This is a genomic window from Geminicoccus harenae, from assembly GCF_019800005.1.
Lineage (GTDB): Bacteria > Pseudomonadota > Alphaproteobacteria > Geminicoccales > Geminicoccaceae > Geminicoccus > Geminicoccus harenae.
The window spans coordinates 168,049-225,719 of the sequence record NZ_JABGCL010000008.1 but is presented as its reverse complement, the minus strand read 5'-3'; the positions used below and the strand labels follow the sequence as shown (position 1 = coordinate 225,719).

General features: G+C 69.3%; 45 protein-coding genes (1 of these 45 running past the window's edge). 24 read left to right on the top strand and 21 right to left on the bottom strand.

The genetic code is table 11. The features are described 5' to 3' along the window. Nucleotides 1-744, bottom strand: the 5' portion of a protein-coding gene (locus HLA95_RS10070; protein ID WP_191058119.1) for an MBL fold metallo-hydrolase. Its footprint begins 327 nt before the window's first position; the window shows 744 of its 1,071 coding nt (coding positions 1-744); the start codon lies at nt 742-744; its stop codon lies beyond the left edge, outside the window. A 189-nt stretch (nt 745-933) separates the two neighbouring features. Between HLA95_RS10070 and HLA95_RS10065 the strand changes: the two genes are divergently transcribed. Beyond that, nucleotides 934-1,506, top strand: coding sequence for an HNH endonuclease (locus HLA95_RS10065; RefSeq protein WP_370467481.1), 573 nt, complete (start codon nt 934-936; stop codon nt 1,504-1,506). A 36-nt stretch (nt 1,507-1,542) separates the two neighbouring features. Here the strand turns inward: HLA95_RS10065 and HLA95_RS10060 are convergent, their stop codons facing one another. Next, complete coding sequence (locus tag HLA95_RS10060) at nt 1,543-2,718, bottom strand: M23 family metallopeptidase (protein ID WP_191058117.1); 1,176 nt, start codon at nt 2,716-2,718, stop codon at nt 1,543-1,545. Between the two features lie 263 nt (nt 2,719-2,981). Here HLA95_RS10060 and HLA95_RS10055 point away from each other — a divergent pair, with 263 nt between their 5' ends. The 12 genes from HLA95_RS10055 (at nt 2,982) to HLA95_RS10000 (ending at nt 19,685) form a co-directional block, all read left to right on the top strand. Continuing rightward, nucleotides 2,982-4,628 carry an extracellular solute-binding protein gene (locus tag HLA95_RS10055; RefSeq protein ID WP_222183176.1) on the top strand — a complete coding sequence of 549 codons (1,647 nt, stop codon included), beginning with the start codon at nt 2,982-2,984 and terminating at the stop codon, nt 4,626-4,628. A 78-nt stretch (nt 4,629-4,706) separates the two neighbouring features. Further along, entirely contained in the window at nt 4,707-5,654 is a 948-nt protein-coding gene (locus HLA95_RS10050) for a carbohydrate ABC transporter permease (protein WP_191058116.1), read from the top strand. Beyond that, nucleotides 5,647-6,501, top strand: coding sequence for a carbohydrate ABC transporter permease (locus HLA95_RS10045; protein WP_191058115.1), 855 nt, complete (start codon nt 5,647-5,649; stop codon nt 6,499-6,501). Before HLA95_RS10050 ends, HLA95_RS10045 begins: the two co-directional genes overlap by 8 nt. Nucleotides 6,502-6,702: 201 nt before the next feature. Beyond that, the gene (locus HLA95_RS10040) at nt 6,703-8,229 is read left to right on the top strand and encodes an extracellular solute-binding protein (protein WP_191058114.1); all 1,527 of its coding nucleotides are present in this window, start codon (nt 6,703-6,705) and stop codon (nt 8,227-8,229) included. Between the two features lie 55 nt (nt 8,230-8,284). Continuing rightward, the gene (locus HLA95_RS10035) at nt 8,285-9,307 is read left to right on the top strand and encodes a carbohydrate ABC transporter permease (RefSeq protein ID WP_191058113.1); all 1,023 of its coding nucleotides are present in this window, start codon (nt 8,285-8,287) and stop codon (nt 9,305-9,307) included. Nucleotides 9,308-9,310: 3 nt separating this feature from the next. Continuing rightward, nucleotides 9,311-10,189, top strand: coding sequence for a carbohydrate ABC transporter permease (locus HLA95_RS10030; RefSeq protein WP_191058112.1), 879 nt, complete (start codon nt 9,311-9,313; stop codon nt 10,187-10,189). Nucleotides 10,190-10,259: 70 nt separating this feature from the next. Next, entirely contained in the window at nt 10,260-11,351 is a 1,092-nt protein-coding gene (locus tag HLA95_RS10025; RefSeq protein WP_191058111.1) for an ABC transporter ATP-binding protein, read from the top strand. Between the two features lie 173 nt (nt 11,352-11,524). Beyond that, nucleotides 11,525-12,448 (top strand): thiamine pyrophosphate-dependent dehydrogenase E1 component subunit alpha, encoded by a 924-nt coding sequence (locus HLA95_RS10020; protein WP_191058120.1) that lies wholly within the window; start codon nt 11,525-11,527, stop codon nt 12,446-12,448. A gap of 12 nt (nt 12,449-12,460) precedes the next feature. Next, a complete protein-coding gene (locus HLA95_RS10015; RefSeq protein WP_191058110.1) occupies nt 12,461-13,474 on the top strand; it encodes an alpha-ketoacid dehydrogenase subunit beta in 1,014 nt (337 codons plus the stop codon). Continuing rightward, nucleotides 13,474-14,598: an acetoin dehydrogenase dihydrolipoyllysine-residue acetyltransferase subunit gene (locus HLA95_RS10010; protein WP_191058109.1), complete on the top strand. Its 1,125-nt coding sequence runs from the start codon at nt 13,474-13,476 to the stop codon at nt 14,596-14,598. The genes HLA95_RS10015 and HLA95_RS10010 overlap by 1 nt, the downstream gene beginning before the upstream one ends. 135 nt (nt 14,599-14,733) lie before the next feature. Further along, a complete protein-coding gene (locus HLA95_RS10005) occupies nt 14,734-15,963 on the top strand; it encodes an exonuclease SbcCD subunit D C-terminal domain-containing protein (protein WP_222183174.1) in 1,230 nt (409 codons plus the stop codon). Next, nucleotides 15,960-19,685 (top strand): AAA family ATPase, encoded by a 3,726-nt coding sequence (locus tag HLA95_RS10000; protein WP_222183172.1) that lies wholly within the window; start codon nt 15,960-15,962, stop codon nt 19,683-19,685. The genes HLA95_RS10005 and HLA95_RS10000 overlap by 4 nt, the downstream gene beginning before the upstream one ends. A gap of 310 nt (nt 19,686-19,995) precedes the next feature. Here the strand turns inward: HLA95_RS10000 and HLA95_RS09995 are convergent, their stop codons facing one another. Both HLA95_RS09995 and HLA95_RS09990 read right to left on the bottom strand, forming a co-directional pair. Continuing rightward, nucleotides 19,996-21,021 (bottom strand): methylenetetrahydrofolate reductase, encoded by a 1,026-nt coding sequence (locus HLA95_RS09995; RefSeq protein WP_222183170.1) that lies wholly within the window; start codon nt 21,019-21,021, stop codon nt 19,996-19,998. Beyond that, a complete protein-coding gene (locus tag HLA95_RS09990) occupies nt 21,018-22,019 on the bottom strand; it encodes an ArsR/SmtB family transcription factor (RefSeq protein WP_222183168.1) in 1,002 nt (333 codons plus the stop codon). The genes HLA95_RS09995 and HLA95_RS09990 overlap by 4 nt, the downstream gene beginning before the upstream one ends. A gap of 190 nt (nt 22,020-22,209) precedes the next feature. Here HLA95_RS09990 and HLA95_RS09985 point away from each other — a divergent pair, with 190 nt between their 5' ends. Together HLA95_RS09985 and HLA95_RS09980 are read left to right on the top strand one after the other, a co-directional pair. Beyond that, nucleotides 22,210-22,941: an MlaA family lipoprotein gene (locus HLA95_RS09985; RefSeq protein WP_222183166.1), complete on the top strand. Its 732-nt coding sequence runs from the start codon at nt 22,210-22,212 to the stop codon at nt 22,939-22,941. Further along, nucleotides 22,934-23,566, top strand: a complete 633-nt coding sequence (locus tag HLA95_RS09980) for an MlaC/ttg2D family ABC transporter substrate-binding protein (RefSeq protein WP_191062167.1) — start codon at nt 22,934-22,936, stop codon at nt 23,564-23,566. The genes HLA95_RS09985 and HLA95_RS09980 overlap by 8 nt, the downstream gene beginning before the upstream one ends. 54 nt (nt 23,567-23,620) lie before the next feature. Here the strand turns inward: HLA95_RS09980 and HLA95_RS09975 are convergent, their stop codons facing one another. The 4 genes from HLA95_RS09975 to HLA95_RS09960 form a co-directional block, all read right to left on the bottom strand. Further along, entirely contained in the window at nt 23,621-24,193 is a 573-nt protein-coding gene (locus HLA95_RS09975; RefSeq protein WP_191060697.1) for a hypothetical protein, read from the bottom strand. Continuing rightward, nucleotides 24,190-25,318 (bottom strand): peptide chain release factor 2 gene (gene prfB / locus HLA95_RS09970; protein WP_191060696.1). Its coding sequence is split into 2 segments (ribosomal slippage): nt 24,190-25,248 and nt 25,250-25,318, totalling 1,128 coding nucleotides; the frame shifts between segments, so codons are not numbered across the junction. Before prfB ends, HLA95_RS09975 begins: the two co-directional genes overlap by 4 nt. A gap of 60 nt (nt 25,319-25,378) precedes the next feature. Continuing rightward, entirely contained in the window at nt 25,379-27,850 is a 2,472-nt protein-coding gene (locus tag HLA95_RS09965) for a penicillin-binding protein 1A (protein WP_191060695.1), read from the bottom strand. A gap of 183 nt (nt 27,851-28,033) precedes the next feature. Then, nucleotides 28,034-29,410, bottom strand: coding sequence for an N-acetylmuramoyl-L-alanine amidase (locus tag HLA95_RS09960; RefSeq protein WP_222183164.1), 1,377 nt, complete (start codon nt 29,408-29,410; stop codon nt 28,034-28,036). Between the two features lie 434 nt (nt 29,411-29,844). Between HLA95_RS09960 and HLA95_RS09955 the strand changes: the two genes are divergently transcribed. Beyond that, entirely contained in the window at nt 29,845-32,532 is a 2,688-nt protein-coding gene (locus HLA95_RS09955; protein ID WP_222183162.1) for an Rne/Rng family ribonuclease, read from the top strand. Here HLA95_RS09955 and HLA95_RS09950 read toward each other — a convergent pair. Continuing rightward, complete coding sequence (locus HLA95_RS09950) at nt 32,529-33,713, bottom strand: pyridoxal phosphate-dependent aminotransferase (protein ID WP_322100119.1); 1,185 nt, start codon at nt 33,711-33,713, stop codon at nt 32,529-32,531. The two genes, HLA95_RS09955 and HLA95_RS09950, sit on opposite strands and share 4 nt — an antisense overlap. 24 nt (nt 33,714-33,737) lie before the next feature. On the opposite strand from HLA95_RS09950, the gene HLA95_RS09945 reads away from it, so the two are divergent. Next, nucleotides 33,738-35,078, top strand: coding sequence for a M48 family metalloprotease (locus tag HLA95_RS09945; RefSeq protein WP_222183160.1), 1,341 nt, complete (start codon nt 33,738-33,740; stop codon nt 35,076-35,078). A 37-nt stretch (nt 35,079-35,115) separates the two neighbouring features. After that, the gene (locus tag HLA95_RS09940) at nt 35,116-35,844 is read left to right on the top strand and encodes a DsbA family protein (protein ID WP_191062119.1); all 729 of its coding nucleotides are present in this window, start codon (nt 35,116-35,118) and stop codon (nt 35,842-35,844) included. A 4-nt stretch (nt 35,845-35,848) separates the two neighbouring features. Here HLA95_RS09940 and HLA95_RS09935 read toward each other — a convergent pair whose 3' ends face one another. Genes HLA95_RS09935 through HLA95_RS09925 form a run of 3 tightly spaced genes read right to left on the bottom strand, consistent with a single transcriptional unit; the run spans nt 35,849 to nt 39,929 of the window. Next, entirely contained in the window at nt 35,849-36,514 is a 666-nt protein-coding gene (locus HLA95_RS09935) for a class I SAM-dependent methyltransferase (protein ID WP_191062269.1), read from the bottom strand. Continuing rightward, nucleotides 36,511-36,981 (bottom strand): peroxiredoxin, encoded by a 471-nt coding sequence (locus tag HLA95_RS09930; protein ID WP_222183158.1) that lies wholly within the window; start codon nt 36,979-36,981, stop codon nt 36,511-36,513. The genes HLA95_RS09935 and HLA95_RS09930 overlap by 4 nt, the downstream gene beginning before the upstream one ends. Before the next feature lie 17 nt (nt 36,982-36,998). Beyond that, nucleotides 36,999-39,929 (bottom strand): bifunctional [glutamine synthetase] adenylyltransferase/[glutamine synthetase]-adenylyl-L-tyrosine phosphorylase, encoded by a 2,931-nt coding sequence (locus HLA95_RS09925; protein WP_222183156.1) that lies wholly within the window; start codon nt 39,927-39,929, stop codon nt 36,999-37,001. Between HLA95_RS09925 and HLA95_RS09920 the strand changes: the two genes are divergently transcribed. Next, nucleotides 39,923-42,316 carry a YhdP family protein gene (locus HLA95_RS09920; protein WP_222183154.1) on the top strand — a complete coding sequence of 798 codons (2,394 nt, stop codon included), beginning with the start codon at nt 39,923-39,925 and terminating at the stop codon, nt 42,314-42,316. The genes HLA95_RS09925 and HLA95_RS09920 overlap by 7 nt on opposite strands. Before the next feature lie 12 nt (nt 42,317-42,328). Here the strand turns inward: HLA95_RS09920 and tyrS are convergent, their stop codons facing one another. Further along, complete coding sequence (tyrS, locus tag HLA95_RS09915; protein ID WP_222183152.1) at nt 42,329-43,570, bottom strand: tyrosine--tRNA ligase; 1,242 nt, start codon at nt 43,568-43,570, stop codon at nt 42,329-42,331. A gap of 60 nt (nt 43,571-43,630) precedes the next feature. Then, nucleotides 43,631-44,302: an alpha/beta hydrolase gene (locus HLA95_RS09910; protein ID WP_159712199.1), complete on the bottom strand. Its 672-nt coding sequence runs from the start codon at nt 44,300-44,302 to the stop codon at nt 43,631-43,633. A 248-nt stretch (nt 44,303-44,550) separates the two neighbouring features. Here HLA95_RS09910 and HLA95_RS09905 point away from each other — a divergent pair, with 248 nt between their 5' ends. Genes HLA95_RS09905 through mnmA form a run of 4 tightly spaced genes read left to right on the top strand, consistent with a single transcriptional unit; the run spans nt 44,551 to nt 47,581 of the window. Continuing rightward, complete coding sequence (locus HLA95_RS09905; protein ID WP_222183149.1) at nt 44,551-45,723, top strand: cysteine desulfurase family protein; 1,173 nt, start codon at nt 44,551-44,553, stop codon at nt 45,721-45,723. A 51-nt stretch (nt 45,724-45,774) separates the two neighbouring features. Then, nucleotides 45,775-46,104, top strand: coding sequence for a HesB/IscA family protein (locus tag HLA95_RS09900; protein ID WP_191062014.1), 330 nt, complete (start codon nt 45,775-45,777; stop codon nt 46,102-46,104). Nucleotides 46,105-46,111: 7 nt separating this feature from the next. Continuing rightward, on the top strand, nt 46,112-46,438 hold the full coding sequence (locus HLA95_RS09895; RefSeq protein WP_223861770.1) for a 2Fe-2S iron-sulfur cluster-binding protein: 327 nt from the start codon (nt 46,112-46,114) through the stop codon (nt 46,436-46,438). Nucleotides 46,439-46,462: 24 nt separating this feature from the next. Further along, a complete protein-coding gene (gene mnmA / locus HLA95_RS09890) occupies nt 46,463-47,581 on the top strand; it encodes a tRNA 2-thiouridine(34) synthase MnmA (protein WP_322100118.1) in 1,119 nt (372 codons plus the stop codon). A gap of 20 nt (nt 47,582-47,601) precedes the next feature. On the opposite strand, the gene HLA95_RS09885 is transcribed toward mnmA, so the two are convergent. The 3 genes from HLA95_RS09885 to HLA95_RS09875 form a co-directional block, all read right to left on the bottom strand. Next, nucleotides 47,602-50,025, bottom strand: a complete 2,424-nt coding sequence (locus tag HLA95_RS09885; RefSeq protein ID WP_222183147.1) for a S8 family serine peptidase — start codon at nt 50,023-50,025, stop codon at nt 47,602-47,604. Nucleotides 50,026-50,207: 182 nt separating this feature from the next. Beyond that, nucleotides 50,208-50,903: a class II aldolase/adducin family protein gene (locus tag HLA95_RS09880; protein ID WP_191061749.1), complete on the bottom strand. Its 696-nt coding sequence runs from the start codon at nt 50,901-50,903 to the stop codon at nt 50,208-50,210. Between the two features lie 3 nt (nt 50,904-50,906). Next, nucleotides 50,907-52,322, bottom strand: coding sequence for an acetate and sugar kinases/Hsc70/actin family protein (locus HLA95_RS09875; protein ID WP_222183145.1), 1,416 nt, complete (start codon nt 52,320-52,322; stop codon nt 50,907-50,909). A gap of 290 nt (nt 52,323-52,612) precedes the next feature. Here HLA95_RS09875 and HLA95_RS09870 point away from each other — a divergent pair, with 290 nt between their 5' ends. Continuing rightward, the gene (locus HLA95_RS09870) at nt 52,613-53,653 is read left to right on the top strand and encodes a LacI family DNA-binding transcriptional regulator (RefSeq protein ID WP_191059288.1); all 1,041 of its coding nucleotides are present in this window, start codon (nt 52,613-52,615) and stop codon (nt 53,651-53,653) included. Nucleotides 53,654-53,691: 38 nt separating this feature from the next. Here the strand turns inward: HLA95_RS09870 and HLA95_RS09865 are convergent, their stop codons facing one another. The 4 genes from HLA95_RS09865 to HLA95_RS09850 all read right to left on the bottom strand — a co-directional run bounded on the left by HLA95_RS09865 (nt 53,692) and on the right by HLA95_RS09850 (nt 57,607). Further along, nucleotides 53,692-54,447: an SDR family NAD(P)-dependent oxidoreductase gene (locus HLA95_RS09865; RefSeq protein WP_191059287.1), complete on the bottom strand. Its 756-nt coding sequence runs from the start codon at nt 54,445-54,447 to the stop codon at nt 53,692-53,694. A 47-nt stretch (nt 54,448-54,494) separates the two neighbouring features. Next, a complete protein-coding gene (locus HLA95_RS09860; RefSeq protein ID WP_191059286.1) occupies nt 54,495-55,313 on the bottom strand; it encodes a carbohydrate ABC transporter permease in 819 nt (272 codons plus the stop codon). Beyond that, complete coding sequence (locus HLA95_RS09855; RefSeq protein WP_191059285.1) at nt 55,306-56,178, bottom strand: carbohydrate ABC transporter permease; 873 nt, start codon at nt 56,176-56,178, stop codon at nt 55,306-55,308. The genes HLA95_RS09860 and HLA95_RS09855 overlap by 8 nt, the downstream gene beginning before the upstream one ends. A gap of 67 nt (nt 56,179-56,245) precedes the next feature. Beyond that, entirely contained in the window at nt 56,246-57,607 is a 1,362-nt protein-coding gene (locus tag HLA95_RS09850) for an ABC transporter substrate-binding protein (protein WP_191059284.1), read from the bottom strand. Nucleotides 57,608-57,671: the final 64 nt, after the last annotated feature.

Here is a 57,671-nt window from a genome sequence, read left to right as displayed (position 1 = left end):
GACCCGCTTGCCGGGCGTGGTCAGGAGGAAGCCGCCCCAGAGCGAGCGATTGCGGTCCCAGAGCGTGCGCGCGGAGAAATGGATCGCCGGCAGGCAGGTGACCGACAGGTCCGGGCCGCCATGAGGCTGGTGCCAGTCGAGCTCGACCACGCGGGCGAACCGGCCGGTCTCGACGTAGCCCGCGACCTGCAAGGGGCAGACCAGGGTCGCATCCGCCGCCAGCGGCAGCCGTTCCAGGGTCGGCCGGTCCAGATGGTCGTAGTGGTTGTGCGACAGGAGCAGCAGGTCGATCGGCGGCAGGTCGACCGCGGCTAGCGCCACGGGCGAGAAGCGCTTGGGCCCGAACGGCGGGATCGGCGAGGCGTACTCGGACAGGAACGGGTCGATGGCGATCCACTTCCCGTTCAGCCGGAGCAGGAACCCGGCATGGCCCAGCCAGGTGACGATGTCGCCGTCCGCGGCTGCCGCCAGCGCAGCCTTGGCTGCTACCGGCTCCAGCACATGGCCGTCCTGCAGCTCGACCGGCTGGCGGCGGGTGAAGCCGCGCCACATGAACGCCCACCATTCGCTGCGCTCGCCGCCGCGCACGGGGCTGCCGGGCGGGTTGCGGAAGCCGCCGTCCACATGGTGCCAGGGCATGTCGGGAAGCTGTCTCGGCTCGCTGGTGCCGCCGCCGCAGCCGGCCAGGAGGAGCGGCGCGCTCACGAGGCTGGACAGGACGGTGCGGCGGGTGGGCGATGTCATCGCCGGCAGGATGGGGGGGATCGTACCGGCCGTCCAGACCGCCCGGGGTCGGAAGGGACGCCCCGGCGCCAGCCTTGTCTTGAAACCGTCGCGGTACGGGTCTAGGCAGATCGAGGTAGACGAGGAAACCCGAGCCAAAGGGGGCGTGCCGCAACCACGCAGACCTTCAGCCAACGACGTTTCGCCTCGATCTCGGCGAATGCCCACCTGTCCGCGTCGGCCTTCCCGGCGCTGGTTCTCAACGCCGACTTCCAGCCGCTCAGCTGGTATCCGCTCTCGGTCTGGAGCTGGCAGGACACGGTCCGGGCCATGTTCCTCGACCGGATCGCGGTACTGTCCCACTACGACCGGGTGATCCGCTCGCCTGGCCAGGAGCTGCGGCTCCCCAGCGTGGTGGCGCTCAAGCAGTACGTGCCGCAGGAGCGGCGCCCGCCCTTCACCCGCTTCAACCTGTTCCTGCGCGACCGCTTCTCCTGCCAGTACTGCGGCATCACCGCGCCCATCCAGGAGCTGACCTTCGACCATGTGGTGCCGCGCTCGCGCGGTGGCCGCACGTCCTGGGACAACATCACCACCGCCTGCACCCGCTGCAACCTGCGCAAGGGCAGCCGCCTGCCGCGGGAATGCGGCATGCACCCGCTGAGCCCTCCGCAGCAGCCCAGCACCCACCAGCTCCGTCAGAACGGCCGGCAATTTCCGCCAGGCTATCTGCACGAGAGCTGGCGCGACTTCCTCTACTGGGACAGCGAGCTGGAGCCTTGAGCCGGCGGCGGGACCTACCCGCCGCCGGGCGCGCGCTCACTGCCCGAAGTCGATCACATCGGTGTCGAGCGGGAATTGTTCGGTGCGGGACTGCGGCGTCGGCCGCAGGAACTGGCTGAAATTCCCGCCCATGTCGGCGGGAACGGCGGCATCCGGGATGTTGCCGGCGAGCTCGAAGCGGTCGAACACGTAGGGCACGCCTTCCGAGCCCAGCACGGATTCGCCGTCCATGATGTGGAAGTGCAGATGGGGAGCGGAGGTGTTGCCGCTATTGCCGAGCAGGCCCAGCACGGTGCCGGCACGAATCTTCTGGCCGACCCGGACCTGCACGGAGCCGGGCTGCATGTGGGCATAGAAGGCGTAGTAGCCGTTCCCGATATCCAGCACGACGTGGTTGCCGTCGACATTGGCCAGGGTGATGGTGCCGGGATCGGGCAGGCTTCCCGGAACCTGGTTGGGCAGCGCGTCCAGCGTCGACACGACCGTCCCGTCCGCCACCGCATGGATCGTGGCGCCGTAGGCGGTATAGCTCTCCACCCGGTCGACCGGCCCGTTGCGCAGACGCCCTTGCTCGTCCAGGCGCACCCAGTCGATGGCGAAGCGCTGGGCGAAATGCAGCTTGCCGTTGACCGGCAGTGCGGTCGAGCGATGGACGCCGGGCTCGCAGCAGCCGTTGATGGCGAGCCAGCCCTTGCCCGACAGCGGCGGGTGGACGTTCGGCAGGTCGCGGGTCACGTTCAAGGTGGCGGCCTGGTAGCGCAGCTTCGCCGGGTTCGGATCGGTCGCGTTCAGGCCGGCGCCCTTCAGATCCAGCATGTGGCTGAGCCGAGCCGGGATGTCCTGGCGTTCCATGGCGATGTTGATCAGGAACAGCCGGGTCGCGTTCAGCTCGATCTCGGCATTCTCGGCCGGCCGGTTGTCGAGTTGCTTCAGCCTGCCCGGGAAGGATGGCGGATCGAACGTCGCCAGGGCGTCGGCGGGCTTCACGCCCACGACGTCCACCTGTTCCAGCGTCGCCGGCACGCTGCGCGTGTTGGTCAGCTCCAGCTCATAGACGAAGTGCCACCTGCCATCCGTGCCCGGGACGGGCGTGGTGACCGGGTTGAACGGCACCGCGGTCAGCGGCGTGAACACGTCCTCGGCTGCGTCCGCTGCCGCCCCGGCGGCAAGCAGGCCCGCAGCGCACAATAAGCCCAAATAATGGCGCTTCATGATATTCCCGTTCGTCGGAATGACTTGCCCGGAGAAGACCAGCCCACTTCCTTATCGATTTCAGGCAACATGTTCCACAGATAAACCGCTGTGGCCGCGCCAGTAGCGGATCGCGCAGGCCGAAGGGCGCCGGGGACCTGCCCATGCCGGGAGGGGCACCCAGCAAGGATTAGATCGGACTTTTCAAGCCCGCCGGTCCTGCGCATACTTTTGATAACGGCCGGCAAAAACCAGACAGGCCGCGGTTCAGGGAGTGACTGATCATGCGCATGACGTGCGCGCTGTTGGGCGCGACCGCTCTCCTTGCGCTTTCGGCAGGCCAGGCGGCCGCCGAAGGGCGGGTCACGTGGAACGACGACGACACCGTCTCGCTCCAGATGGGGCCGGAATACGACGACCAGGTCATCACCGTCAGCCGCGAGGAGCTGGGCTCGATCTTCGGCCCCGACGAGAAGCCCTACGAGGGGGTGGAGATCACCGTCACCGTGAACAGCGGCGGGCCCAAGGGCGGCATCTCCGGGCCCCTGTACTCGTTCCGGCCGATCTGGGAGGAACTGTCGGGCGGCAAGGTCAACATCGTCGAGCTGCCGTTCGGCGAGCACTACACCAAGATGATGCTCGACCTGCGCAACGGCACCGGTCAGTACGATGCGTTCATGGCGGGTGCGTTCTGGTATGGCGACGTGGCGCCGGTCGGCCTGCTCTACCAGATCGACGACCTGATGGCGTCCGGCGAGTACCCGCAATGGTCCTATGACGCGATGCCGCCAGCACTCAAGACGCTGCACCAGTGGGAGGGCAAGTCCTACGGCGTGCTCAACGACGCGGACGGCCAGGTCCTCTACTACCGCAAGAGCGTGCTGGAGAACCCGGAGCACCAGCAGGCCTTCAAGGCCGAGTATGGATACGACCTGCCGTCGCCGCCCAAGACCTGGCAGCAGCTCCTGGACATCGCCAAGTTCTTCAACGGCAAGAACTGGGACGACAGCGATCCCGAGCCGGACAATGGCGCGGTGCTGCACCTCAAGGTCGGCGAGCAGGGCCACTACCATTTCCAGACCATGTCGGCCTCGTTCGCCATGACGCCCGGCGAGAAGCTCGACCAGTACCATAACGTGTACTGGTTCGACCCGACCGACATGAAGGCGCTGATCAACCTGCCGGGCCATGTGAAGGCGCTGGAATATCTGCAGGAGCTGCACCAGACCGGTCCGGCCGCCCAGGTCGGCTGGTCCTTGGGCGAGGCTTGGGACTATTTCCTGCGCGGCAAGGCCGTGTTCGCCTATTCCTGGGGCGATCTGGGTGCGCTGTGCCAGGACGAGGCCCGCTCCAAGGTCCAGGGCGACTGCGCCTCGGCCATGCTGCCGTCCTCCAACGAATATTACGACATGGAGAAGAAGGAGTTCGTGAAGACCGACGACCCGCAGCCGATCGGCAATACCACCGGCGGCTCGTGGCACGGCATCATCTCGAACTTCTCGGCCAATCCCGAGGCCACCTATTCCTTCCTCTCGCTGATGGCGATGCCGCCGGTCAGCAAGATGATGGCGATGTATGGCTGGGACGGTGTCGATCCGGGCTTCAGCTACCAGTTCCTGCCCGAGGACGGCGGCACGGCCAGCATCGAGGACTATGAGAAGGCCGGCTGGAACGCGGACGACGCCCGGGCCTATACTCACGCCTATCACCAGACCTTCTTCGCGCCGGTGAGCCTGCCCTATCTGCGCATCCCCGGCACGTTCGAGTACTGGGACATTCTCGACAAGAACCTGTCCTCGGCCATGGCCGGCTCGAAGACCGCCCAGCAGGCGCTGGACGACACGGCGGCCGCCTGGGAGCAGGTGACCGACCGGATCGGCCGCGACAAGCAACTGGCCGACTACCGGGCGGCGATCGGCTACCAGGACTGATCCGATACTTGCGCCTCCGCCGGGGCCGCTCGGCCCTGGCGGAACTTTCACGCTCGGATCGACGACTGGAGCGGACGCATGCGCTGGACGAGCCGGGTACGGTTCCTGTTCCTCGCACCCGCGGTCGTGTGGGTGCTTCTCTTCACCATCTTCCCGCTTGGCTATTCGCTGTTCATCGCCTTCAACAAGATCGACCAGACCACCCAGGTCGAGCGCGTCAAGGAGCCGGTCCTGGATGAAGCGGGCCAGCCGGTCCTGGACAGCAAGGGCCGGCCGCGCACCAAGAACGTGGTGGTCCGCAATACCGTGACCACGACCGAGTTCGTGGGCCTCACCAACTTCAAGCGACTGTTCACCGACCCGCAGGTCCACGAGGCGATCAAGGTCACGCTCGTGTTCGTGCTGATCGCGGTGCCGATCGAGCTGTGCCTGGGCTTTCTGATCGCCTTGCTGTTCAACCGGCCGCTCATGGGCAGGTCGACGCTGCGCGCGATCATGATCCTGCCGATCTTCGCCACGCCGATCGCGATGGGCTACTCCTTCTTCACGATCTTTTACGAAGAGGGCGGGCCGCTCGCGTTCACCGGCATCCCCTGGCTGTCCAACCCGAACTGGGCCCTGTTCTCGGTGGCCCTGGTCGACATCTGGCAATGGACGCCGTTCTGCTTCCTGGTCTTCCTGGCGGCCTTGCAGGGCGTGCCGGACGAGCTTCTGGAAGCGGCCAGGATCGACGGTGCCTCCGGCCCCGACATCCTGTTCAAGGTGCTGCTGCCGCTCCTGCAGCCGACCATCATCATCGTGCTGCTCCTGCGGATCGCCGAGGCGGTCAAGCTGTTCGACATCCCCTTCGCGCTCACCGGCGGCGGACCCGGCACTGCCACCCAGTCCTTTTCCTTCCTGGCGTTCCGCACCGGGCTGCGCTTCTTCGACTTAGGGTATGCCAGTGCCATGGCCTACGGGCTGCTGGCCGTGGTCATGGTGGTCGTCCTGCTGTTCTTCCGGAGGCTGCGACAGAGCTATGGCTGAGCGTGGAGCCGCAGCACAGCTGCGCTGGGCCGTGTTCTCGATCCTGGCGATCGCGGTCACGATGGCCTTTCTGTTCCCGATCTACTGGTCGTTCTCCCAGTCGCTGCGCAACCCGCTGGACACGTTCACGGTCGCGGGCTTCGGCATCCCCTGGGTGAACTTCGAGCCGACGCTGGGGAACTGGATCGACCAGGTCGGCACGCCCGAGACGATGCACGCCCTCTACAACAGCACGGTGATCTCGATCGCGGCCGCGATCCTGGCGCTGCTCCTGGGTGTGCCCGCCGCCTATGCGGTGGCCCGCTTCCAGTTCCGGACCTGGAAGAACCAGGACATCACCATCTGGTTTTTGTCGCAGCGGATCCTGCCGCCAGTGGCGACCGTGATCCCGTTCTACCTGATCATGCGCACCTTCAACCTGCTGGACACTCATCTGGCGCTGATCCTGATCAACGCGACCTTCGTTTTGCCCTTCGTGGTGGTGATCCTGCGCCAGACCTTCCTGGAACTCCCGGTGGAGCTGGAGGAATCGGCGCTGGTCGACGGTGCGAGCTACTGGACCGCATTCTGGCGGGTGGCGCTGCCGCTGGCCGCCCCCAGCATGGCGGCGACCGGGCTGATCATCTTCGCGTTCAGCTGGAACGAGTTCCTGTTCGCGGTCGCGATCAGCAGTCAGAACGTGATCACCATCCCGGTACATATCGCGGGTGCCGTCGACACGCGCGGTGTACAGTTCTGGTTCATGGGCGTGCGGGCGATGGTGGCGGTGATTCCGCCGGTGCTGATCGCGCTGATCGCGCAGCGCTACATCGTGCGCGGGCTGACCATGGGCGCGGTGAAGGGATGAACCGCATGACTTGACGCCGGTGAAACGGTCAACTTAGCTGCAGGACAGACAGAAGACGATCGACCTGCACGACAGGTCGACGATCAGGGAATGCACGGGTCGATAAAGGCCCGGCACGGAATGGCGCTCAGAAGGTCCTGCCCGACGAAGATGGGCATGGCCGCCTCCTGTGTCGCCGTCCGAGGACAGGGAGGCTGTTCGATGTTCTACGTTCCGAAGAACGCGATCTATAAGCGGATTCCCCGGCGCAAGTTCCTGGAACTGGGCGGTGGCGTCGCCACCGCGCTGGGCGCCGGCTCCGTAGCGGTCGGCCTGAGCTCGGTGGTGACGCGCTCGCCCGTCCAGGCGGCCTCGTCCGACGATGCCAAGTGGAAGCAGTATTCCGGCACCAAGCTCGTGTTCATGAGCGAGAACACGCCGCCCTCCTTCGCGATCCGCGAGAACCTGAAGCCGTTCTACGACCTGACCGGCATCGAGGTGGAGATCCTGACCGACGACCTGCCGGTGGTGCAGCAGAAGGTCGGCATCGACCTGCGTAGCGGCAAGGCCGACTTCCACCTGAACTATGTGCAGGACAAGCCGATCGGCGCGCCGTTCGCCGATTACTTCGCCAACCTGAACGACTTCATCAACGACGATACGCTGCCCCAGGACCCGGACGGGATGGGCGCGGACGCCTGGTTCGAGAACTTCCTCGATGTCTGCGGGACCATGTACACCCGCGACCGGCTGATCGCGTTCCCGTATGACTCGGCGGTGGCCTGCACCTTCTACCGGCAGGATCTGTTCGAGCAGCACAGCCCGGACTTCGAGAAGGAGTACGGCTACCGGATGGAGTTCACCAAGGACACCACCTGGAAGAACGTCTACGACTTCGCCGAGTTCTTCAAGAAGCTGCGCGCTGCGGGCCAGGACGTGCCCTACGGCTACGCCCAGCACCAGGGCTCGTTCGCCTGGACCGCACAGCTCGACATCCAGCGCCTGATGTACGCGCACGGCCAGTGGACCGAGTTCGACGTCGACGACAAGCTGGGCTCCAAGGAGCCGGGTCCGACCCGGTGGGGCGACGAATCGTCGATCTTCCTGATGGAGAAGTGGAAGGAGCTGGCGAGCGTCGCCCATCCGGACAACCTGGCCAACGACACGCTGCAGCTGAACACGGTCTACCAGGCCGGCCAGATCGCGATGCAGGTCCAGTACCATGAGTTCGCGGCCTCGATCGAGGACGAGAAGACCAGCCGTGCCGCCGGCGGCAAGACCGCCTATGCGCCCTGCCCGAAAGGTGAGGCGAGCTGGATCAAGAACGGTGGGCAGGCGGTCAACGGCACCAGCTGCGGCATCGGCGGCATCGGCATCAACAACAATGCCTCCGACGACCTCAAGCGTGCCGCCTACCTGTTCGCGATGTGGTCGACGTCCAAGGAGACCCAGTACAACGTGCTCAAGGGTGTGGGCGGCACGCCGACCCGCAAGGCGGTCATGGACATGCCGGGGGTGAAGGAAGCGCGCCAGCGGCCGACCGACATGCCGAACGCGCTGACCTTCGACGCGGTCTACGACTACGGCATCAAGGACCCGCATTTCGTGCTGGGCCCGAAGATCCCCGAGGCGAACGAGTACTACCAGATCATCCTGACCGAGGTGCAGAAGTGCATCTCCGGCCAGCAGGATCCTGCTGCGACCTGCGAGTCGATCCGCGACCAGGTCGACGACATGAACGACATCTGAGCAACGTTGGCGTCCGCCGGCCGATCATGGCCGGCGGATCGTTCTTGGAGCAGGCATGGCCACCCAAGTTCTTCCCGGCGGTGCACTGCGTGGCGATGCCCCGGGCGGCATCAACCCGGTCGGCATCATGCCGGGGTTCGTCACCCGCGACGGTGTGACCGTACTGGAAGCGGAGCCGCTCGCGCGCAATCCCGAGCCGTCGCGCCGCTATTACTTCTACATGATGGCTCCGGCGATCATCACGCTGGCGGCGATCTCGCTCTATCCGTTCTTCTGGCTGATCTGGATGAGCCTCCATGACGTGGACATCATGGCAGGCGACAAATGGGTCGGGCTGAAGAACTTCGAGCGGCTGTTCACCCGTGACGCCAAGTTCTCGAACGGGTGGCTGCTGCTGATCCAGTACAGCGCCATGTGCCTGTTCTTCGAGGTGCTGCTGGGCGTGCTGATTGCCGTCCTGCTCAACCGCTCGCGCTGGGAAAAGGTCCTGGTGACCGTGTTCCTGATGCCGATGATGATGGCTCCGGCGATCGCGGGCCTGGTCTGGTACTATCTCTATAACGGCACGTTCGGCTGGTACCACTGGTTCATGCAGAGCGTGGGCCTGCTCGGCGAAACCTCGATCCTGGGCTCGCCCAGCACCGCGATGATCGGCCTGGTCCTGGTCGACATCTGGCAGTGGACGCCGCTCATCGTCCTGATCACGCTGGCGGGCCTCAAGCGCGTGCCGCGCGACCAGCTCGAGGCCAACATGGTCGACGGGGCAGGGGAGATCCGCAACTTCTTCCAGGTCGTCCTGCCGAACCTCTACCCGTTCCTGCTGATCGGCATCCTGCTGCGCTTCATGGACAATTTCCGGTTCATCGATTCGGTGCTGATCCTGACCGGCGGCGGGCCGGCGGACGCCACCAACATCCTGCCGGTCTATCTGTTCGACGTGTCCTTCCAATACTTCAAGCTCGGCCGCGGTGCCGCGATCGCGCTGACGCTGCTGGTGGTGACGATCATCCTGGGCATGTTCCTGGTGAAGATCTTCGACAGTCCCGCTGCGCGCAATGTCGGCCGGACGGAGGGCTGAGCCATGGCTTCCAAGGATGTGGTCGAGTATGCGTCGCCGGCGCGGCGCATCGCCAACGTGGCGGTGGTGGTCTTCCTGGCGGTCTACCTGCTCTGGACGATCCTGCCGATCTTCGTGATGTTCGTTTCCTCCCTGAAGGACCTGCTGGAGGCCTTCCGGATCCCGGCGGTGGGCGACTGGAGCGGCATCGCGCTGTTCTTCGACTTCGAGCCGACGTTCAAGCACTACACCAACCTGTTCGTGAACCTGAACTTCGGCGTCTACTTCTTCAACAGCGTCGCCGCAGCGCTGGGCTCGGCCGTGGTCTCGGTCACGCTGGGCGCCACCTGCGCCTATGCGCTCTCGCGCACCGAGTTCCGCGGCAAGAAGGACCTGTTCTTCTGGATCATCAGCACGCGCATGGCGCCGGTGGTGGCGGTGATGGTGCCGCTCTACGCGATCTTCCGCTCGCTGGAGCTGGTAGGGTCGCTCTGGGGCCTGATCCTGGCCTACACCACCTTCAACCTGCCGTTCGCGATCTGGATCCTCAAGGGCTTCTTCGACAACGTGCCCTTTGCGATCGAAGAGGCGCAGATGGTGGACGGTGCCACCCGGATGCAGGCGTTCCGCTCGATCCTGCCGCTGGTGGCACCCGGGATCGGCGCGTTCCTGGTGCTCTGCGTGCTGTTCGCCTGGAACGACTTCCTGTTCGCCTCGATCATCGGCTCCGGCGGCGCCAAGACCCTGCCGGTGGCCACCAAGGAACTGGTCCAGCCGCAGAACATCCAGTGGGGCAGCATCATGGCGGCCGGCGTGGTGACCACCCTGCCGATGATGTTCCTGGGCCTCCTGATCCGACGCTACCTGGTGACCGGGCTGACCATGGGGGCGGTGCGCGAATGACCGGCTTCCGCAGCAAGACCGCCCACAACGAGAACGATCGCCCCGGCAGGGCAGGGTTGAGGATTTCCCTATGGCTTCGGTGAGCATCGACAAGGTCTGGAAGTATTACGGCCAGACGCCCGCGGTGAAGGAACTGCACCTGGAGGTGGCGGACGGCGAGTTCGTGGCGGTGCTGGGGCCTTCGGGGTGCGGCAAGTCCTCGACGCTGCGGATGCTGGCGGGGCTGGAGCATATCAGCGCAGGCGAGATCCGCTTCGGTGCCAAGCGGATCAACGACCTGCCGCCGCGCGACCGCGACATCGCCATGGTGTTCGAGAACTACGCGCTCTACCCGCACAAGACCGTGTTCGACAACATGGCGAACCCGCTCAAGCTGCGCGGCGTCGAGCGCAGCGTGATCGAGGACCGCGTCCGCAAGGCGGCCGCGATCCTGGAGATCGGGCACCTGCTGGAGCGCCGGCCGGGCGAATTGTCCGGCGGGCAGAAGCAGCGCACCGCGATCGGCCGTGCCATCGTGCGCGAGCCGGCTCTCTTCCTGTTCGACGAGCCGATCGCGCATCTGGACGCCAAGCTGCGTGCCCACATGCGTGGCGAATTGAAGCTGATGCAGCGCCGGCTCGGCACCACCATGATCTACGTCACCCACGACCAGCTCGAAGCCCTGTCGATGGCCGACCGGATCGCGGTGATGAACGACGGCGTGCTCCAGCAGCTCGGCACGCCCCGGCAGATCTACGACCATCCGGTCAATGCCTGGGTCGCGGGCTTCGTCGGCGAGCCGCCCATCAACTTCCTGGACTGCCGGATCGTCGAGGAGAAGGGCGAGCTGCGCCTGGTCCACTCGAGCTTCGACCTGGTGCTGCGTCCCGAGCAGGCGGCGATCGTGCGCGAGCGCTATGCACAGCGCGAGGTGCGCATGGGCATCCGGCCGGACCAGATCGCGATCAGCACGGTGGAGACCCCGGATTCGTTCGGCGGGCAGATCCTGGTGACCGAGCCGATCGGCGGCGACATGCTGGTCGACGTCTCGCTCGGCGGCGACAAGGTGCTGGTCAAGACCCGGCCGGATTTCGAGGGCCGGATGGACAGCCCATGCTACTTGACCCTGGACCGGGGGCGGTGGCACCTGTTCGGTAAAGACGACGGCGTGGCCCTGTTCTGACCGTCGAAGAACGGTGCGGGGGGAACGGCAACAGCCGCAGTCTGGGGATGGCTCGACGCAACGACCGGAATTCCGGCGTTGGTCGGTGAAACGGTTCGCCTGGACGAATCGGCGAACCTGGGAGGCAAGAAGTGCAGCTAAGTCGTGAGGATCTGCTCAAGGCATATCGCCGGATGGTGATGATCCGTGAGTTCGAGGAGGCCGTGCACGAGGAGTTCTCGGCCGGCAGCATCCCGGGCTTCGTCCACCTCTATGCGGGTGAGGAAGCGTCGGGCGTCGGCGTGTGCATGCACCTGAACGACAACGACTACATCGCGTCCACCCATCGCGGCCACGGCCACTGCCTGGCCAAGGACTGCGATGAGCATGCGATGATGCTTGAGATCTTCGGCAAGAAGGAAGGCCTTTGCGGCGGCAAGGGCGGGTCGATGCACATCGCCGACCTGTCCAAGGGCATGATGGGCGCCAACGGCATCGTCGGCGGCGGCCCGCCCTTGATCTGCGGTGCGGCGCTCACCGCCAAGACGCTCAAGACCGGCGGCGTCGCGGTGGCCTTCGTCGGTGACGGCGCCTCCAACCAGGGCACCGTGTTCGAGAGCTACAACCTCGCCAAGATCCTGAACCTGCCCGCGATCTTCGTGGTCGAGGACAACGGCTACGCCGAGGCGACCTCGTCCAGGTACTCCGTGGCCGGCAGCCAGGTGAACCGCGGCAAGGCGTTCGACATCCCGGCGGTCGAGGTCGACGGCAGCGACTTCTTCGCCGTCTGGGAAGCCGCCCGCGAGGCGGTCGAGCGTGCCCGCAACGGCGGTGGCCCGTCGCTCATCCACAGCCGGGTGCTGCGCTACTACGGGCACTTCGAAGGCGACGCGATGACCTATCGCCCGGCCGACGAGGTGGCGAACTACCGGGCGCAGAAGGACCCGCTGATGCAGTTCCGCCGCCGTGTCACCGAGGCGGGCCTGCTGGACGGCAGCGCGCTGGACGAGATCGACCGGAGCGTGAAGGACCGGATCGCCCAGTGCGTGGTCCAGGCCAAGTCGGCGCCCGAGCCGACCGAGGCCGACCTGCTCACCGACGTCTACATCTCCTACTGAGCGACCAGAATCATGGCCAAGAAGAGCTATCGGCAGGCGATCAGCGAGGCGCTCCGTCAGGAGATGGAGCGCGACCACCGGGTGATCGTTCTGGGTGAGGACATCGCCGGCGGCGCCGGTGGCGATGCCGAGCAGGATGCCTGGGGTGGACCCATGGGCGTCACCAAGGGTCTGCTGCCCCTGTTCGGCCGCGAGCGGGTGATCGACACGCCGATCACCGAGAGCGGTTTCATCGGTGCGGCGGTGGGTGCCGCCGCGACGGGCCTGCGCCCGGTCGCCGACCTGATGTTCGTCGACTTCATGGGGGTCTGCTTCGACCAGATCTTCAACCAGGCGGCGAAGTTCAAGTACATGTTTGGCGGCAAGGCCACCACGCCGGTGGTGATCCGCACCATGTATGGCGCCGGCTTCCGCGCCGCCTCCCAGCACAGCCAGTGCCTCTACAACATCTTCACCCACATCCCCGGGCTGAAGGTGGCGCTGCCCTCGAACCCCTATGAGGCCAAGGGGTTGATGATCCAGGCGATCCGCGACGACGACCCGGTCATCTTCTTCGAGCACAAGGCCATGTACGACATGGAGGGCGAGGTCCCCGACGAGTCCTACGCCATCCCGTTCGGCCAGGCCAACGTGACCCGCGAGGGTGACGACGCCACCATCATCGCGTTCGGCCGGATGGTGAACTTCGCCAACACGGTGGCAGACAAGCTCAGCAAGGAGGGGATCACCTGCACGGTGGTCGACCCGCGCACCACGTCGCCGCTCGACACCGAGACGATCCTGGAGACCGCCGCCGAGACCGGCCGCGTGGTCGTGGTCGACGAGGCCCATCCGCGCTGCAACATGGCGACCGACGTGTCGGCGCTGATCTGCCAGGAAGCCTTCGACAAGCTGAAGGCGCCGATCAAGATGGTGACGGCCCCGCACGCGCCGGTGCCGTTCTCGGCGGCGCTGGAAGACCTCTACATTCCGAGCATGGACAAGATCGAGGCGGCCGTGCGCTCGGTCACGGGGAAGTCGCACTGATGTCAGAGATCCAGACCATCGTGATGCCCAAATGGGGCCTCGCGATGCAGGAAGGAATGCTCGCGGCCTGGCACGTGGAGGAGGGTGCTACCGTCTCCAAGGGCCAGGAGATCGCCGACATCGAGACCTCGAAGATCGCCAACGCCTTCGAGAGCCCGGTGTCGGGCAAGCTGCGCCGGATCCTCGTCACCGGCGGGGAGACCGTCCCCGTCGGCGCCCTGCTGGGGGTCGTCGCCGACGAATCGGTGAGCGACGCCGAGATCGGCAGCTTCGTCGACGACTTCCAGGCGAAGTTCGCCGAGCAGCTCGCTGCCTCGGCATCGGAGAAGGGGCCGGAGCCCGAGACCGTCGAGGTCGCGGGCCAGCGCATCCGCTACCTGCAGATCGGCGACGGCGCCGGTGCCCCGATCGTGCTGATCCACGGCTATGGCGGCGACCTGAACAACTTCCTGTTCAACCAGCCGGCCCTGGCGGAGAAGCACACGACCTACGCCATCGACCTGCCGGGCCATGGCGGGTCGAGCAAGGACGTGGGCGAGGCCGACATCGCCAGCCAGGCCAAGACCGTGCTGGGCTTCCTGGACGCCAAGGGCATCCAGAAGGCGCATCTGGCCGGCCATTCCATGGGCGGCGGCGTGTCGCTCTACCTGGCGACGCACCACCCGGACCGGGTCGCCTCGGCGACCCTGCTCGCACCCGCCGGGCTCGGCCCGGACATCTCGATGGAGTACATCAACGGCTTCATCGAGGCGTCGCGGCGCAAGAAGCTGGAACCGATCCTGCAGATGCTGGTCGCCAAGCCCGAGATGGTGACCGGCGACATGGTCGAGGACGTCCTGAAGTTCAAGCGCCTGGACGGGGTCGACGCCGCGCTCAAGAAGGTGCGCGACGCGGTGTTCGCCGGCGGCAAGCAGGCGCTCTCGCTGCGTGACCAGCTGGGCTCGGCGAAGGTGCCGGTCCAGGTGATCTGGGGCACCCAGGACAAGATCGTGCCGGCCAAGCATGCCGAGGGCCTGCCGGGCTCGGTCAAGGTCACGACCTTCGACGATGCCGGCCACCTGATCCACATGGAGAAGTCGGCCGAGGTCAATCAGGCCATCCTGGCGTTCGCCGCGGCGGATTGACGGACCGGTCGATCAAGCCAACGAGGGAGGCACCTGCGCAAAGCGGGTGCCTCCCTTGCCGTTTCCGGAGGACGCTGGTCATGTCTCCGGAAATGTCGCTAGGACAGCTCCAATTCCCTCAGCCACCGGCAGCGCATGCGTCTGATCCACACGTCCGACTGGCATCTCGGCCACGAGATCCTGGGCTTCGACCGCGGCCCCGAGCACGACCATTTCCTCGCCTGGCTGAAGCAGCAGGTCACCGCACTGGCGGCCGACGTGCTGCTGGTGACGGGCGACCTCTACGATACGGTCAACCCGTCCACCGCCGCGCAAGGGCGGCTCTACCAGTTCCTGGCCTCGCTGCTCCGCGACGAGCCGGGCCTGCAGATCGTGCTGACCGGCGGCAACCACGATTCCGCTGCCCGCCTGGAACTGCCATGCCCGCTACTGGACAGCGCGCGGATCACCATCATCGGCGCCGTACCGCGCAAGGACGGCCGGCCCGACCCGGCAGGCCTGTCGGTCCCGCTGCGTCGCCGCGACGGCACTGCGGCGGCCTGGTGCGTGGCGATGCCCTATCTGCGCCCGGGCGACCTGCCGGAGCCGGCGGACGGTGAAAGCGGCATCGCCCGGCTGCACCGCCTGGCGATCGCCCATGCCGATACACAACGCGAAGGCCTGCCCCTGGTCGTCACCGGCCACCTGCACGTCACCGGCGGCGAGATCTCCGATCTCAGCGAGCGCCGGGTGGTGATCGGCGGCGAGGAGACCGTCCCGGTCTCGATCTATCCCTCGCACGCGGCCTATGTGGCGCTGGGCCACCTCCACCGGCCGCAGCGCCTCAAGGGCCCCACCGAAATCCGCTACGCCGGCTCGCCCTTTCCTTTGTCGGTCACCGAGCGCCACTACCGGCACGGCATCCTGCTGGTGGAACTGGACGGGGACGGCCCCGCCCGGGTCGAGCCGGTCCAGGCCCCGCGCCTCGTCCCGTTCCTGCGGATACCCGCCCAGGGTGCCGCGCCTCTGGAGGCGATCGAGGCCGAGCTCCAGGCCCTGAGCCTGGATGACCCGGGCCGCGAGCGCCGGCCGTTCCTGGAAGTGGTGGTCCGCCTGGACGGGCCGCAGCCCGACCTGCGCCGCCGGATCGACCAGGCGTTGCAGGGCAAGCCGGTGCGCCTGGTCCGGATCGGCCGGGAAGTTCCGGCGGCCGCGGTAGGCCGGCAGGAAGCGGCGGCGCGCGAGCTGGCCGAGCTCGCCGAGACCGACGTGTTCGCCGAACTGCATCGTGCCGAGCATGGCGGCCAGGACCCGGCCCCCGACCTGCTCCAGGCGTTCAAGGAACTGCTGACGGAGGTGCAGCAGGCGGAAGGAGCATCCCGATGAGGATCCGCGCCATCCGCGGCCAGAACCTGACCAGCCTGGCCGGCCCCTTCGAGCTGGACTTCGAGGCCGAGCCCCTGCGCAGTGCCGGCATCTTCGCGATCTCCGGCCCCACGGGCGCTGGCAAGTCGACCCTGCTGGACGCGATGTGCCTGGCCCTGTTCGACCGCCTGCCGCGCTTCGACCATGCCGACCGGGAAAAGGTCGGCGACCGGGACGGCGAGCAGGTCCAGTACAATGATGTCCGCCACGTGCTGCGCCATGGTGCCGCCGAGGCCTTTGCCGAGGTGGATTTCGCCGGCCAGGACGGCCGCGACTACCGCTCCCGCTGGCAGCTCCGCCGGGCCCGCGGCCGCTCGGACGGCCGGCTGCAGGCGCAGAGCATCACGCTCACCGACCTCGCGACCGGCCAGCTGATCGGCGACAAGAAGACCGAGACGCTGGCCGAGATCGAGCGGCGGGTGGGGCTCAGCTTCGACCAGTTCCGCCGCGCGGTCCTGCTGGCCCAGGGCGATTTCGACACCTTCATCCGCGCCAACGCGAAGGAGCGCGCCGAACTCCTGGAGCGGATCACCGGCACCTTCATCTATGCCGAGCTGTCCAAGGCGGCGTTCCAGCGCAGGAAGCAGGAGGAGCAGGCGCTGGCCCTGCTGGAGGAGCGGATCGCCGGTGCCGTACCGCTGCCGCCCGAGGAGCGCCAGGCGGCCGAGGCGGCCGAGGCGGCAGCCAAGGCGGTGCTGGACGAGCTCGACCAGGCACGGGCCGGGCTGGAACGGGAACAGGCCTGGCACGAGCAGGACAGGAAGCTCGCAGCGCATCTGGCCGAGGCGGAAGCGACAGCCGCCCAGGCGGAGGCCGCCCATGCCGCCGAGGATGGCGCACGAGCGGCCCTGGCACTCCACGAACGGGCGCTGACGGTACGGCCGCAGTTCGACGAGCGGGCACGCTGCGCCCGCGAGCTGGCCGAACTGGCGGCACGGGAGGAAGCGGCCGCCAGGGCATGCGAGGCCGCCACGACCGAGGCGGAAGCGGCCGGAACGGCCAGCAGAAACGCCGCAGAGCAGATGGCCGACGTCCAGCGTGAAGCCGACCGGCTGGCACCGCTGCTGGCCGAGGCGCGCGCCATGGACGTGCGGCTGGAACGGGCCGAAGCGGCGGCCGCTGCCGCGGAGGCCGACCAGGCCCGCCGCCTGGCCGAGCGGACCGAGGCCGAAGCGGCGCTCCAGCGCCTGGACGCCGCCCATGCCGAGGCGACCGACGCGCTGGTGGAGCATCGTGCATGGCTGGACGCGCATCCGGGCCTCCACCTGCTGGCCGGCCGGATCGGCGCGGCCCTGCAGGATCTGGCCGCCGCCACGGACCATGACCGGCGCCTGGCCGAGCTGACCGAGCGCAAGGCAGGGCTGGAGAGGCAGCGCCAGGTCCTGGCCGAGGCGAGCGCTGGGCGGATGGCGGAACTCGCCGAACTGCGCCGTGCGGTTCAGGCCGACACCACGCAGATCGCCAGTCTTCAGGCCGAGATCGCCGCCATCGACCGGCCGGCGGTGCAGGAACGGCTGGATCGCTGCCGCCAGCTCCGCTCGGCCCTGGAGGCTTTGGAGCAGGCCGATGGCGAGGGGAGGCGGGTCACTGCGACCCTGGCCGAGCTGGCCGACGAATTGGCCAAGCTCGAAGCGAGCGCCACCCATGCAGCCGGCGCGCAGTCCGAAGCCGAGACGGCGCTGCCGGCAGCGCGCGCCCGGCTGGACGAGGCCCGGCGCGGCCTGGACCTGTCCGAGGCCGCTGCCGGCGATGCGGCCAGGCATCTGCGCCTGCAACTCCAGCCCGGCCAGCCGTGCCCGGTCTGCGGTGCTGTCGACCATGCCGCGGCCCTGGCCGACCAAGTGCTGGCCGCACGCGTCCTGGTGGACCAGCAGCGGGTCACGGAGCTGGAGGAAGCCTTCCAGGCACTGCAGCGCCGCTCGGTCGAAGCGGCGACCCAGCTACGTGCCTGTACCGAGCGGCGCCCGCAGGTGGAGCGTCAGCGGGCAGCGGTCCAGGCCGAGCGGGCACGCTGGCAGGAACGCCACGACGCTGCCCTGGCCGCCATCGCCACGCATGGCGAAGGCCTGCTCCCGGCGCAGCCCGGCCCGGATGACGCCCGTCACCTGGACCAGGTCGAGCGGCTCGCCCGTGAGGCCTCGGCGCAACTGGCGCGCCTGACCGAGCTCGAGACCCGACTCGGGCAGGCACAATCCGCCCTGGCGGAGCGGCGCGACCGGCTGGACGGCCTCGCCGCCGCCGGCGACCGGGCGGCGGAGCAGGAGCGCGAGCTGGCACTGGAGGCAGAGCGTTCCGCCGAACGCCTGCGCGCGACCGAGGCAGAACGCGACGGCGTATTGGCGCGTCTGGGCGAGCTGCTGGATGGCCCCTGCGCCGCGTGGCGCGACCAGCACGGCAAGGATGCGCAGGCACTGGCCCAGCGATGCCGCGACCTTGCAGCCGCCTGGACATCCCGGACCGCTGCGCTCGAGGAGATCCGCGGCAGGCTCGGCGAACTCGGGGAACAGCAGGGTGCGGCCCGCACGACGCTGGTCCACCGGCTGCACGAACTGAAGGAAGCGGAAGGCGTCGCCATACGCTGCCGGGCGGAATGGCAGACCCTGCGCGACGCACGCGCGCGGATGCTGGACGGCTCCGCGGATGCGGCCGAGCAGGCCATGCAGGCGCGCCTCGCCCAGGCCAAGGCCGTCGCTGCCGAGGCCGGCGCGGCCCTGGTCACGGCGGAACGCAGGCTGGCGGTGGCGAAGGAGAACCTGGCGGCCTCCCGGCGTGCCCATGCGACCGGGCAGGCCGCGGCGGCGGAAGCGGAACGGCGACTGGCGGCGGCCCTGGCCCAGCTCCGCCTGGAACGGACCGATGCCGAGACCGCGTTCGCGCGTGCCGAAGGTTGGACCGAAGCGGAACGCGCGCGACTCCAGGGCCTGACCAATGCCCTGGAGGAACAGCGGGTCACCTGCCGCGAGCGGCAGCGCATCCTGGCGGAGCATCGCGCGGCGGGAACACCGGCCCGTGCGGTCGAGGCCATCCAGGAAGCCCTGAGGGAACTGGCCGAACGGCGCGAGGCGGCCGAGGCCAAGCACCGCGAGCGGCTCGCCGTGCTGATCAACGACGACCGGATCGGCAAGGGCCAGCTCCAGCTCATCGCCGATCGGGACGCGCGCCGCCGCCAGGCCGATGTCTGGCTGCGCCTGGCCAGCCTGATCGGCTCGGCGGATGGTGCGAAGTTCCGCCGCTTCGCCCAGAACCTGACCCTGGTGCAGCTCCTGCACCTGGCCAACCTGCACCTCGCCGAGCTGCATCCGCGCTACGAGCTGCAGCGCGCCCCTGGCGGCGATCTGGTCCTGCAGGTGGTCGACCGGTTCATGGCCGACGAGGTGCGCGGCGTGCACAGCCTGTCCGGCGGCGAGCGCTTCCTGGTGAGCCTGGCCCTGGCGCTGGGCCTGGCCAGCCTGTCGTCCGGCCAGGGCATCCGGGTCGAGAGCCTGTTCATCGACGAGGGTTTCGGCGCGCTCGACGCGCAGAGCCTGGGCATGGCGCTCTCGGTGCTGGAGCGGCTGCAGGCGACCGGCCGCCGGGTCGGCGTGATCAGCCATGTCGAGGAGATGAAGGAGCGGATCGCGGTGCGGGTCGAGGTGACGCCCCAGGGCAACGGCCGCAGCACGCTGACCGTCACCTCGTCCTGATCCATGGCGGTTTAGGACTGAACGCCTAGATGTGCTATGCTGGCCTCCCGATCCGCCGGAGGGCCAGCCCGCTATGCCTCACCACAACCGACAGGCAAATCTGCACGAACGAACCCGAGCCGCAGCTCGCACCGCGATGACGAAACGAACCCGAGCCGCGGCTGCCCCTTCCGTCATCCCAGCCTGCGCGGGGGATGACATGAGAAGGGCAGGCACGTCCCCTGTTCCGGGTACGCATAACGGCACGAACCCAAGTCCGGTCTCAGGTCCGTGCACTCGGTTTTGCACGAACGAACCCGAGCCCGGCCGTTCAGGCGGCCGCGGCCATCCGGTCCGGCGTCACCAGTTGCAGGCTGCGCCGGCCCAGCAGGCGGCAGAGCGCCAGGGTCAGGTCGGCGCGGTTCAGGGCATAGAGATGCAGGGAGTCGAAGCCCTCGGCCACCAGGCGGCGGCACTGCTCCGCGGCGACGGTGGTCGCGACCATGCGCGCCAGTTCCGGCTGGTCCTCCAGCCCGTGAAACAATTCGGCCAGCCAGTCCGGGATGGTGGCGCCGCACATGCCGCTGAAGCGGCGGATCTGGGCAAAGGAATGGATCGGCATGATGCCCGGCACGATCGGCGCCTGGATGCCGGCCGCCTGGCAGGCGTCGCGGAAGCGCAGGATCCGGTCGGTGTCGAAGCAGTACTGGGTGATCAGGTGCGAGGCGCCGGCCTCGACCTTGGTGCGCAGATGGGCGAGGTCGGTGGCGGCGTCCGGCGATTCCGGATGGACCTCCGGATAGCAGCCGACGCCGATGTCGAACCGCCCGGCCTCGGCCAGCGCCCGCACCAGGTCCGAGGCATGGGCGAACCCGTCCGGGCGCGGCCGGTAGGGCTGGCCGATGCCGTCGGTCGAATCGCCACGCAGCGCCACCACCCGGGTGACGCCCAGTGCCGTGTACCGCTCGGCCAGTGCCGCCACGTCGCGCCGGTCCACCGCGGCCGCGGTGATGTGCGGCGCCACCGGCAGGCCGAACCGCTCCTGCAGCTCGCGCACCGTGGCGAACGTCGCCTCGACCTGCTCGCCGCCGCCAGCCCCGGAGGTGACGGTCAGATGGTCCGGGCCCACCGCCGCCAGGCGTGCGACCTCGGTGAAGAAGGCCTCGGTCGCGGGGCCGCTCTTGGGCGGGAACAGCTCGACCGACAGCCTCGGCTGCGGCAGGGGCTCGCCCAGCAGGGGGAAGTGGCGGAGGACCCGGCGGTCCTCCTGCAGCCGGTCGAGGGTGGTGGGCTCGGACATGAGCTGCTCCGGTTGCTGGGAGGCGCTGATGGCGGCGTCGCGGCGGGGCGGGCTCATGCCAGCGCCTCGCTGCGGCCATGGGGCGGGAAGGGCAGGACCTGGGCCTCGGCCAGCCTGGCCGACCACAGGACCACGGTGAGATCGCCGCCCGGCACCCGCACCGGCGGCTCGACCTGGAGGCCCAGCTCCTCGAGCCAGCCGGTCATCTCCGGGTCGGTGAAGCCCAGGCGGCGGTGCTGGCGTGCCTCGCGCAGATCCTCGCGCTCGTGCCGGGCCAGATCGACCACCACGATCCGCCCGCCCGGCGCCAGCACCCGGCGGGCCTCGGCGAGGGCGGCGAACGGGTCGTCGGCGAAATGCAGCACCTGATGGAAGGTCACCGCGCTGAACGAGCCGTCGGGCAGCGGCAGCTGGTACATGTCGCCATGGCGGACCTGGCAGTTGCGCGCCTCGCGCCGGTCCAGGTTGGCCCGCGCGATCTTGAGCATGTCCTGGGCGACGTCGACGCCCAGGCCGTAGCCGATCCGGCTGGCGAGAAGCTGCAGGACCCGGCCGGTGCCGGTGCCGATGTCGAGCAGGGAGGGCGTGCTGACGCCTTCGAACTGCCGGACGAGCGCCGCCTCGATCGCCGCGGTCTCGGCGGGGCCCAGCTCGCGCTCCTCGTCCCAGGCCTTGGCGTGGTGGTCGAACCAGGCCTCGGCGGCCCGGCGCCGCGCGGCGCGCACCACTTCCAGGCGGCGGCGATCGAGCTGGAGCACGCCGTCCTCGGCCGGCAGGAGGCGGCAGATCGAGCGGGCGAGCCTGGCGCCGTCGCCGTCCTGGGCGCGCCGGTAGAACACCCAGCTCCCTTCGCGGAAGCGGTCGAGCAGGCCGGCCTCGGCCAGGATCTTCAGGTGGCGGGAGATGCGCGGCTGCGACTGGCCCAGGACCTGGACCAGCTCGCTGACCGTCCACTCGCCCTGGGCGCAGATGGCGAGCAGGCGCAGCCGTGACGGGTCGGCCGCGGCAGCGAGGCCATCCAGCAATTGGGCGAGTTCAGGGCCGGCAGCATCCATCTCAGATCTCCTGAGACATATCTACATTTCTTTATATCCAAGGGTCAAGCGCTCCGGTACCGGCCACAGCAGGCGCCGATCCAGGTCGCCCGGCATTGCTCAACTTGAATCCCTGTGGAACGGCACGTACTTCTCCGGCGGACCGATGAATGACGACGCTTCCCCCATCCTCCGCCATCGAGAGGTGAAGATGAGCCAGCAAGGGCACGTGGCGCGGCCTGTTGCGATCCTGGCGCTCGCGCTGACCCTGGCGGGCTGCGCCACGGCCGAGGATCCGGATCCTTGGGAGCCGGTCAACCGCGCGATCTTCAGCTTCAACGAGGTCGCGGACCGTGCGGTCCTCACCCCGGTCTCCCGCGGCTACCAGGCCGTGGTACCCGAGCCGGTGCGTGACAGCGTCACCAACTTCCTGGGCAATCTGCGCGAGCCCACCAATTTCGTGAACCTGGCGCTCCAGGGGGAGCGGGAAGGGTTCGGCACCTCGGTCGGCCGGTTCTTCATCAACACCACGCTGGGCGTGGGCGGCCTGTTCGATGCGGCCTCGGCGTTCGGCTACCAGAAGCAGGAAACCCGCTTCGGCGCGACCCTGCAGAAATGGGGCGTGGGACCGGGGCCCTACGTGGTCCTGCCTTTGTTCGGCCCCGATGTCGTGCGTGGTGCGGTGGGCCGCGTGCCGGACATGACCCTGAACCCGACCTTCTACATGAGCAGCGACTGGCCCTGGATCACCCAGAGGGTCACCGAAGGCATCGACTTCCATTCCCGGAACATGGCGGTGATCGAGGACCTGCGCCGGGGCAGCGTCGACATGTACGCCACGGTGCGCTCGATCTATCTGCAACGGCTGGGAGCGGAGATCGCCGGCAGCGGTTCGGATGCCCAGTATGACGCGATCTTCGAGGAGGAGCCGGATGTTGAGTGATGCCCGTGCGGCCATGCTGAGCCGGCGCGGCTTGCTGGCCGGGGCTGCGGCGCTGGCCGTTCTGGCGGCACTCCGTGTCCCCGCCGGCGCCCAGGAAAGCCCGTCCACCTTCATGGACGGGGTCGGCCAGGAGGTGGTGGCGACCTTCCAGGATGATTCGCTGGACGACCAGGAGCGGCTGTCGCGGCTGGTGTCGATCCTGGACAAGAGTGTCGATTTTGAGATCATCGGCCGGCTGGTCACCGGCCGCTACTGGCGCCAGGCGAGTGCTGCGCAGCAGCAGGAATTCACCGACCTGTTCCGGCAGTTCACCATCCAGACGATCGCCTCCCAGCTGCGCAACTACGGGGGCGAGACCTACGAGATCACCGGCGAGCGCGTGGTCGACGACCGGGACGCGGTCGTGTCGAGCAAGATCGTGCGCGTCCAGGGCCAGCCGCCGGCCAATGTCGACTGGCGGGTGCGCCGCAGCGCGGACGGCTTCAAGATCATCGACGTGGTCGGCGAGGGCGTCTCGGCGGTGGTCACCTGGCGCCAGGAATATGGCGAGGTGCTGGCGCGCAGCGGCTTCGACGGGGTGATCGCCCGCCTGAAGGAGCAGATCGCGGCCCGCCGCGCGGCCTGAGCCAGGGGGCCCTCCTGGTCGGGCACCGGCGTCGCCGTGCCCGACCCTTCCCGCTCACTGAAGCTGGCGTTCCAGCTCCTCGATCCGCGCCTGGGCGCGCGCCAGCTCCAGCCGCAGCCCTGCCGGGTCCTCCAGGACCGGGAGTTCTGCGGCCAACGGTGTGCCGGCCCCAGGCTCAGCGATCACCGACCGCTGCGCTGCCAGCTCGCTCAGCGCCTGCGCCATCGCATCCAGCTCGGCGCGGGCGGCGGCGATGCCGCTCTGGGCCTTGGCGAACTCGTCGAGCCTAGCCGCGGCCGCCTTGGTCAGTTCCTGTGCCTCGCGCTCCAGCCGGTCGCGCTCGCCGCGCACCGTGACCAGTTCCGCGTCGAGCGCCCGGTTGCTCTCGCGCAGCTGCCCGTTCTCCCGCTCCAGCTCCCGGATCCGGTCGTTCAGCCGGCCGATCTCCACCAGCCGGTCGGCCGCGTCCTTGGCCGCCGCACCGGTGAGCGCCCGCTGCTCCTCGACCTTGGCCCGGATCTGAGCGAACGCTTCCTCGAGCTGCGCCGCACTGGCGCCGTCCTCCAGCGCCAGCGCCGGACCGGCGCCGATGAGGACGACGCCCAGCAGCATCACCGCCGGCCTCAAGCCGGATCCTCCACCTCCGTGGCCACACCGGTGACGCCACGCGCCAGCGATGCCTCCAGGAACTGGTCGAGATCGCCGTCCAGCACGCCCTGCGTGTCCGACGTCTCCACCCCGGTGCGCAGGTCCTTCACCATCCGGTAGGGCTGCAGCACGTACGATCGGATCTGGTGGCCCCAGCCGATATCGGTCTTGGCCGCCTCGGTGGCATCCGCCGCCGCCCGGCGCTTTTGCAGCTCCAGCTCGTAGAGCCGGGCGCGCAGCATGCCGAACGCGGTGTCGCGGTTGCGGTGCTGCGAGCGGTCGGTCTGGCAGCTCACCACGATGCCGGTGGGCAGGTGGGTGATGCGGATCGCCGATTCGGTCCGGTTGACGTGCTGGCCGCCGGCGCCGGACGCCCGGTAGGTGTCGATGCGCAGGTCCTTGTCCTGGATGTCGACCTCGATCGAATCGTCGATCTCGGGATAGACCCAGACGGAGGCGAAGCTGGTGTGCCGGCGCGCCTGGCTGTCATAGGGGGAGATGCGCACCAGCCGGTGCACGCCCGCCTCGGTCTTCAGCCAGCCATAGGCGTTCTCGCCCTCCAGCCGGAGCGTGGCGGACTTGATGCCGGCTTCCTCGCCCTCGGTCTCCTGGATCAGGCCGACCTTGTAGCCGTGCTGCTCGGCCCAGCGCGTGTACATGCGCATGAGCATCTCGGCCCAGTCCTGGCTCTCCGTGCCGCCGGCACCCGCGTTGATCTCGATGAACGCGTTGTTGCGGTCGGCCTCGCCGGACAGCATCGCCTCCAGCTGCAGGCGGCGGACGGTGTCCTTCAGGCTGGTGAGCTCGCGCTGGATGTCGCCCAGCGTCGTGTCGTCGTTCTCCGCCTCGGCCAGTTCCGCCAGCTCCAGCCCGTCGTTCAGCCGGGTCTCGATCTCGCGGACCTGATCGATCCGTGCCGCCAGGCCATTGCGCTCGCGCATGATCTTCTGCGCGCGCTCGGCATCGTTCCAGAGCGTCGGATCCTCGGAAAGGGCGTTCAGCTCGTCCAGGCGGACCAGGGCTTCATCCCAGTCAAAGATGCCTCCGCAGAAGGGCCACACCCTCCTTCAGCTCGTCCGCGGGGTTCGCGATCTCAGCACGCATGTTCAGGCTCCGTAGGGACAGGATCGGGCATTGATGGGAAAAGGTGGGGCTGCCGGCCGCTCAGTACAGGCCGTCATCCATGATCGGCGGTGCCACCGGTGCCGTGGGCGGCGCCGGACGGCCGGACGGCTGCGGGTCGTAGAGGGCGGTCTCGCCGCCGATCACCGCGGCACTCGGCAGCTCGCTGGTGGGCGCGGTGCCCGGCAGGAACGCCTCCAGGATCACCTGTTTGGTGTCGGGGCCGGGCAGGGCGCCGGTCGCGGCATCGATGCGGACCAGCTGCACGCCGGGCGGGACACGGAACGGGGTGGGCGGCGTGCCTTCCAGCGCCTTGCCCATGATCTCGGTCCAGACCGGCAGGGCCACCGTCCCGCCGGTCTCGCGATCACCCAGGCTCTTAGGTTGGTCGAAGCCGATGAACACGCCGGTGACCAGGTCGGGCGAGAAGCCGACGAACCAGGTGTCCTTGGCATCGTTGGACGTGCCGGTCTTGCCGCCGAGCGGCCGGCCCAGCTTGCTGGCGTTGGCAGCGGTGCCGCGCTCCACCACGCCGGCCAGCATGTTGGTCATCTGGTAGGCGAAGCGCTCGTCGGTCACTGCCGGCCTGGTATCGGGCAGCAGCGGCGGCAGGCCGCCGTCATAGGCCAGGGCGGTGCAGCCCTCGCAGCCCCGGTCGTCCCGGCGCATCAGCGTCCTGCCGTAACGGTCCTGGATCCGCTCGACCAGCACCGGGGTGAGCTGCCTGCCGCCATTGACCAGCTCGGCATAGGCGGAGGTCAGGCCCAGCAGCGTGACCTCGTTGGAGCCGAGCGAGCCCGCCAGATAGTGCTGCAGGCCGCGATCGATGCCGAAGCGGCGCGCCACGTCGATCACCTTGTCCATGCCGACCGCCTGGGCCAGGCGCACGGTCATCAGGTTGCGCGACTTCTCCAGGCCCAGGCGCAGGGTGGAGGGGCCGTAGAAGCGCTGGCTGAAGTTCTCGGGCTTCCACTTGGGCTGGTCCGGCCCCTGGTCGATCACGATCGGCGCGTCCAGCACGATCGAGGCCGGCGTGTAGCCGTTCTCCAGGCCCGCCAGATAGACGAACGGCTTGAAGGCCGAGCCCGGCTGCCGCCAGGCCTGGGTGGCCCGGTTGAAGCTGCTCTGTCGGAAGTCGAATCCGCCGGAGACCGCCAGGACCCGGCCGGTATTGGGATCGAGCACCACGGCGGCACCCTCGACCTCGGGGCGCTGGCGCAGGCCGAAGCGCGGCGGCTCGCCGTCGGCGGCGATGTTCTCGACCAGGATGACGTCGCCCTGCTTCAGTACCTGATCGGCGCGCGTGGGTGCGGGACCCATCTTGCCCTCGGCATCCACCGGGCGCGCCCATTTCAGGTCAGCACTGCGGATCGTCCCCGTCGTGCCGTCGGCCAAAGCCAGATCGGCGCCCTCGGCACCCGCGGCCAGCACCAGCGCCTTTTGCCAGTCGAGCAGGCTGAAGCCCGGATCGACCGCCGCCAGCGCGTCCTGCCGGTCCGGGCGGGTGGCGGCGTCCGGCAGGTTCGCGATCGGGCCGCGCCAGCCGGTCTTGCGGTCATAGTTGGACAGGCCGCGCCTAAGCGCGATGTCGGCGATCCGCTGGATGCGCGGCTGCACCGTGGTCCGCACCGACAGGCCGCCCTCGTAGAAGCCGGCCTCGCCCAGCTGCGCCACCAGCCGGCGGCGCACCTCCTCCAGGAAGAAGTCGGCCGAAGCCTGGTCGGCCTGGCCCCTTCGGGCGCGCAGGACGAACGGCTCGGCCCGCGCGGCGTCCGCTTCCGCGGCGGTGATGTAGCGGTCCGCCTGCATCCGGCCGATCACGTAGTTGCGCCGGTCGCGCGCGATCTCGGCATTGCGGGCCGGGTCGTAGCGCGACGGCGCCTTCGGCAGCCCGGCGATGAACGCGATCTCGCCCAGCGTCAGCTCGTCCAGCGACTTGTCGAAATAGTTGAGCGCCGCGGCAGCGATGCCGTAGGCCCGGTAGCCCAGGAAGATCTCGTTGAGATAGAGCTCGAGGATCCGGTCCTTGCTCAGCACCCGCTCCATGCGGATCGCCAGGATCGCTTCCTTGATCTTGCGGTCGATCGACACCTCGTTGGTGAGCAGGAAGTTCTTCGCCACCTGCTGGGTGATGGTCGAAGCACCGCGCGGCCGCTCGTCATTGGCGACCCGGCGCAGGTTGTCGACCACCGCGGACGCGATGCCCTGCGGATCCACGCCCCAGTGGTGCCAGAAATTCTGGTCCTCGGCGGCGACGAAGGCCTGCTGGATGCGGACCGGGATCGCGTGGATCGGCACCCAGACGCGCCGCTCCTTGGCGAACTCGGCGAGCAGCCGCCCGTCGCCGGCATGGACGCGGGTGACCGTGGGCGGCTCGTAGGTGGCGAGCTGCGCCACGTCCGGCAGGTCCTGGCCATAGCGCCACCAGGCATAGCCCAGTGCACCGACACCGATCAGCACCGCCAGCAGGAGCAGGTTGAACAGCACGCCCAGCGCGCGCAGGAACGACGTCAAGCTCTTCAACCTTCCCGTGCGAGGCAATGCGCCGGCGGCAGACTCCGTGCCGGGCCCTCTACCGGGTCCCGTGGCAGCCGATGCGGCAGCGGCGATCGTTCACGACCGAACTTCGCCGCCAGGTTACCCCATCCGTCGGCAGGTCTCAATTCCGCACCGGCCCTGCCGGCCGATTGCGTGCGCTCAGTGGAGCGCCCTGGCGAAATAGGTGTCCAGCGCGTTCAGCACCGCGCCTGCCAGCTTGCGGCGATGCGCCGGGTCGTTGAGCAGCTGCTCGTCGCGTGGGTTGGACAGAAAGCCCAGCTCCAGCAGCACGCTCGGCGTGTCGGGCGACTTCAGCACTACGAAGCCGGCGAACCGGCGCGTGCCCTTCACCAGCCGGGTGACCTTGCCGAGCTCGTCCACCAGGGCGTCGGCAAAGCCGATCGAGCGGTTGGTGGCGTCGCGCAGGGCGAGGTCGATCAGGATCTCGCTCACGATCGGGTCCTGGTCGGTCAGGTCGAGGCCGCTGACGATGTCGGCCTTGTTCTCCTTCTGGGCGAGCGCTGCGGCCTCGCGGTCGGAGGCGCGGTCGGACAGGGTGTAGACCGAGGCGCCGCGCATCTCGGCATTGCGCGCGAGGCTGTCGGCGTGGATCGAGATGAACAGGGCGCCACCGGCCTCGCGCGCGAAGTTCAGCCGCTGGCGCAGCGGCACCGCCTCGTCGCGCTCGCGGGTGAGCGCCACCCGGTACCGCCCGGAAGCTTCCAGCCTGGCCTGGATCGCCTTGGCCACGGCGAGGGTGATGGTCTTCTCGTAGGTGCCGCGCCGGCCGATCGTGCCCGGGTCCTTGCCGCCATGGCCGGGGTCCAGGACGATCAGCGGCTTGACAGGTGCGGGCAGCGAGGCCGGTGCTGCCTGGTCCGCGGCGGGTGCGCCCAGCACCGAGCCGACCCCGGCGGTGGCGGTCGGCGGTGCCACCGCCTCCGGGCGCGGCAGGATCTTGCGCGTGGGCACGGGCGGCACGCGCCCGGTTGTTGCCGACGTGGCCGGGGGTGCTGCCGGCCGTTCCGCCGCCGCCTCGTTCGCCGCTGCCGCAGGCGGGCCGGGTGGTGGTGCCGGCTCCAGTTGCGCCTGGGCCTGGGCGGCCAGGGCGGGGGCGGGCCCGGGGATCAGGTCGATCACCAGCCGGTAGAAGCGCGAATCCGCGGAGGGCACCAGGAGCTCGGCATGCGCCACCCGCGCCTGGCCCTTCAGGTCCACCTCGAGGCTGGCCGCGCCCGGCGTGGTGCTGGTGTACCAGGCATCCACCAGGCCGCGTGGCTGGGGCAGCCGGCCGATCGGCAGCGCCCAGCGGGCCTGCGGCACGATCACCTCGAGTCTGGTGCGGTCGGCGGACAGGCTGGTCTCGATCGGGACGTTGGCGTCGAGATCAAGAACGATCCGAGTGTGGGCGTCCCGCATCCCGAACCGCAGCCCGGAGATCAGGGTCTCGGCAGCGGCAGCCGGCAAGGTGGCGAATAGGATCGACAGCATCACCATGGCGAGGACCGCCAGGCGATGCGCGGTTACAGCTGCCATCGACCGATGACGGGAACCGATGCCGCCGATATGTCTTGGTGATTGAGACAGCGGATCGATGGTTCTATAGTCCCGTGCGTGCGAGCGGATCCGGTGCCGATCGCCGTGGTTCGCGCAAGTTCGCAGCCCGGCTTCCGGATAGCGCCGATCCCGCCGCATCTCAACCAACAGGCTGCCCCGCCGGGTCGAACCCGGGGTCGCCCCCTTCCTTCCGAACGCAATGCACCACGTTGGATACCTGCCGTACGACGAACCCCGCAGAAGTGCGGTGGTCGAACCGTCGGCACCGGGCCGCGTGGCACCCCTCGTCTCGGCCGCCGCCAGGCGGGCGAGCCAACCCGATTCGCGCGCAGGGCTGCGCGCGGGCCTACAGCAGCACGCGGCGGCGCCGGGCATCACCATGCCTCGCCATGCGCGTGCGGAGACTCCCCTCGATGACTCGACGCATGTTGATCGATGCCGGCCACCCGGAGGAAACCCGGGTCGTCATTCTCAATGACAAGCAGCTGGTCGATTTCGATTTCGAATCGTCCACCAAGAAGCAGATCAAGGGCAACGTCTATCTCGCCAAGGTGACGCGCGTGGAGCCTTCGCTCCAGGCCGCGTTCGTCGAGTATGGCGGCAACCGGCACGGCTTCTTGGCCTTTTCCGAGATTCATCCGGACTACTTCCAGATCCCGCAGGCCGACCGGGCGACCCTGGAAGATGTCGCCCGCGGCGACGAGGGCGATGGCAACGGCAACGGCAACGGCTCGGACGACGACGACGAGGCCGACATCGCCCGCCGGCGCGCGCGGCTCCTGCGCAGCTACAAGATCCAGGAAGTGATCAAGCGCCGGCAGATCATGCTGGTGCAGGTCGTCAAGGAGGAGCGCGGCACCAAGGGTGCGGCGCTGACCACTTATCTGTCGCTCGCCGGCCGCTACTGCGTGCTGATGCCGAACACGCCGCGCGGCGGCGGGATCAGCCGCAAGATCGACGATCCGGAAGACCGCAAGCGGCTCAAGGAGATCGCGGCGGAGCTGGAAGTGCCCAAGGGCATGGGCCTGATCATCCGCACGGCCGGCCAGGAGCGCACCCGGGCCGAGATCCGGCGCGACTACGACTATCTCCTGCGCCAGTGGGAGGACATCCGCGAGACCACGCTCAAGAGCATGGCGCCGGCCCTGATCTACGAGGAAGGCGACCTCGTGAAGCGGGCGATGCGCGACCTCTACAGCCGCGACATCGACGAGGTGCTGGTCGAGGGCGACGAGGCCTACAAGCAGGCCAAGCGCATCATGACCATGCTGATCCCGTCGCGCTCGCGGCAGGTGAAGCAGTATCGCGACGAGGCGCCCCTGTTCTTCCGCTACGGCGTGGAGGACCAGCTCGACTGCATGCACCTGCCCAAGGTGGACCTGCCGTCGGGCGGCTCGATCGTGATCCACACGACCGAGGCGCTGACCGCGATCGACGTCAACTCGGGCAAGTCGACCCGCGAGCGGCACATCGACGAGACCGCGCTCAAGACCAATCTGGAGGCGGCGGACGAGGCCGCGCGCCAGATGCGGCTGCGCGACCTGGCCGGCCTGATCGTGATCGACTTCATCGACATGGCCGACCAGCGCCACGAGCGCCAGGTCGAGCGGCGGCTGCGCGACGCCCTCAAGCTGGACCGTGCCCGGCTGCAGATCGGCAAGATCAGCCAGTTCGGGCTCCTGGAGCTGTCCCGGCAGCGGATGCGGCCGTCCCTGCAGGAACTGTCCACCCAGACCTGCCCGGTCTGCCACGGGCTGGGCGTGGTGCGCTCCACCGAATCCTGCGCCCTGCAGGCACTGCGCCGCATCCAGGAGGTCGGCATCGCCGGCGAGACTGCGGTGATGCGCGTGGTCGTGCCGAGCAGCGCTGCCTACTACCTGCTCAACCACAAGCGCGACGCGCTGTTCCGCATGGAGCAGCGCTACCAGATGCGGGTGTTCGTCGACACCGACGACCAGATGATCCCGGGCGACATCGGCGTGGAGCGCATGGAGCGGCGCGAGAAGCCGATCGAGGTGCCGCCGCCCGCCTCCCTGGCCGAGCCCGAGGAGCCGGTCGAGGAGCCGATCGTCGAGGAAGAGGAGGAGGAACTGGTCGAGCGCCGCAGCGAGCCTGCCCGCGGCGAGAATGGCCGCGGCCGGCGTGATCGCCGCGGTGGCCGCCGGGACGAGGCTGGCGAGGACCGGCAGCAGCGCGAGCCGGCCAAGGCCGAGGCCGAGGCCGAGGTCGAGGCGGAGGAGCCGGTCGGGGCCGAGCAGCCGGTCGAGGCCGCAGCCAATGGCGAGGACAGCGAGGAAGGCGGCCGCAAGCGCCGTCGCCGGCGCCGTCGCCGTCGTCGCGGCGACCGCAACGGCGAGCAGGCCGGCATGGCCCAGCAGCCGGGCGACGAGGACCAGTTCGACGAGGATGCCGAGGAAGGCGAGCCGCTGGCTGCCGAGGCGCCCGAGGTCGAACCCGTCGAGGCCGAAGCCCGCGAGCCGGTCGAGGTCGAACCCGTCGAGGCGGGGCCGGTGGAAGCCGAGCCGGTGGAGGCTGCGGCCGAGCCGGTCGGGGACGCTGGCGAGGCGGCACCGGCCGACACGCCGGTCGTCCCGCTGCCGATCGAGCTGATGACGCCGGTGGAAGCCCCGCCCGTGCCGGAGGTGGCCGAGGAGCCGGTGGCGGAGGCCAAGCCGAAGCGGCGGCGGACCACCAGGAAGGCGGCCGCGGAGACCGCCGAGCTGGCCGAGGCGGCAGCGGAGGAGGCCAAGCCGGCCAAGCCGCGCCGGGCACCTGCCAGGAAGAAGGCCCAGGCCGAAGCAGAGCCGGCGGAGCCGGCGGCCGAGGCCAAGCCGAAGCGGCGGCGGACCACGAAGAAGGCCGCCCAGGCGGACGTGCCGGCGACCGAGCCGGCGCCGGTGGCTGCGGCGGAGCAGGCCGCACCGGCAGCCGAGCCTGCTCCGGCGCCTGTGGCGGCTCCGGAACCCGCCCCGGCGCCGGCACCCGAGCAGGCTCCGGAACCGGCCCAGGCCGAGCCTGCGCCCGCACCGGAGCCGGTGGCGGCCGAAGCACCGGCCCGGCCGGTGCGGCGCGGCTGGTGGAACCGGCTGACCGGCAGCTAGGCCCGGCGGATCATCGGGGTGAGAGCGGCTTCGAGCCGCTCCGCCCCGATCCGGATCCGCTCCGGATCGGCAGCGAACGACAGCCGGATCCAGTGCTCGCCGTCGACCGGGTCGAAATCCATGCCGGGAGTGACGGCGACATGGGCCTCGTGCAGGAGGCGGCGCGCCAGCTCGCTGGCCGAAAGGCCGGTCGGCCGGATATCGGCCCAGAGATAGAAGGCGCCGTCGGGCGGGGCGATCCGGTCGAGCCCCGCCCGGCCCAGTGCCCGGCGCAGCAGGTCGCGGTTGGCCCGGTAGATGTCGACCCGGGCGTGCAGTTCCTCCTCCGCATCCATGGCGGCGGTGGCGGCCACCTGGGCGACGGTGGGCGTGGAGATGAACAGGTTCTGCGCCAGCCGCTCCACCGGCCGGACCAGCGGCTCGGGCAGCACCAGCCAGCCGACCCGCCAGCCGGTCATCGCCCAGAATTTCGAGAAGCTGTTGACGACCAACGCCTCTGGCTCGACCTTGAGCACCGTGGTCGCGGGTGCCTCGTAGGTGATGCCTTGATAGATCTCGTCGACGATCAGGCGGACGCGACGCGCCCTGGCCCAGGCGGCAAGGGCCGCCAGCCGCGCGTCGTCGAGCATGGTGCCGGTGGGATTGGCCGGGCTCTGCAGCACGAGGCCATCGATCCGGCCCGGGATCGCGTCGAGCTCCGCCGGGGTCGGCTGGAAGCCGTCCGCAGGCCCGGTGGCGACCCGCACCGCCTCGATGCCGAACGCCGCCATGACGTTGCGGTAGCAGGGATAGCTGGGATCGGCGACCAGCACCCGGGCACCCGGGTCGAAGCTCGCCAGGAAGCCCAGCACGAAGCCGCCCGAGGCACCCGTGGTGACCGCGATGCGCTGCCAGTCGACCTCCAGCCCGTGCCAGTCGCGATAATGGCGGGCGATGCGCCGGCGCAGGGCGGGCATGCCCAGGGCCGGCGTATAGCCGAGGGCGCCATCGCGCACGGCCGCGGCGGCGGCCTCCAGGGCGGAGGCCGGCGCGCCGCCGCCGGGCTCGCCGATCTCGAGATGGACCACGTCATGGCCCGCCGCTTCCTGCCGGGCCGCGTCGATCACCACGTCCATCACCAAAAAGGACGGGATCGCACTGCGCGTCGAGGGTGGAAGGGAGGTCGTCTGGTCGGCTGGCACGGCTTCTCCTGCCGGATGGTGGCGGTGGTCGTCCTGGTCCTGGCCCTGCTGGCGGCACCGCTGCGGCCGGTCCTGGCCCAGTCCCTGTTCCTCCTGCGCGATGTCGAGATCGAGACGACGCTCCGCGAGCTGTCCGACCCGATCTTCCGCGCAGCCGGGCTCGATCCCTCCTCCATCCGCATCTACATCGTCAACGACAACTCGCTGAACGCGTTCGTCGCGGGCGGGCAGAACCTGTTCCTGAACTCCGGCCTGCTGATCACCACCGAAACCCCGGACCAGCTCGAAGGGGTGATCGCGCACGAGACCGGCCATATCGCCGGCGGCCATCTGAGCCGCGCCCAGGTCGCGATGCAGAATGCCGGCACCCAGGCGCTGCTCGGCACACTGCTGGGGCTGGCCGCCGCCGCCATGGGTGCCCCGCAGGTCGGCATCGCGGCGATGGCGGGCGGGCTCACCGTGGCGCAGGGCGGCTTCCTGAAGTTCAGCCGCGGCCAGGAGCAGGCGGCCGACCAGGCCGCGGTGCGGCTCTTAGGTGATCTCGGCCAGAGCCCGGAGGGCCTGCTGCAGTTCTTCCGGATCCTGGATTCCGACGACCTGCGCGTGAGCGGGCGGGCCGATCCCTGGCTCCTGACCCACCCGCTCACCAGCTCGCGCATCGAGTTCCTCCAGAACCAGCTCGCGAAGTCGCCCTACGCCGGCAAGCAGATCGAGGGGCCTGCGGTGGAGCGGCATGCCCGGATGCGCGCCAAGCTCGACGCCTTCCTGGCCGAGCCGTCGGACGCGCTGCGCCGCTGGCAGGACGACGACACGCTGGCCGGCCGCTACGCCACCGCGATCGCGCTCTACCGCATCCCGCGCCTGAACGACGCGCTGGCGGCGATCCGCCAGCTCATCAAGGAGCATCCCGACGATCCCTATTTCCATGAGCTGGAAGGGCAGATGCTCTACGAGAATGGCCGGCTGGCGGAGGCGGCAGGACCCTATCGCGCAGCCTTGCGCCTCCTGCCCCGCAGCGGCCTGCTCAAGCTGGGCCTGGCCAAGGCGCTGATCGATTCGGACGACCCGGCCGATCTCGCGGAAGCGCGCCAGCAACTCGTGGACACGACGGTCGCCGAGCCGGGCAACGCCGAGGCGTTCCGGCTGCTCGCCACCGCGGAGGGCCGGCTCGGCAACGAGGGGGCGGCGGCGATGGCGATGGCCGAGTACCATCTCCGCACCGGCCAGTTCGACGACGCCCGCCGCTTTGCCCGGCGCGCGTCGCAGATGATCCAGCCGGGCGATCCCGGCTTCCTCAAGCTGCAGGACCTGCAGGCGGCGATCGACGTGCTGCCGGCGGATTCCCGCAACCGGCGAACCAACTAGAACGGCGGCCGCTGCCGCCCATGCTGGAGTGAACTCCTTGCGCATCCGCCCCGTCATCCTCGCCGGCTTCCTGCTGCTGGCAGCCCCGCCGCTCCTGGCCCAGGAAGCGCCGCCGCTCGACAGGGCTGCCGTGGAGCAGGTCGTGCGTGATCTGCTCCAGCGCGAGCCGGAGCTGGTGATGGAGGCGCTGCAGTCGCTCCAGGCCAGGCAGGAGGCCGAGCAGGCCGAGCAGGCCAAGCAGGCGGTGGTCGACAATGCCGAGGCTCTGAAGGGCGAGCCCGCCGAGGTCGCGGCCAATCCGGACGGCGACGTCACCCTGGTCGAGTTCATGGACTATCATTGCGGCTATTGCCGGCGGATGATGCCGTCGATCCGCGAGCTGGTGGCCAAGGACAAAGGTGTGCGCTTCGTGCTCAAGGAGTTCCCGATCCTGGGGCCGGATTCGGTGGTGGCGGCCAGGGCCGCGGTCGCCGCGCGCAACCAGGGGCGCTACTGGGACATGCACACGGCGCTGATGGAGAGCGAGGACATCTCGCTGGACGGCGTGCGGGCCCTGGCGGGAGGCCTGGGCCTGGATGTCGCCAGGCTGGAGGCGGACATGAACTCGCCACAGACCGAGCAGGTGCTGGCCGCCGACATGGAGCTGGCGCGCAAGCTCGGCCTGCGCGGCACGCCCGCCTTCGTGCTGGGCGGCGAGATCATCCCGGGTGCCGTGCCGCCCGAGCAGCTGGAAGACCTGATCGCGGCGGCGCGCGAGCGCAGCTGAGCCGTCAGCGGCGGCGCCGCAGCAGGGTCAGCCCGTCGCCCACCGGCAGGAGGACCAGCGCCAGGTCCGGATCGTCGTGGATCGCCTGGTTCAGGCGCCGCAGCGTGTCGGTTTGGCGGCTCGTATCGTCCGGGTCCGCCACCCGGCCACGCCACAGCGTATTGTCCAGGACGATCAGCCCGCCGGTCCGGACCAGGCGCCGGCAGCGCTGGAGATAGGCGGGGTAGGACTTCTTGTCGGCATCGATCAGGGCCAGGTCAAAGCCGTCCGCACCGCCCTCGGCCAGCAGCGCGTCCAGGCTGGCGAGTGCCGGCCCTTCCCGGAACCGGATCCGGTCGGCCACCCCGGCCGCTTCCCAGTGCCGGCGACCGAGCGCCTGCCAGTCGGCGTTGACGTCGAGCGTGGTCACCCGGCCGTCCGGGGGCAGGGCCAGCGCCATGGCGAGCGTCGCGTGGCCGGTGAAGCAGCCGACCTCCAGCACGGCCCTGGCACCGGTCGCCTCGATCAGGAAGGCGACCAGTGCGGCCGCCTCCGGCGAGGTGCGCATGTCGCCATGCTCCAGCCGGTCGGTCTCGGCCCGCAAGGCCGCCTGGGCCGGATGTTCGCGCACCCCGACCGTCGCGACATAGGCGGCGAGCTCCGCGGGCAGGCCGATGGTGCGCGCGGTCAGTGGCCCACCTCCGTCGCGGCCGCCAGCACGTCCTCGACATGGCCCGGCACCTTCACCCCGCGCCAGGTGCGCACGATCACCCCCTCCGCATTGACCAGGAAGGTCGAGCGGTCGATGCCCATATAGGTCTTGCCGTAGTTCGACTTCTCGACCCAGGACCCCAGCGCCTCGACCAGCCGGCCGTCCTCGTCCGATGCCAGCGGAAAGCTCAGGCCGCACTTGCGCTTGAACCGGTCATGGCTGCTCACGCTGTCCTTGGACAGGCCCACCACCTCGAAGCCGATCGCCTCGAACTCGCCGTAGCGGCTGGCGAAGGTCTGCGCTTCCAGCGTGCAGCCGGGCGTGTCGTCCTTCGGGTAGAGATAGAGGACGTAGGGCCGGCCCTTGAGCTGGGCTGAGGAGATCCGGCCGCCGCCATCGGTCGGCAGGTCGAAGTCCGGCATGGCGTCACCGGGCGAAAGGGTCACGAGCGGGCCTCCATCCTTCAGTTCAACAGCCGGTCGAACACTTGGCGCACCGTCTCCTGACTTTCAACGAGCCTGCGCTGGAGAAGCGCCATGTCGCTGGGCAGGCCGGAGCGGCCCTGAGGATCGGCCGCGCGCAGGAGCGCTTCCTGCATGGCGGCCGGAAGCGACCTGGGCATGGTGCCGCTGTCCTGGGACAGGCGCAGCGTGGCGAACAGGCGGATCAGCAGCCGCCAGGCATGATCGAGTGCGGCCGCCTCGTGGTCCGGCAGCAGGCCGGCCTCGGCTGCCTTGGCGAACACGGCAGGGGTGGAGCGGTCGCGCAGGCCCGGGTGCTCGGCCAGATGGGCAAGCTGCAGGAACTGGGCCAGGAACTCGACCTCGACGATCCCGCCCCGGACATGCTTGAGGTTCCAGGGATCGTCGCTGCCATGCTCCTTGAAGATCCGCATGCGCATGGCGCGCACGTCCTGGGCCAAGGCGGCGCCCGGGCGCGGGCGGTGCAGCACCGTCTCGATCGCCTCCTGCACCTCGGCGGCCAGGCCAGTGTCGCCCGCCACCGCACGCGCCCGGGTCAGCGCCTGGTGCTCCCAGGTGGCGGCGGTCTGCGCCTGGTAGCGCACGAAGCGCTGCAGCCTAGTCGCCACCGGGCCGGCATTGCCGGACGGCCGCAGGCGCATGTCGATCTCGAACAACGTGCCCTCGCCGGTCCGGGCCGAGATGGCGCTGGTCAGCCGATTGGCCAGCCGCGCGAAATAGACATCGGCCGAGATCGGCCGCTGCCCGTCGGATTGGCTGTCCTCCGGCGCGTCATAGACGAAGATCAGGTCGAGGTCCGAGCCGATCGTCAGCTCGCGCGAGCCGAGCTTGCCCAGGCCCAGCACGCAGAACCGGCCGTCCGGGATCCGGCCGTGCTGGCCGACCAGCCAGTCGAGCGCCTCGGGCAGGAGGTGGGCCACCGCGATCTCGGCGATGGCTGAAAGGGTCTCCAGCGCCGCCTCGGCCGGGGTGACGCCCAGGAGGATGTGCAGGCCCGCCTGGAACTGCCGGCCGTGCGCCCAGCGCCGGATCAGGTCGAGCTTGTCCTGGAGGTCGCGCGCGTCCTGGAGCCGGTGCTCCATCTCGGCCTGGAGCTGCGCCTGGTCGGGTAGGGGATCGAAGAAGTCCGGCTCGAGCAGCGCGTCCAGGAGGTCGGTATGGGCGGCCAGATGGGCCGCCAAGCGTGGTGCGGCACCCGTCAGGTCGACGATCAGGCGCAAGAGCTTCGGGTTGGCGCGCAAGAGCGAGAAGATCTGCACGCCCGAGGGCAGGTTGGTGATGAACCGGTCGAACAGGCTGAACGCGCCATTCACGTCCGCCGCCCGGCCGAACGCCTGGAGCAGGGCCGGCATGAGCTCGGTCAGCAGCTCGCGGGCCCGCACCGTGCGGGTGGCGCGGACATGGCCGTGATGCCAGTCCCGGATCCGCCGGCTGGCCGCGGCCGGGTCGGTGAAGCCCAGCGCCGCCAGGTGCTCGAGCGTCGCCGGATCGTCCTCCGTCCCGGTGAACACCAGCGAGGCCCCGGCGCCCAGGTCCGGGCTCGTCTCGAACAGGGCGGCGTAATGCCGTTCCACCGTGCGGAAGGTTTCCTCGAGATCACGGGCGAGGCTCGCCCCCGTCGCATGGCCGGCAAAGGCGGCGAACGCCTCGAACCGGTCGGCACGCTCGGGTAGGCGCTGGGTCTGCTGGTCGGCCACCATCTGCAGCCGGTGCTCGACCGCGCGCAGGTAGCGATAGCAGTCGATCATCTCGCCCGCCGCGTCCTCGGCGACCCAGCGCGAGCGGGCCAGCGCCTCCAGCGCCTCGACGGTGCGGTTGCTGCGCAGGCCAGGGTCGCGGCCGCCCAGGATCAGCTGCTGGGTCTGGGCGAAGAACTCGACCTCGCGGATGCCGCCGCGGCCGACCTTCACGTCGTGGCCGAGCACCGCGATCTGGCCGAAGCCGCGATGGGCGTTGATCTGGCGCTTGATCGAATGGATGTCGGCGATCGCGGCGAAGTCCAGGTGCCGGCGCCACAGATAGGGGCGCAGCTCCTCCAGGAACGCGTCGCCGGCCGCGAGGTCACCGCCTACCGGCCGGGCCTTGATCATCGCGGCCCGCTCCCAGTTCTGGCCATGCCGCTCGTAATAGAGCTCGGCGGCCGGCACCGGCAGCGCCAGCGGGTGGCCTGGCGGGTGCGGGCGCAGGCGGAAGTCGAGCCGGAACACGTAGCCGTCCCGGGTCTTCTCCTGGAGCATGTATTCCAGGCCACGCACCAGCCGCGAGGCCAAGCCCATCTGGGTGGCGCCGCCGCCCACCTGGAAACGGTCGGGGTCGAACAGGACGATCAGGTCGATGTCGGAGCTGAAGTTCAGCTCAGCTGCCCCATACTTGCCCATGCCCAGCACGACCAGGCCGGAGCGGCGCACCGGCTCGTCCGGGTCGAGCGTGATCTCCTTGCGGTCGGCCGCGTCCTGCAGGAGCCGGCGCAGGGCCAGGTCGATGGCGAGGTCGGCGAACTCGGTGAGCGCCGCCGTCACCTGCTCCAGCGTCCAGGCACCGGACAGGTCGGCCAGCGCCACGGCCAGCGCCACCTGCCGGCGTGCCCGGCGGAGCTGCGCCATCAGCCGCGACCGGTCCGGCAGCGGGCCTGGCCGGCCGAGTTCGGCCTGGATCTCGGCCAGCACCAGGCCTGCTCCCGAACTCAAGGTGCGGGCCAGAACCTGGGGGAACTCGACCGCGTTCTCGGCCAAAAACGGGCTGCCGGCCAGCATGCCGTCGAGCAGGCGGGTGTGCCGTGCGTCCTCCAGCACCGCCTGGACGAAGTCCCGGCGCGCGGGGTCCGGTTCGGCCTCGACGGCGCGCTTCAGCCGTGCACGATGGCGGGCGACGGTGGCATGATCGGCGGTCAGCGGAGGGTGGAGAAGTGGCAAGGGACGTCGATGCCCTTCCTGATGCGGCCCTCCCGCCGGACGCACGGATCCGCGGCAGTGCCCATGGCCCGGTTGATCAGAGAGTGGCGGCCTCGGACGGCCGCGGCAAGCGGCAGGGCTGGGTCGTGCGCAGCCTGCGAGCCCTGGCCGCACTGGTCGCCGTGCTGCTGGTGCTGGCCCTGCTGGGCGGCTTCGCCCTGTACCAGCGGCTCCAGCAGGGCCCCTTGTCGCTGCAGCCGCTGGCGTCCTGGCTGGAAGGGCCGGTCGAGCAGCGGCTCGGGCGGCCGGTCGAGATCGAGGGGCTGACCCTGGCCCGAGGGCCGGCCGACAGCGGCGGCTGGGTCCTGAGCGCCAGCCCGGTCCTGATCGGCGGCGACGCCCCCGCCCGGGCGGAGCGCCTCAGCCTGCACTTCGAGCTGCCGTTCGAGCTGGTGGATGCCGACCTGCGGGTGGTCGACACCGATGCTCCGACCCTGCTGGCAGCCTGGCCGCCAGGGCTGCTGCCCGATGTCCGCGACCTGCTGCGCGACATCATCCGGGCCGGCAAGATCCGCACCGGCACGCTCAACTATCGCTTCATCGAGAGCGGCCCGCCCGACCTGCGGCTGCAGGTCGATGCCGAGCAGGTGGCAGCACAGTTGCCCAACGGGCTGCCTCTGGTCACGGCGCCCGAGGCCGACATCCGGATCGACGGCGGCACGCTGCGGATCACTGGCCCCAGCGCCACCGGCGCCGACCTCACCGCCGAGTGGGTCGAGGTGAGGATCGACCACATCACCGATTCCCTGCCGTCGCACCTGCGGTTCAGCGGCCATGCTCATGGCAGTGCCCATGCACTCTACCGGCTCCTGGCCGGCCCACCCCTGCGCATCATCCCGGGCGACCTGGTGGGCGCGGAGGGAGTGCACGGCCGGATCGACGGGCAGGTGCGGCTCGGCATCCCGCTGGTGGACCAGATCACGCCCGATGCGGTCGATCTCGAAGTGGACGCACGGTTTCGCGAAGTGTCGGCCGTGCTGCACCTGCCGGTCACCCTGCCGCTCACCGCCACGACCGGCAGCTTCAGCGCGCGCAACGGCGCCATCGTCACGAGCGGCGAGGCCAGGCTGTACGACAACCCGCTCAGCTTCGAGCTGCACGACCGCTGGCGCGGCCCGCAGGAGGAGCGCCGGCTGGCGCTGAAGGGGCCGGTCGGCCGGGAGTTCCTCGACCGCTTCGGCATCGCCATGCCGGACATGCTGCATGGCACGGCCCTGGTCGCCGGCCGGCTGCGCCAGGACCGCCATGACGTGTGGCATGCCGACATTGACGCCGATCTGGCCGAACTCGGCATCAGGGAGGAAACGATCGGCCTGGACAAGCCGGTCGGGCAGCCGGGCAGGCTGACGCTGACTGCCTGGTTCGACGGTGCTGCCGACTGGGCGATCGAGCAGTTCACGGTGGATGCCGGTGCCCAGCGTGCCAAGGGCTCGCTGGCAACGGCAGAAGGCGGCCGGCTCCTGCACCTGGACGAGCTGGTCCTGCCGGGCACCAGCCTCGGTGCCGACCTGCTGCTGGCAGCCGATGGCGGGATCAGCGGCCGGGTGGCGGGCCAGCGGCTGCGCCTGCCCAAGGGCAGTGCCGGCGCCGCGGGCGCGCCTGCCGGCCAGTCTGGCCAGTCCGGCTCGTCGGCGCCGCTCCCGCTCAAGCTCGAGATCGCGATCGATCAGGTCGAGCTGGAGGATGGCAGCCTGACGAAGCTGGCGGGGCACGTCCAGCGCGGTGCGGACGGTTTCGAGGACGTGCGGCTGGACTTCGACCTGGGCGGGCCGGGATGGCTGGCCATCACGCCGGCGACCATGGCCGGGCGGCACCGTCTGGAACTGCAGGCACCCGATGCTGGCAGGCTGCTCGCGGGCCTGGGCATCAGCGATGCGATCAGCGGCGGCAGCCTCAAGATCGCGGCTGATCTCAGCCGCCAGGTCCCCGACCTGCAGGCGTCCGGCCGGGTCGACCTCGGCCCGACCACGGTCCGCATGGGCGGGCAGGACCCGATGCCCTTCCACAAGATCGTCCTGCCCTTCCAGATCGACGGGCCGAAGCTGCGGATCGACCGGGCGCGGATGACCGGCGGGCCGGTGGGCATCCGGGTGAGCGGCAGCCTCGACCGGCAGACCAGGGCGCTCGACATGGCGGGCGAGGTGACCCCGCTCTACCCGCTCAACCGCTTCATCGGCCAGATCCCGATCATCGGCACGATCCTGGGCGGCACGCGCGGGCTGGGGGCGATCAACGCCGACTTCACCCTGACGGGGACGCTGGACAACCCGCAGGCCCGGCTGGCGGCCAGCTCGGTGCTGGTGCCGGGCGTGGTGCGCGACCTGCTCCGCTCGATCCGGCCGCACTAGCCTGTTGGAGGTTCAGCCGGCGAGGCGGGCCAGCACATGGCGCTTCTTGCCGGCCGATAGCTTGACGCCCTGTTCCAGCAGGGCCCGCGCCACCGTCCCCTGGGGATCGGCCACCGTCTGGTCGTCCAGCCGGGCACCGCCGCCCTGGATCAGCCGGCGCGCCTCGCCATTGCTGGCGGCAAGGCCGGCCAGGCGGAACAGGTCCGGCAGGGGCACCTGCTCGGCCAGTTCGGCAGCCGGCAGCTCCACCACCGGCAGGGAGGCGCGATCACCGCCGCCGAACACGCCCTGTGCCTGGGCGCGCGCCTGCTCTGCCGCCGCACGGCCATGGCACAGCGCCGTGGCCTCGGTCGCCAGGATCGCCTTGGCCTCGTTCAGCTCGGCACCTTCCAGCTTTTCCAGCCGGGCGATCTCGTCCAGCGGCAGCTCGGTGTAGAGCTTGAGGAAGCGGCCGACGTCGCGGTCCTCGGTGTTGCGCCAGAACTGCCAGTAGTCGAACGGCGCGAGCATGGCGTCGTTCAGCCAGACCGCGTTGCCCGCGGACTTGCCCATCTTCTCGCCGGACGCAGTGGTGATCAGCGGCGTGGTCAGGCCGAACAGCTGGACGTTGTCGACCCGCCGGCCGAGCTCCACGCCGTTGACGATGTTGCCCCATTGGTCCGAGCCGCCCATCTGCAGCCGCACGCCCAGCCGCCTGGACAGTTCCAGGAAGTCGTAGGCCTGGAGCAGCATGTAGTTGAACTCGAGGAAGGTCAGCGGCTGCTCGCGCTCCAGCCGGAGCCGGACCGAATCGAAGGTCAGCATCCGGTTGATGGTGAAGTGCCGGCCGTACTCGCGCAGGAAGTCCATGTAGCCGAGCTCGAGCAGCCAGTCGGCATTGTCGACCATGGTGGCCTTGCCGGCGCCGAACTCAAGGAAGCGCGCGAGCGAGGCACGGATCCCGGCCTTGTTGGCTTCCAGGCTTTCCCGGGTCTGCATCTTGCGCAGCTCGTCCTTGCCGGACGGGTCACCCACCAGCGTGGTGCCGCCGCCGACCAATGCGACCGGCCGGTGGCCGAAGCGCTGCAAGGTGCGCAGGAGCATGATCGACACGAGGTTGCCGACATGCAGGCTCTGCGCCGTGCAGTCGAAGCCGATATAGCCGGTGATCGCTCCGGTCGCAGTGGCCTCGTCGAAGGCCGCCTCGTCGGTGCACTGGTGGACGAACCCGCGGGCATGGAGCTCGCGCAGGAGTTCGGAGCGATGGCCGGTCACGTTCTTCTGGCTTCTTGATGGTGCCTGGGGGATCGGCCGGACAGGGGCCCGGCCGGAGGGTCAGCGGGCGGTGAGCAGCGCCTCGCCCGGGATGCGGTTCATGCGCCGGTCCATATAGTGCTCGCAGGTGCCCACGAACCGGTCCATGTGCTGGCTGAACGAGTGGTCGGCATTCTCGATCAGGTCGAAATCGATCGTGATGCCGCGCTGCTGGCTCAGCTTGTTGACCAGCTTGTGCACCGATTCCACCGGGGTCACTACGTCACGCTCGCCATGGACGATCAGGCCCGAGGACGGGCAGGGCGCCAGGAAGCCGAAATCGTAGATGTTGGCCGGCAGACCCGCCGAGATGAAGCCCACGACCTCGGGCCGGCGCATCAGGAGCTGCATGGCGATCCAGGCGCCGAAGCCGAAGCCGGCCACCCAGACGCCCGACGCGTTGGGATTGTGTAACTGCATCCAGTCCAGCGCGGCGGCGGCGTCGCGCAGCTCGCCCTGGCCATGGTCGAACTGACCCTGCGAACGGCCCACGCCGCGGAAGTTGAAGCGCAGCACCGAGAAGCCGCGCCGCACATACATCTGGAACAGGGCGTAGACGATGCGGTTGTTCATCGTGCCGCCATGGAGCGGATGCGGGTGCAGGATCACCGCGAGCGGCGAGGTCGGGCCTTCACCGTGGACGTAGCGGCCCTCGAGCCGGCCATCCGAACCGTTGAAGATCACCTCAGGCATCGAAAACTCCGCTACGACCGAATCGGCAAGACAGGTCCGCCCCTCCGTCTGGGGCCGGATCATTGCTGCCGTCTTGGGACGTCCCTATACTGCCTCGAACGTGGCTCCCACGTCCGGATCCACGCCAGACCGTGCCACGGTACGCATCGCATCGTGCTGGAGAACCGAACACGCGCAACGCGCGGCGGGCAGCCCGGCGCACGATCGCAGGTCGTTTAGCGCGGGGAGAGGGCGGAATTCAAGGGAATGTGCACCAGCCGACGCAGGGCGCAGCGCCGGCAGCTGAGCGGGTCTATCTGGACCACGCGGCCACGACTCCGGTCCGACCCGAAGTGGTGGCGAGGATGGCGCAGGTCCTCGCGGGCGTCGGCAACCCCTCCTCGGTGCATGGCGAGGGCAGGGCGGCGCGGCGCATCCTGGAGGATGCCCGCACCCTGCTGGCCGGCATGCTGGGCACGGACCCGGACGGCATCACCTTCACTTCCGGCGGCACCGAGGCCAACGACCTTGCCCTGGGGGCAGCGCCCGGCCGGCCGGTCCTGGTGGGCGCCACTGAGCACGCCTCGGTGCTGGAAGCCGTCCCGGATGCGCCCCGCATCCCGGTAGGACCGGACGGGCTGATCGACATGGCAGCACTGGCCGGGTTGCTCGCCGAGCATCGCCCGGGCCTGGTGTCGGTGATGCTGGTCAACAACGAGACCGGCGTGGTGCAGGACATCCAGCGGCTGGCCGTCGAGGTCCATGCCGCGGGGGCACTCCTGCACGTCGACGCGGTCCAGGCACTCGGCAAGCTGCCGGGCGTGACCCTGGCGGCGCTGGGCTGCGATCTCCTGACCGTGTCCGCACACAAGATCGGCGGGCCGCAGGGGGTGGGTGCCCTGTCGGCCCGACCGGGCCTCCTGCTTCCAGCACGGCTGCGCGGGGGCGGGCAGGAGGGCCGGCGGCGGGCCGGCACCCACAACCTCCCGGGCATTGCCGGGTTTGCCCAGGCGATCCGGCTGCTCGACTCGGCCGAGCCCGAGCGGCTCCTGGGCCTGCGGCGCCGGCTGGAGGCGCGGCTCCTGGCGGGCCTGCCGGATGCGGCGATCGCCGGCGCTGCCGCACCCCGGGCCCCGCACATCACCGCGCTGGTCCTGCTAGGCCGGCCTGCCGAGCTCCAGGTCATCCGCCTGGATCTCGCGGGCATCGCGGTGAGCGCCGGGGCTGCCTGCTCCTCGGGCAAGGTCCAGGCCTCGCATGTGCTGCAAGCGATGGGCCTGGGCCCGCTGGCCGGCTGCGCCCTGCGGCTCAGCCTCGGCTGGAGCAGCACCGAGGCGGAGGTGGACCGGGCGGCGGATGCGATCTCGGGGCTGCACCGGCCGGCCGGTACTCTCCCTGCGATGGCACCGCCCTTGCCGAATGGCATGACAGTTGCGACATGATGGCTTGCCGGAACAGGCGTTCCCGGTGGTTTGGCAGCAGATGGTGAGACGATGGCACAGGCACTGAGCATCACCGAGCGGGCGGCGGCGCGGGTCAGGGAGCTGCTGGCGACCCAGACGGATGCCGCGGGCATCAAGCTCGCCGTGAAGCCGCGCGGCTGCTCGGGCTGGAGCTATTCGCTGGATTTCGCCAAGGCCGTGGCCCAGGACGACCAGGCGATCGAGGTGGGCGGGGTGACCTTCGTGATCGAGGCGGCAGCCCTACCTTATGTCGCCGGGACCGAGGTGGATTTCGTCGAGGACAAGCTGGGGGCCTCCTTCGTGTTCAACAACCCGAACGAGAAGGGCCGGTGCGGCTGCGGCGAGAGCTTCCACGTCTGATCCGGGCGTGATCCAGGTCCGCTTCCGGCTGCCGGACGGCAGCGAGCGCCGGATCGGCGTGGCTGCCGGGAGCACGCTCCTGGAGGCCTCGCGCGAGGCGGGGGTCGAGCTGGAAGGGGCGTGCGGCGGCTCCATGGCCTGCGCCACCTGCCATGTCCGGATCTCCGACCCCTGGTTCGACCTGGTCCCGCCACCCTCGCCGGAAGAGGAGGACATGCTGGACCTGGCACCGGACTGGCAGCCGACCTCGCGCCTGGGCTGCCAGATCCGCCTCGACCGCCAACTGGACGGCATCGTCGTGGACGTGCCGGTTTCCAGCCTCCTGGACTACTGACAGCGCTGCCTGGACATCGATCTCGTGAATCCTGACCATCTCCTTGCCGATCTCGACCTGCCGGCCGGCGCCAGGGTGGTGGTGGCCATGTCCGGCGGGGTCGACAGCTCCGTCTGCGCCGGGCTCCTGGCCGAGGCGGGCTTTGACGTGGTCGGCATCACCATGCAGCTCTATGACCACGGCCAGGCGACCGGCCGGGCCGGGAGCTGCTGTGCCGGCCGTGACATCCGCGACGCGCGGGCGGTGGCCGACCGGCTGGGCATCCCCCATTTCGTGCTGGACTACGAGGAGCGCTTCCGGCGCCAGGTGATCGACGAGTTCGCGGCGGGCTATGCTGCGGGCCGCACGCCCATCCCCTGCGTGCGCTGCAACGAGCGGATCAAGTTCGGCGATCTGCTGGAGAGCGCGCAGGAGTTGGGGGCGGCGGCCCTGGTCACCGGCCATTATGTCCGCCGTCTGCGCACACTTGAGCGCACCGAGCTGCACCGCGGGCGGGACAGTGCGAAGGACCAGAGCTATTTCCTGTTCGCCACCACCGACAGGCAGCTCGCGCGCCTGCGCTTTCCGCTGGGCGGCCTGACCAAGGCCGAGACCCGTGCCCATGCCCAGCGCCTGGGCCTGCCGGTGGCGGAGAAGGCGGAGAGCCAGGACATCTGCTTCGTGCCGGACGGCGACCATGCCAGCGTGGTGACCGCCCTGCGTCCGGAGGCCGGGCAGAGCGGCGAGATCGTTGACGATGCCGGCCGGGTGCTCGGCCGGCACAAGGGCCTGGCCGGGATCACGGTCGGCCAGCGCCGCGGCCTGGGCGTGGCAGCACCGGAGCGGATGTACGTCACCGAGATCGACCCGGTGAGCCGGCGGGTGACGATTGCGCCCAAGGCACGGGCGCGGATGCGCTCTGCGCTGCTCGACCGGCTGCACCTGGTAGGCGCTGCCGCTGCGGGCGAGCTGCCGGGGGAGGTCATGGCCAAGCACCGCTACAACGAGCCGGCCCAGCCGGCGACCGTACAGCGGGACGAGGCCGGGCGGGTCGAGGTGGTCTTCCGCGAGCCGCAGCTCGGCATCGCGCGCGGCCAGGCCTGCGTGCTCTATGATGGCAGCCGGCTGCTGGGCGGCGGCTGGATCGAGCGCGCCGCCGCCTGAGGCAGCGCGCCGGGGGGGCCTCAGGCCACAGGGGTCCAGGCCGAGCCGTTCCAGCCGAGCGTTTGGTCGGCAAAGCGCAGGAACTCGATCGAGGTGAAGCTGCTGCGGTCGCCCGTGCGGAGATCGGTCAGGCTGCCCTCGGCGCCGGTCCCTTCCAGCCGGTAGCCGGAGAAGTCTGCCCCGGCCGCCAGCGTGTCGCTGCCGGCGCCGCCATCGACCTGGTCGTTGCCGTAGTTCACGACGATCAGGTCGTCGCCATCGCCGCCGAAGACGAGGTCGTCGCCCTTGCCGCCATCGAACAGGTCGTCGCCGAGGTCGCCCTCCAGCCGGTCCTGCCCGGCGAAGCCGTAAAGCTGGTCGTCGCCCGCCCCTCCCAGGACCACGTCGTCGCCACGCCCGCCGGAGAGCAGGCTGCCGTCATCACCGCCCTGGAGGAAGTCGTCGTCCTCGCCGCCGAACAGGCGGTCGGTCCCGGCATTCCCCTCCAGCCGGTCGTTGCCCGTACCCCCCTCCAGCCGGTCGTTGCCGGCACCGCCGACGAGCAGGTCGTCGCCGCGCATGCCGCGCAGCCAGTTGTTCTCGCCATTGCCGTGGATCTGGTCGGCGCCATCGCCGCCCACCGCGTGCTCGATCCGCGCGTTCGCGGCGAGCTGCCAGGGCGTGTCGCCGACCTGCCCGGCCGCGCCATCCAGACGGATCACCAGGTCCGAGGTGACCGGCGCGAAGTTCACCGTGTCCTGGCCGCCATTGCGGTCCGCCAGCACCTGGCGAGACGGGTCCTCCGCCGCGGCCTGCTCGTACTCGTCGGTGAACAGATACTGGTCATGGTTGCCGGCACCGCCCTGGCCGTCCAGCGTGAGCTGCTCGATCTGATAAGTCTCGCCGGTCGTGCCCCGGTTGGTGATGTCCACGCGCCAGACGCCGTCTGCCGCCTCGCCCCAATGCTGGGTCGTGCCGAGATCGAGCCGAAAGTCTTCGCCCACCTCGGTGTCGAGATCCGCATCGCTGTTGAAAGCATACCAGAGATCGGCGTCGAAGCCGGTATACAGGTAGCTGACCGTGCCGCTCGGCGAGGTCAGACGGATGTCCAGGTCCTGGTAGATCTGCAGCACGTCGCCCAGGGTCAGGTCGGGGTTCGTGGCCAGGTCGAGATGCAGGGTGAGATGCTCGAAGGTGACACCCTCGGCATCGGTGAAGGTGACGTCGTAGCCAGCGGTAGCACCGGCCACGAGTGATCGGGCAGCGGTGTCGCTGAACGACAGCTCCTGGTCATTGCCGAAGGTCTGGGCGTCCCGCCGCCAGGTCTCGGCGAAGCGGACCGCAGCATGGGCGTCGACCAGGCCCAGGCCGTAATCGTGGCTGACATGGTAGCCGCCGCCGTTCCAGTGCGCGGCACCGTTGGTCTGCCAGTCCCATGGCCGCACCAGCAGCGCCGCATCCTCGGCAGTCAATCCTCCGACATAGTCGCCCATCACCTCGAGGATCAGGTCGGCCGACTGCATCCAGCTATCGGCACCCTCCGGCTTCCACGCGGATGCGGCCAGGATCTGCTGGACGTCGCGCGCACCCAGGAGCGGGTTGGCCTCCAGCATCAGCGCGGCGACACCGCTCACGATCGGGGATGCAAAGGAGGTGCCGCTCTCGACGACATATTCGCTGTCGGGATCCTCGCCGTGCGGCGGCATCCGGTCGGTGGAGAGCACGTCCTGGCCCGGCGCCACCACCAGGAGGCCGGCACCCGGGTTGGTGAACCAGGTCGCCCGCCCGTCCCGGTCGACCGCCCCCACCGACATCACATGAGGGTCCGACTGGTCGTCCTCGCCGTTCGCCAGCAGGGTCGTATAGCGCCCGTTGCCGGCCGCGAACACGATGACGGTGCCCAGGCCGTCCCGCCCCTCGGTGGCCAGCCGCTCGATGATCGCGGCATTATCCGGGTCCTGCGGACTCGTGATGGTGCCGCCCCAGGAATTGTTGGAGATGTCGACACCCTGCAGGAGCTGCTGCTCGAAGCCGATGGCCTCGTAGTCCTCGTTCTCGCTGTCGGGAAGGGAATCGGAATCGTCTTCGCCGAGCGGCATGCGGTAGGCGACGATGGTGGCGCCGTGGGCGACCCCGATGCCGCCGATGCCGTTATTGCCCACCTCGGCGGCAAAGCCGGCCACGACCGTGCCGTGGTTGTCGTTTTCCAGGACCGGGAGGCCGGGGCCTGCCTTGCCCGACGCGGTATCGTAGCCGTCCACCGTGTCGAAGTTCCCGGCAAGGTCGGGATGGCTGCCTTCTACGCCCTGGTCGAAGATCGCAATCCGGACGCCCTCGCCGCTATAGTCCGCCCATGCCGGCAGGACCCGGACATCGATGCCGGCCGTTCCGCCATCCTGGCCGGTGTTCAGGAGATGCCACTGCTCGTCGAACCGCGGATCGTTCGGCTTTGCCGAGTCGACCATTCTGCCTCCTCCAGATTAGCCTGTATTGTTCTATATTTTTTCCGGATACTGACAGACAGGTAATCGAACAGTTACTGAAGTGGCAACTCGAATTCGCAGCGAAATCCAGACGAGCCGCTGCCGGCCATAGAAAAAGGCCGCCCTCCTTCCGGAGGACGGCCTTTGCGCGGAACGGCTGGCGGTCAGGCGGCCGCGGACTTCGGCGTGTCCTTCACATGGTCCAGGTCCGGCGCGTTGCCGTAGGACATGCGGCGCATCTGCTCGATCACCCGGTCCATCTCCTCCGCCGGCAGGTGCGGCGGCTCGCCGATCGCCAGGGCATGGACATACATCTTGGCCAGCGTCTCGACCTCGATCGCCAGCGCCAGCGCCTTGTCCAGGCTCTTGCCGGTCGTCAGCATGCCATGGTGGCCCATGATGCAGGCATAGCGGTCCTTGAGTGCCACCAGGATCTCGTCCGACAGTTCCTGGGTGCCGAAGGTCGCGTACTTGCTGACCCGTATGTCGTGGCCGCCCGCCACCGCGGTCATGTAGTGGAAGGGCGGGATGCCGCGCTCGTGGGTCGCCAGCACGGTCGTGTAGGTGGCGTGGTTGTGCAGGACGACGTTCACGTCCTCGCGGTTCTTCAGGATGTCGCGGTGGAAGCGCCATTCCGAGGAGGGGCGGTGGCGGCCGGTATAGCTGCCGTCCCACTTCAGGTGGACGATGTCCTCCGGGGTCATCACCTCGTAGGGCAGGCTGGTCGGCGTGATCAGCAGCCCGTCCTCGATCCGGTAGGAGACGTTGCCCGCCGTGCCCTGGTTGATGCCCTGCCTGGTCATCTCCAGGCAGGTCGCGATGATCTTCTGGCGGATGTCCTGGTGACCGATCTCACTCACGATCTACTCCTCGTCTGCGGTCGATGCGAGGCCGCTGCAGGATGGCGGCAGCGGCCGCTGGATATGCCGGCGCACGGCCCGGCGCCACCGGGAACGATAGCCCGCCAGCCCTTCGAGCTCGACCGGCGCCGCGGGCTCGACGTCGAGCCGCGCCGGCCGGCCCAGATTGCGATGCGTCCAGAGCAGGGCGGCACCCGCGGCAGTCCCGCCACCCCGCCGGTTGACCAGCACCTTCTGGCCCGGCCGCAAGGCCGCCACCAGCCGGGCGAACATCGGATCGGCGGTGAAGCCGCCATCGATCACGACGCTGGCCTGGCTGCGCATCAGGTCCAGGCAGATGTCGGCGACCAGCGCGTTGTAGAGGGTCGCCAGCGCGATCCGGCCATCCTGGCCAGCCGGCTCGCCCACCAGCCGGCCCCGCCCGGCACTGCCTGGAAAGGCCCCGTCATAGTCGACCAGGCCCGGCAGCACCTGGCTGTCGCGGGCGATCACCTCGGCCACCGCCGCAGCGCTGGCCTGGCCGGAAGCGCTGCCGGTGATCGCGGCATATTCCCGGCCGGCCATGGTCAGCACGCCCGCGACCGGGCGGCCGTCGACATCGCTGGTCACGGTCATCCCGAACGCGGCGTCCAGTGCTGCCACCGGCGTGGTCGGGCACATGCCGACCAGCCAGGTCCCGGTCGACAGGAGGGCGAAGTCCGTGAGGCCGGCCGCCTGGTAGCAATGGAGGTTGGCGGTGCTGTCATGGATGCCGGCGAGCACCGCCATGTCCGGCGGCAGGCCGAGGCCGGGCCGGGGGTTGCCCACGCGCTGGTAAGGCGGCACCAGCTCTGCCAGCAGATGCTGCCAGCCGAGCTTCTCGGCGATGCCGGTGGAACTGCCGTCCAGCGGGTTCACGAGCTGGGACTGGGCGCCCAGCATGGTGGGCTCCAGCACCGCGCGGCCGGTCAGCCGCCAGGCCCAGTATTGCGGCAGCGGCAGGAAGTGGCGGGCCCTGGCGAAGGTCTCGGGAAAGCCGCGCTGCATCATCAGGAGCTGCTGCGCGAAATGCCCGGCCTGGGCCTGGACCGGCGCGCTGCACATGGGGAAGGGCGGCACCAGCGGGCGATATTCCGCTGCCACCGCCGGCGGCACCGGGTTCTCGTAGTCGATCGGGGGCAGCAGGGGGCCGTGCTCGTCCACCAGTACGCCGCCCGAGCCATGGCAGGCGGCAACGAAGGCGTCGAGGCGATGGCGCTGGCCGAGTTCCGCCAGGGTCGCCAGCAGCCAGGCCTCGATCGCCGCCAGGTCGTAGTGGCGCCACGGCGGCCCCGGCAGGGACTGGTTCGGCCGGCTGCGCTCGGCCAGGAGCGTGCCGTCGTCACCCAGGAGATGGATCTTGAGGTTGGTCTTGCCGATGTCGAGGACGGCGGTGGTCACCGGCGGGCCTCCCCGGTCGGGCCGCCGGGCAGGGCAGGCAGAAGCGGCGCGACGAGCAAGTCCCCTCCACAGGCGCGATGGCGCCGGCAACGTTCGGCGACGACCTCGACCGGCCGATCGCCCATGCCGCCGGTCCGGCCGTGCCGGCACGTAAAACCTTTCACGCAGTTCCGTACAGGTTCACTCAAAGGAATGGCAAGCGCGATCGGTGGCAGCGATGGTTGACAGGGAGCGGCCGCCGCTGGGATGGTCGCTCCGTTCATGAAACGGAACACGTGGCAGGGCAGTTCTTGGCCGAACGTCAGGCGAATGTCGCAGGGTCGCGCGTCACCATCCGGCATGTGGCCAATGCGGCCGGCGTGTCGATCGCGACCGTGTCCAACGTGCTGAACGGCCGGACCAGCGTGGCGCCGGAACTGGTGGCGCGGGTGCGGCGGGTGATGGAGGAGCTGGGCTACCAGCGCGACCAGGTCGCCTCGACGCTCCGGCGCCGGCAGACCTCCGTGGTGGGGCTGGTCCTGCCCTCGCTGATGAGCCCGTTCCTCGCGACACTGGCGACGCGGCTGGAGGGGCTGGCCCATGCGGGCGGCTACCAGCTCCTGGTGGGCAGCGCCAACGAGGATGCCGAGCAGGAGGTGAGCCGGGTCCAGGCGATGCTGGCTTGGCGTCTGGCCGGCATGATCATGGCGCCGGTCGACCATCGCTTCCCGTCGCACCAGCTCATTCGCGGCCAGGGCATCCGGACGGTGATCGTCGACCGGACCAGCGAGGCGGCCGACCTGGATTCGGTCGGCGTCAACAATCTGGAAGCCACGCTGATGGCCACGCGCCGGCTGATCGAGCTCGGTCACCGACGGATCCTGGCGGTCGGCTCCAGCCGCACCATCCCGAACATGCGCGAGCGCACCTCCGGGTTCGAGACCGCGATCGCCGCGGCGGGCCTGGGCAGCACTTGCGCGGTCCTGTGTGGCGGCGGCGACCTCCAGGCGATCGGGCGGACCCTGCGCCAGCACCTCCAGCAGGACCCGTTGCCCACCGCGGTGTTCGCCCTTTCGGATGTCGCCACGCTGGCGGCGGTCCAGGAACTGGGCGAGCGCGGCCTGCGCATGCCGGAGGACGTGTCGATGCTGGGCTTCGACGACCATGAGTGGATGCAGGTCCTCCGCCCGCCGATCAGCGCGGTGCGCCAGCCGATCGAGGAGATGGCCCGCCATGCCTGGGCGCGCATGCTCCAGCGCATCCAGGGCGACCAGTCGCCGCCGTCCAGGATCCAGCTCGCCTGCACGCTGGAATGGCGGGCCTCGACCGCGGCGGCACCGGCACTCGCCTGACGGACGGCGTCAGGCCAACCATCTCCCGCCAGGCGGCGTCAGCCGCCATCGAAGATCAGCCCGCCGCACACGTTGAGCGACTGGCCGGTGATGAAGGCTGCGGCGTCCGAAGCCAGAAAGCACACCGCACCCGCCACGTCGTCGGGATAGCCGATCCGGCGCTGCGCGGTGACCGCCGCCCATTTGTCGATGCTCGCCTGATCGGGCAGGTTCGCCTTGCCCATCTCGGTCATGATGATGCCCGGGCAGACCGAGTTCGCCGTGATGCCGCTGTCCTCCAGCTCCATGGCCAGCACCCGGGTGAACTCGAGCACGGCGGCCTTGGAGGCACAGTAATGGGCCTGGCCCGGTGCACCGCGCTTGCCGCCCACCGAGGCGATGTTGACGATCCGCCCGTAGCCCTGCTCGCGCATGTAGGGCAGCACCGCCTGGGTGACCAGGAACACGCCCTTGGCGTTGACGGCGAACACCTCGTCCCACTGCTCCTCGGTCAGGTTCTCGATCCGGGCGGTGGTGAGGATCCCGGCATTGTTGACCAGCACGTCGATGCGGCCCATCCGCGCCGCCACCGTGCGCACGATGCCTCGGATGCCGGCCTTGTCGCGGACATCGGCGATCGTGACGAGGCTGCGCCGGCCCTCCGCCTCGATCAGGGTTGCGACCTCGTCCAGTGCATCGGCCTGCCGGTCGATGTCGTTCAGCACGAGGTCGAACTCCTCCTTGGCCAGCGCCAGGGCGATGCTGCGGCCGATCCCGCGACTGGCCCCGGTGACCATGGCGACCTTGTTGTCCATGACGACGTCTTCCCTTCCTTGCGTTCGCGTCCCGTCCGCTGCCGCCGTCACTTCACCGCCCCCATGGTCATCCCGGCCACGATGTGGCGCTGCACGAAGAAGGTCAGGATCACCGGCGGCACCAGCTGGATGATGGAGGCCGCCGCCATCTGCTCCCAGACAGTCTGCGCCTGGCCGGAGAAGGAGGTGAGGATCACCGGAAAGGTGCGGGCGTTGCGATTGGTCAGGAACAGCGCGATCAGGAGTTCGTTCCAGGCGAACAGGAACACGAACACCGCGACCGTCATCAGCCCGCCGGCGGCCATCGGCACCATCACCTTGACCAGCACCTGCAGCCAGTTGCAGCCGTCGATCCTGGCCGCCTCCAGCACCTCGACCGGTGCGCCCCGGAAGAAGGACATCGCCATCCAGATCGCGAACGGCAGGTTGAAGCCGGTATAGATCAGGACCATGCCGGTCCAGGTGTCGAGCAGGCCGACCCCGCGCATCGCCAGATAGAGGGGTACCGCGGCCGCGATCGGCGGCATCATCCGGTTGCTGAGCACCCACATCTTCAGGTCCTCGCGGCCCTTGAAGGTGAACAGGGTGAGGCCGAAGGCACAAGGGATCGCGATCAGCAGGCACAGGGCGGTGCTGCACAGCGTAATCACCACCGAGTTCAGGAGGAACGGCCAGTAGCCCTGGATCACGGTGATGAAGTTGTCGAGATAGGCGAAGTCCGGGATCCAGACCGGCGGGATCTGGTAGATCTGGGCCCGGTTCTTGAACGCGGTCAGCGCGATCCAGATGATCGGGGCGAGGTTGACGAGGGTCAGCACCAGTGCCGCGATGTAGAGAAGGAAGCGGGTGCGGCGCGCACTAGCCATGCTCGACCCTCCGCAGATAGCGCATGGCGAGGGTGGTGACGAACAGGGTGATGAACAGGATCAGCACCGCGGCCGCCGAGCCATAGCCCATGTTGAAGAACTGAAAGGACTGGCGGTAGGCGAACATGCTGATCACCTCGGTGGCGTCACCCGGGCCCCCGCGCGTGGCGATGTAGACCACGTCGAAGAAGCGCAGATTGTCGATCAGCCGGATGATGGCGCCGACCAGCAGCACGTCGCGCAGGGCAGGCAGCTCGATGTGCCAGGACTGCTGGTACCAGTGCGCCCCGTCCAGGGCACTCGCCTCGTAGAGCTCGCGCGGCACGGCCATGAGACCGGCCAGCATGATGAGCATGAGAAACGGGGTCCACTGCCAGACATTGACCATGATCACCGAAAGCAGCGCCACGTCGACCGAGCCGAACCATCCGGATTCGGGCAGCCCCACCATGCGCAGCAGCACGTTGGCGACGCCGAGCGTGGGATTGAGGATGTAGGTGAACATCAGGCCGGTGATCACCGGCGTGACCATCATCGGCAGGATGAACAGGGTGCGCAGCCAGTCGACCGTGCGCAGGTGCGCGATCTCGTAGAAGATCTTGGCGATGAGAAAGCCGATCACGATCTCCAGCGCGATCGAGCCCATCGCCAGGATGGCGGTGTTCAGGATCGCCTTCTGGAACAGAGGATCGGTGACGAGCTGGACATAGTTGTCGATCCCGACGAACTGGCTGCGCCGCGGGCGGGTCAGGTTCAAGGACGTCGTGCTCAGGTAGAGCGAGTAGAAGAACGGAAACAGCCCGATGATGGCGAGATAGGCGACGCCCGGGCCGATGAACAGCAGCTTCGTGGTTCGGCTGACCACCGTCGGATTCCTTGACGAGAGGCCGGGGCGAGGAGGCCGGGCGTCGCCACCCGGCCCCGCCGACGTCCTATTGCTGGACGGTGTAGCCGCCTTTGACCATCAGGTCGGCGATGCTGGTCTGGAGCTCGGTGAGGGCCTCGTCGACCGTCACCTGGTTCTGCAGGGCGCGGGAGAACTGCAGGCCGACCGTGTCGATGATCTCGAAGGATTCCGGGATGCGCGGCCGGCACTCGGCATAGACGTGCTTCTGGGTCTCGGCGATCGTCTCGACCCAGGGCATCTTTTCCCGGACCTCCGGATCCTCGATGGCCGAGAGCCGGCTGGGCGGGCCGCCCAGCAGCACGAACTGCTTGTGTACCTCCTTGGAGGTGAACCACTTGATGTAGTCCCAGGCGAGGTCCTTCTGCTCGCTATGGGCGTTGATGCCCATCACCCAGCCGCCCAACGGCGGCACGCCGTCAATGCCCTCGACATGCGGGAACACCGAGGTGCCGACCTTGTCGGCGATCTGGCTCTGGCTGGGGTCGTGGAAGCCTGGCGTGCGCACCGACCAGGCGGTGATCATCGCCGTCTTGCCGGTGGTGAAGGTGGCGGCGCGCTGCTCCCAGTCGATCGATTCGGCACCAGGCGGCTGGTATTGCAGCATTTCCTTGAAGAACTCGAAGACCTGCTTGGCCTCGGGCTTGTCGAACTGCGGGGTCATGTCGCCATAGGGGTCCTCGTTGCCGGGGACGGTGTTGGCGAACGGCTTGCCGCCGAAATTGTAGATCCACTCGAAGAAGGACTGGCCGATCGCCGAGCCGCGCGCATTGTTCAGCGCGGTGCCGTACATGCCCGGGAAGTCCGGGTTGTTCGTGAAGTGCTTGGCGGCGGCCTTGTAGTCGTCGATGGTCTTCGGCGGCTGCAGCCCGGCCTGCTCGAACAGGTCCTTGCGGTAGTGCATCATCATGAAATACGCGCCGAACGGCACGCCCACGACCGTGCCCTCCCATTCGGCGACCGTCTGGAAGGCCGGGACGAAGTCGTCCCATGCGATCACTTCCGGCCTGGTCTTCTCGATATAGGGCTTGAGGTCCTCGACGAACTCGCCGCTCCAGAACTCGCCGACCCAGGGCGAATCCAGCACGATGATGTCGTACTGCGAGCTCTGCGAGGTGCCTTCCAGCACCTCCTTCTCATGGGTCTGGTCGTAGCTGAACGCGTCGATCGTGACCTTCGCACCGGTGATCTGCTCGAAGGTCGGGTTGAGCTGCTCGAACCCGCTGACCCAGGGATCCTGGACCATCAGGATCCGCAGCGTGGCCCCGTCGTGCTTGCCGAGCTCGCTCGCCCAGTCGATCCGGCTGTCCTGCGCCCGGCTCGGACGGCCGAGCATCGGCCATGTCGCCATGATGGTGCCGGCCATCAAGAGCGCGGTCCTGCGTTTCATTGCTGTCGCCTCCTCTGATCTCGTTGCTCAAGGCCAAGATCGTCCGGCGGGCCCGCCTGGCGGA

Coding starts and splice junctions, on each gene's coding strand:
- HLA95_RS10000 (WP_222183172.1), top strand. CDS start 15,960: ATGAGGATCCGCGCCATCCGCGGCCAGAACCTGACCAGCCTGGCCGGC.
- HLA95_RS09850 (WP_191059284.1), bottom strand. CDS start 57,607: ATGAAACGCAGGACCGCGCTCTTGATGGCCGGCACCATCATGGCGACA.
- HLA95_RS10025 (WP_191058111.1), top strand. CDS start 10,260: ATGGCTTCGGTGAGCATCGACAAGGTCTGGAAGTATTACGGCCAGACG.
- HLA95_RS10020 (WP_191058120.1), top strand. CDS start 11,525: ATGGTGATGATCCGTGAGTTCGAGGAGGCCGTGCACGAGGAGTTCTCG.
- HLA95_RS10035 (WP_191058113.1), top strand. CDS start 8,285: ATGGCCACCCAAGTTCTTCCCGGCGGTGCACTGCGTGGCGATGCCCCG.
- HLA95_RS10010 (WP_191058109.1), top strand. CDS start 13,474: ATGTCAGAGATCCAGACCATCGTGATGCCCAAATGGGGCCTCGCGATG.
- HLA95_RS10045 (WP_191058115.1), top strand. CDS start 5,647: ATGGCTGAGCGTGGAGCCGCAGCACAGCTGCGCTGGGCCGTGTTCTCG.
- HLA95_RS09865 (WP_191059287.1), bottom strand. CDS start 54,447: ATGGACAACAAGGTCGCCATGGTCACCGGGGCCAGTCGCGGGATCGGC.
- HLA95_RS09985 (WP_222183166.1), top strand. CDS start 22,210: ATGAGCCAGCAAGGGCACGTGGCGCGGCCTGTTGCGATCCTGGCGCTC.
- HLA95_RS09955 (WP_222183162.1), top strand. CDS start 29,845: ATGACTCGACGCATGTTGATCGATGCCGGCCACCCGGAGGAAACCCGG.
- HLA95_RS10040 (WP_191058114.1), top strand. CDS start 6,703: ATGTTCTACGTTCCGAAGAACGCGATCTATAAGCGGATTCCCCGGCGC.
- HLA95_RS09995 (WP_222183170.1), bottom strand. CDS start 21,021: ATGAGCCCGCCCCGCCGCGACGCCGCCATCAGCGCCTCCCAGCAACCG.
- HLA95_RS09990 (WP_222183168.1), bottom strand. CDS start 22,019: ATGGATGCTGCCGGCCCTGAACTCGCCCAATTGCTGGATGGCCTCGCT.
- HLA95_RS10055 (WP_222183176.1), top strand. CDS start 2,982: ATGCGCATGACGTGCGCGCTGTTGGGCGCGACCGCTCTCCTTGCGCTT.
- HLA95_RS10050 (WP_191058116.1), top strand. CDS start 4,707: ATGCGCTGGACGAGCCGGGTACGGTTCCTGTTCCTCGCACCCGCGGTC.
- HLA95_RS09960 (WP_222183164.1), bottom strand. CDS start 29,410: ATGGCAGCTGTAACCGCGCATCGCCTGGCGGTCCTCGCCATGGTGATG.
- HLA95_RS09885 (WP_222183147.1), bottom strand. CDS start 50,025: ATGGTCGACTCGGCAAAGCCGAACGATCCGCGGTTCGACGAGCAGTGG.
- HLA95_RS09860 (WP_191059286.1), bottom strand. CDS start 55,313: ATGGCTAGTGCGCGCCGCACCCGCTTCCTTCTCTACATCGCGGCACTG.
- HLA95_RS10005 (WP_222183174.1), top strand. CDS start 14,734: ATGCGTCTGATCCACACGTCCGACTGGCATCTCGGCCACGAGATCCTG.
- HLA95_RS10060 (WP_191058117.1), bottom strand. CDS start 2,718: ATGAAGCGCCATTATTTGGGCTTATTGTGCGCTGCGGGCCTGCTTGCC.
- HLA95_RS09900 (WP_191062014.1), top strand. CDS start 45,775: ATGGCACAGGCACTGAGCATCACCGAGCGGGCGGCGGCGCGGGTCAGG.
- HLA95_RS10015 (WP_191058110.1), top strand. CDS start 12,461: ATGGCCAAGAAGAGCTATCGGCAGGCGATCAGCGAGGCGCTCCGTCAG.
- HLA95_RS10030 (WP_191058112.1), top strand. CDS start 9,311: ATGGCTTCCAAGGATGTGGTCGAGTATGCGTCGCCGGCGCGGCGCATC.
- HLA95_RS09910 (WP_159712199.1), bottom strand. CDS start 44,302: ATGCCTGAGGTGATCTTCAACGGTTCGGATGGCCGGCTCGAGGGCCGC.